The sequence below is a fragment of the Streptomyces asoensis genome (genome assembly GCF_013085465.1).
GTDB classification, from domain to species: Bacteria; Actinomycetota; Actinomycetes; order Streptomycetales; family Streptomycetaceae; genus Streptomyces; species Streptomyces cacaoi_A.
Window position 1 is genome coordinate 4,172,715 of record NZ_CP049838.1, and the last position, 57,671, is coordinate 4,230,385.

Genomic DNA, 57,671 nt, shown 5'->3' on the forward strand with positions numbered 1-57,671 from the left:
CTCAAGTCGTTCTTCGACGCCGACAAACCGGTCGCCCAGATCTGCCACGGCCCCCTGCTCACCGCGGCCGCCGACGCCCTCCACGGCCGACGCGTCACGGCGTACCCGGCGCTGGAGCTCGACATGCAGTCGGCAGGCGCCACCTTCCAGGACGCCGAGGCAGTGGTCGACGGCACCCTCGTCTCCGCCCGCGCCTGGCCGGACCACTCGGCCTGGATGCGCGAGTTCCTGAAGGTGCTACGCACCAAGGCACCAGTGACGTGACCTGACCCACCCCACCGAGGCCGCCGACAGCCGACCGCCGGCCGCCCGCCACTCCGACCCCAACAGGTGCGGCGCCCCCAGGACGCCGCACCCGCTCCGACGCTCGAGGCAGCCACCCGCAAACCCCTACGCGGCCGCAGCCAACCACCCCGCGACCTCCACCGCCTCCCCCAACGTGTCCACCACCGGCACCCCCACCCCCTCCAGGCTGGCCCGACTGTGCGACCCGCCGGTGTACAGGACGGCCCGCGCGCCCACATGCAACGCGGCCACCGCGTCATCGGCGGCATCCCCGATCACCACCGTGCGCGCCGCCTGCACCCCGGTCAGCGCCTCGAGGTGCCGCACCATGTGCTCGGCCTTGCTGCCCCCGGAGGGCCCGGTCCGCCCGTCGACCCGTACGAAGTGCGGCTCGATCCCGAACCCCCGGACCAGCGGCACGAGTTCATCGTGCACATACATACTCAGCAGCGACTGACTGTGCCCCGCCGCCCGCCACCCCGCGAGCAGCTCCACCGCGCCCTCGGTGAGCCCGCACCGCACCCGGTGCTCGGCGTAGTACCGGTGGAAGACGTCGTCCATGACCTCCCACTCGGCATCGGTGGGCAGCCTTCCCATCAGCCGCTCGTAGAACTTCGGCACCGGAACGCAGTACAGCGCCCGGTACCGCTCCAGCGTGATCGGCTCCAGCCCCAGCTCGACGAATGCCGCGTTCGTCGCCCCGATGATCGCGTCGTTGTCGTGGAACAGCGTCCCGTTCCAGTCCCAGACGATGTGCGCCGCTTCCTGCTTCCCCATACCTGCAAACGTACCCGCCACCACCGACAATCAAGTGACCGACCGAAGCGGCGCCCGGCCCCACCAGGCCAGGCAGGCCGGCAGGCCGGCAATCAGCAGCCGGCCGGGCGAGCTCAGTCGCCGGACCCCACCAGCGTCGGGATCTCCTGCCTGGCGAACCACAACAGCTCATGGTCCTCGGCCCCGTCGACGACGAACTGCGCGTCGTCGTCCCCGCCGTCCGCCGCCGTGACCGCCGCCGCCGCGGCGGCCACGTCCGCCTCCGCCTCCCCGGCGTCGACGTGCACCGCGGCCGCCTTGGCCAGCGGCACGGCACCCGTCACCCGCACCTCGCCCAGCGCCGCCGGATCGAGCCCCCGGTCGGGGTCCGCGGCGGCCGCGCGGTCGGGTACGTCGACGGCGACCACGACCCGGCGCCGCGGGGCACCGGGATCCGCCGCGAGCAACCGCAGCGAGGCGAGCGCGGCCCGGCTGAGCGCCGCGTACTCCAGCTCCTCGATGTCGTCGGAGACGTACCACTCGCGCAACGCGGGCGTGACGGCGTACGCGGCGAGCGGCCCGGACCCCAGCTCACCCGTCTTGTGCGCCTCGGCGAGACCGGGGAGGGTCAGGGGGACGTAGACGCGCATGGCTGGCCGCTCTTTCGTGGTCACAGGCTCGGACTTCGGTGCCCTTGGAGAGGACGGTTCCGCGCCTCCCCGAGGGCCTTCAGGATACGTGCGGCCGTCCCCTTTCGGGCCCCTGCCCACACCCCCGCGACCGTCAACCCCGACCCACGCCACTCACCCGGCCCGCCCCCGCAGCACCAGGCTTCCACCACCCCCCACCACCCCTGATAGGTGAACTTCCCAGCCCCTCGACGCGAGCTCTCCGCTTCCTTGCAGTCACGGACCGCAACCCCGTACAAGATCCGCAACGGCAAGTTACCGACCGGTATGGCCGAGCTCACCGAACGGGGACACCCATGAACAAGGTCATGACGAGGACGCAGCACCACCCCGCGCAGCACCACCCCGGCACCCGCCCTCCCGGCCGCCGCGACACCCGCCGCCCCGCAGGCGCCCCACCCCGCACCCCGAGCGGCGGCGCCCCCCGTACGGCACCCGGCGGCGGCCGCCCACCCGGTCCCCCCGGCACCAGCTCCCCCACCCGCACCCGCCCCGCCGACGGCCGCCCCACAACCCCCAACTCCCTCACCCGCCACCCGAACCCCCGACCCGGTACCAGTACCGGCACCGGCAGCGGCAGCGGCAGCGGCAGCGGCACCGACACCGGCATCAGCACCCCCACCAAGGCCCCCACCGGCTCCCCGACCGGCCCCGCCCAGACCCCCCGCCGCCCCGTCTCCCAGCCACGCCCCACAGACCTCTTCGCCGACCGCCTCCTCGCCGTCCTGACCGGCCAACGCCCGGTGCACTTCATGCTCCGGCACACCCTCGGCCACGCCTACGACGACCTGGCCCACCTCGCCGAACGCGGCCCCCTGCGCACCACCCACGGCGCCCGCCCCGTCGTCCGGGACATCGGCTACTACGTCCCCCGCCCCGGCGCCATCGAGGCCTTCGCCCGCATCGGCGCCGGCGACCGCCTGCGAGCCATGGCCTTCCGCCTGGAACTCGGCACCGACCACCGCTGGCGCTGCACCGCGGTGGAACTCGACGGCACCCGCAGGCCCCGCCCCCAGGACGACTGAGCCACCCCAGAACCGCCGAACAGCAAAGGGCCGGGCTCACCCGAAGGTGACCCGGCCCTCAAGCCGCTACGAAGCCCACAGCACCGTCACGCCATACGTCACAGACGTCATGCCACGCATCGCACGTGACGCCCGGCAGACAGCGCCGCAGGCAACCGCGCCCTACTTCTTACGGCGCCGCCCGGCCTTCGCCTGCTTGCGGCGCTCCGCGCGCGTGAGGCCGTCGGCCTCGGAGCGCACCGGCTCGTCCTCGTCACTGTCGAAGTCGCCCTCGATCGTGCCGCCCTCGCCGTCCACCGTCGGAGCCGAGAAGTGCAGCTGACGACGCTGCGGAGCGTCCAGCCCCTTGGCACGGATCTCCGGACGCGAACCCGCCTGCGCCGGCACCACGTCCTGCTTCTCCATGTCGACCGGCGCGGCGTCCTCCACCGGGACCTCCTCGACCTGCTGCTCGACCTGGACCTCCAGGTTGAACAGGTAGCCGACGGACTCCTCCTTGATGCCGTCCATCATCGCGGAGAACATGTCGAAGCCCTCGCGCTGGTACTCGACCAGCGGGTCCTTCTGCGCCATCGCGCGCAGACCGATGCCCTCCTGGAGGTAGTCCATCTCGTAGAGGTGCTCGCGCCACTTGCGGTCCAGGACCGACAGCACGACCCGACGCTCCAGCTCACGCATGATCTCGGAACCGAGCTGCGACTCCCGCGACTCGTACTGCTCGCGGATGTCGTCCTTGATGGACTCGGAGATGAACTCGGCCGTCAGACCGGCCCGGTCACCGGCCGCCTCCTCCAGCTCCTCGACGGTGACCTTCACCGGGTAGAGCTGCTTGAACGCGCCCCACAGCCGGTCCAGGTCCCAGTCCTCCGGGAAGCCCTCGGCGGTCTCCGCACCGACGTACGCGTCGATCGTGTCGTCCATGAAGTGGTGGATCTGCTCCTGGAGGTCCTCGCCCTCCAGAACGCGGCGCCGCTCACCGTAGATGACCTCACGCTGACGGTTGAGCACCTCGTCGTACTTCAGGACGTTCTTACGCGTCTCGAAGTTCTGCTGCTCCACCTGCGACTGCGCGGACGCGATCGCCCGCGTGACCATCTTGTTCTCGATCGGCACGTCGTCCGGCACGTTCGCCATCGACATCACGCGCTCGACCATCTGCGCCTTGAACAGCCGCATCAGGTCGTCACCCAGCGACAGGTAGAAACGGGACTCGCCCGGGTCGCCCTGACGGCCGGAACGACCGCGCAGCTGGTTGTCGATACGACGCGACTCGTGCCGCTCCGTACCCAGCACGTAGAGGCCGCCCAGCTCCTTGACCTCGTTGAACTCGGCCTTGACCGCCAGCTCGGCCTTCTCCAGGGCGGCGGGCAGCGCGGCGGCCCACTCCTCGATGTGCTCCTCGGGGTCGAGACCGCGCTGGCGCAGCTCCGCCTCCGCGAGGTCGTCGGGGTTGCCGCCGAGCTTGATGTCGGTACCACGGCCGGCCATGTTGGTCGCGACCGTCACGGCGCCCTTGCGGCCGGCCTGGGCGACGATCGACGCCTCACGCTCGTGGTGTTTGGCGTTCAGCACCTCGTGCTGGACACCCCGCTTGGAGAGCTGCTGCGACAGGTACTCGGACTTCTCGACCGACGTCGTACCGACGAGGATCGGCTGGCCCTTCTCGTGCTTCTCGGCGATGTCGTCGACGACCGCCTCGAACTTCGCGACCTCGGTGCGGTAGATCAGGTCGGACTGGTCCTTGCGGACCATCGGCCTGTTCGTCGGGATCGGGACCACGCCGAGCTTGTAGATCTGGTGGAACTCGGCGGCCTCGGTCATCGCCGTACCGGTCATGCCGCAGAGACCGGGCTGTTCCTTCTCGTTGTGGTCATGACGCTTGTAGAGGCGGAAGAAGTTCTGAAGGGTGATCGTGGCGAGCGTCTGGTTCTCGTCCTTGATGTCCACCCCTTCCTTCGCCTCGATCGCCTGGTGCATGCCCTCGTTGTAGCGGCGGCCGGCGAGGATACGGCCCGTGTGCTCGTCGACGATCATGACTTCGCCGTCCATGACGACGTAGTCCTTGTCCTTCTTGAAGAGCTCCTTCGCCTTGATGGCGTTGTTCAGGTAGCCCACCAGAGGGGTGTTCACCGACTCGTAGAGGTTGTCGATGCCCAGCCAGTCCTCGACCTTGCTGACACCGGCCTCGTGAATGGCGACCGTGCGCTTCTTCTCGTCGACCTCGTAGTCGCCGGTCTCCTCGATGCCCTTGAGCGGGTTGCCGGCCTCGCCCTTCTTCAGGCGCGTCACCAGCTTGGCGAAGTCGCCGTACCACTTGGTGGCCTGGTCCGCCGGACCGGAGATGATCAGCGGTGTACGCGCCTCGTCGACCAGGATGGAGTCGACCTCGTCGACGATGGCGAAGTTGTGGCCGCGCTGGACCAGCTCGTCCTGCGCCCACGCCATGTTGTCGCGCAGGTAGTCGAAGCCGAACTCGTTGTTCGTGCCGTACGTGATGTCGCACGCGTACATCTCGCGGCGCTGCGCCGGCGTCATGTTGGCGAGGATGCAGCCGACTTCCAGGCCCAGGAACTTGTGGACACGACCCATCATCTCGGAGTCGCGCTCGGCCAGATAGTCGTTGACCGTGATCAGATGGACGCCCTTGCCGGACAGCGCGTTCAGATACGCGGGCAGCGTGCCGACGAGCGTCTTGCCCTCACCGGTCTTCATCTCGGCCACATAGCCGAGGTGCAGGGCGGCACCACCCATGATCTGCACGTCGTAGTGACGCTGGCCGAGGACACGCTTGGCGGCCTCGCGCACAGTGGCGAACGCCTCGGGCAGCAGGTCGTCCAAGCTCTCACCGTCGGCGTACCGCTGCTTGTACTCATCGGTGAGGGCCCGCAGCTCGGCGTCGGAGAGGTCGACGAAGTCCTCTTCGATGGAGTTGACCTGGTCCGCGATGCGGTGCAGCTTGCGCAGGATCTTGCCTTCGCCTGCACGCATGATCTTCGAGAGGACGGACACGGGGGTTGGTCTCCTTGCCGGTCGGGCCTGGGACGGTCGGTTTCCAGTGGACTTACTGAGCAACGGCCATCGTATGCGAGGACCCCGCCACCCCGGGAGGCCTGCCGCGACGAGGACCACACACTGCTGCGCACCTGCTCCAAAATCTTCTTCAAAGGGGACAACGGCCGGGCCCCGCCGATGGTGCCGCGCCCGCCGGACGAATTGCGCGAATTGTGATCACGCGCTCACACACGGCGAAAAGATGGCGCCCGCCGGGACACCCCGCGCAGAATCGGCCGATGGAGCCCGAGCCCGTCACCCTCACCACCCCCCGCCTCGTCCTGCGCCCCCTCGACCCGCAGGACGCCGACGCCGTGTACACCGCCGCCCAGGACCCCGACATCCAGCGCTGGACCACGATCCCCTCCCCCTACCTCCCCGAGCACGCCCGAAGCTTCACCGAACTGCTCGCCCCGGAGGGCTGGGCGAGCGGCTCCATGTTCACCTTCGGCGTCTTCCTCCCCGACGGAGCCCTCACCGGCGTCCTCAGCCTCACCATGCGCTCCCCGGGCACGGCCGAGGTCGGCTTCTGGGCGGCCAAGGAACACCGCGGCCACGGCTACACCACCGAGGCCACCCTCACCGCCGCCCGCTGGGCCTTCACCACCCTCCCCGTCGACCGCGTCGAATGGCGGGCCGAAATCGGCAACACCGCCTCCCGCGCGGTCGCCGAGAACGCCGGCTTCACCCTGGAAGGCACCCTCCGCTCGGCCATCGCCAACAAGGGCGTACGCCGCGACTGCTGGCTGGCCTCCCTGCTCCCGTCGGACCTGGGACTGCCGTCGACGGCCCCGTACGTTCCGGCACCCTCCAGCCCGTCCGGAGCTTCCGGGGGCACAGCCGGCCCGTCCGGGGGCACAGCCGGCCCGTCCGGCGTTTGAGGACGAGGGCCGTCCAGGCCGAAAGCGGGGGTCCGGGGGCGGCAGCCCCCAGGGCCGGGAAGGGTAAGGGCGGCGGGGCGAGAAACCCCACGGCGGCCACCCCCACCCCCCAAACCCCCAGCTCACCCCGCACTGTCAGTCCCACCCCCTATCGTGCGAGCCATGACGACCCCGCGCCCCGACACCGCCCTCTCGGCAGACGAAGCCCGCCGCATCGCCCTACGCGCGCAAGGCTTCCTCGGCACCCCCGACCGCAAGGCCGGCGTCCGCGGCGCCCTTCGTCACCTAGGCGCGGTCCAGCTCGACACCATCTCGGTCCTGGCCCGCTCCCACGAGCTCATCCCCTACGCCCGCCTGGGAGCGGTAGGCCGCAAGACGGTCGAGGACGCGTACTGGAAGCCCGAGTCCGCCGGCACGCCCGCCGCACGACCGCACGCCTTCGAGTACTGGTCCCACGCCGCCTGCATCCTCCCCATCGAGGAATGGCCCCACTTCGCCTTCCGCCGCCGCGCCTACCGCGCCCGCCCGCACTGGAACCACACCCTCCCGGACGGCACGTACGACCAGGTCGTCAAGCAGCTCCGCACCGAAGGCCCCCTCACCGCCACCGAGTTGGGCGGAGCGAAGAAGACCAGCGAGTGGTGGGACTGGTCCGGCACCAAGGTCGCGGTGGAACGCGCGCTGATGTACGGCGAGGTGGTCTGCGTGGAGCGCCGCGGCTGGAAGCGCGTGTACGACCTCGCCGAACGCGCCGTACCCGCCGACCTGCTGCACGACGAACTGGACGACACCGAGTGCCTGCGCCGCCTCGTCCGCCTGGCCGGCCAGTCGCTCGGCGTGGGCACGCGCGCGGACATCGCCGACTACCACCGTCTCAAGGGCGAACAGGTCGACACCGTGATCGCCGACTCGGGCCTGGTCCCGGTCACGGTCGAAGGCTGGGGCAAGCCCGCCTGGGCCGACCCGGCGGCCCTGGAAACGCCCCCGCGCGGCCGCCACCGCACCACGCTCCTGTCCCCCTTCGACTCCCTGATCTGGGAGCGGGCGCGCACCGAGCGGATCTTCGGCTTCACCCATCGCCTGGAGGCCTACGTCCCCAAGCCGAAGCGCATCCACGGCTACTTCGCGATGCCGGTCCTGGCCGGCGGCCGGCTCGTCGGCCGCGTGGACCCGGCCCGCGAGGGCCGCACCCTGATCGCCAGGCAGGTCACGCTGGACGGCCCGAAGGCGGTCCCGGCGGTGGCCCAGGCCCTGCTCGAGGCGGCGACCTGGGTGGACTGCACGGACGTACGCGTGGAGCGCGTGGACGCCCCGGACCTGCGCGAGCCCCTCATCGGAGAACTCACCCGCGCACTGGCCTGACCCGAGCGAGCCACATCTGAGCCGGGCTGCATCAGGACTGAACCGGGCCGGTCCCAGACCCGGCTCGACGGATCACCGGCTCACCGGCTCACCGGCTCACCGGATCTCGAGAATCTTCTCCCGCATCGCGTACACGACCGCCTCCATCCTGGAGTGCAGCTGAAGCTTCTCCAGGATGTTGCGCACATGGTTCTTCACGGTGTTCTCGGAGATGAACAACTCCTTGGCGATATCACGGTTGTTCATTCCCGTGGCGACCAGCTTGAGCACCTCCAGCTCCCGGTCCGTCAGCCGCGGCGCGGGGACGAGGCGACGCTCGTCGGTCCGCTGGATCATCGACTTGAACTCGGTGAGCAGCTTCGACGCCATGGAGGGGCTGATCTGTGACTGACCGTCGGCGACGGCGCGGATCGCGGTGGCGACCTCGTCCGTGGAGATCTCCTTGAGGAGGTAGCCGGTCGCGCCGGCCTTGATCGCCTCGTAGAGGTCGGCCTCCTCGTCACTGATCGTCAGCATGATGATCTTCGCGCTGGGAGCCACCTCCTTGATGGAGGTGCACGCCTCGATACCGCCGCGCTTGGGCATCCGCACGTCCATCAGCACGATGTCCGGCAGCAGGTCGGCCGCCTTGTCCACGGCCTCGGCGCCGTCACCCGCCTCGCCGACGACCTGGATGTCCTCCTCGGCCGCGAGCACGATCTCCAGTCCGCGGCGGAACAGGGCGTGATCGTCCACGACAAGGACTCTGATCGGCTCCTTGCGTGAGGTGCCCCCGTCCGGGCCCATGCCGACGACGCCGTCGTCGGCATCGTCGTCCCGCATCGGTCCGAAGCTGTCCGCCATCGTTCCTCCCCCTGAAGGCTGTGGCCGTGGTCCTGTGCCGTCGCCAACCCAAGGCAGCGGCCCACCGGTTGAGCCGCCCTGGCCATGATTCCATGCCCGGACGACAACGCGGTGACAGAGCGGTGCCCAAAGGGGTCGCACACGGGTGCCCCTGGGGGCGCACACAGCGCTCCAGGGGCACACCGCTCAGCTGTCACCGGGCAGCGTCAGCCGCCCAACGTGCCGCCCGCCTCGGGCGAGTGCGCCTGGGCCACCATCGGGTCGGTGTCGAGGTAGATCACGCCGTAGTCGTAGGCGTGACGCCGGTAGACGACGCTGGGCTGCTTGGTCTCGGAGTCGACGAACAGATAGAAGTCGTGTCCGACCAGTTCCATCTCGTAGAGAGCCTGGTCGAGTGTCATCGGAGCGGCGACGTGGGTCTTCTCGCGCACCACGAGGGGGCCGTCGCCCTGCACCTCCAGCGAGCCGATCCGCTTGGTCGGCACGCTGTCCGACTCGTCGGCGGGGACGGGACGGCCGTTGCCGTTGAGCGTCGCCACACCGGGGACGTAGTCGGAAACCTCCGCCGCGGAGATCCTGCGGGCGCCGCGGCGCGTGTAACGCTTGTCGTGCTGCTTGCGCAGCTGGGCATCCAGCTTCTCCGCCGCCAGGTCGAGTGCCGCGTACGGGTCGTTGGCCGCCGCCTCCGCCCGGATCACAGGGCCGCGGGAGCGGAGTGTGATCTCCACTCGGTCGCACCGGTCGGCCTGTCGGGGGTTGGGCTCCTTGGACACCTCCACGTCGAGGCTGATCACCTTGCCGTCAAGCTTCTGGATCTTCTCCAGGTTCAGCTTGTCGGCCACGTGCTTGCGGAACCGCTCGGGCACCTCGGTCTTGCGGCCCTTGACGACGATGTCCACGCAGAACTCCGTTCCCGGATCACTCCGCTTCGGTGCGGAGCGTCTCCCTTTTGCACCAGGCTCCGGTGAGCACCGGAACCTCGGACTCGGTGACTTCCACCTCCTTCTCCCCCATGGGCGAGATCTACACCCCAGGCGCTGCGGAAGATTTCGAAAACCGCAGCACGGCATTCGGATATGAGAGGTGTGGCCTGCGGCTTTCCCTCACAACCGAACATATCTCGCCCGGACGGATGTCGTCACCCTCTACTGCGACGTACCTCCGTTCAGGCGAATTGGCCCTCTCATTACCTGCAACGACGCAAGTTCTCGCTCAGTTCCGGTTTATTTCGAAAGAGTCCGGCGACGCGGCGACCACGGCCGCGCAGAGCACGTCACCGGCTCCGCCCACGTCGTCCAGCGGTCTCACCGACACCCCGTCCACGCCTCGCTCCTCCGTTCCGGACAGCTGCCTACTGTCTTCCCGAGTGATACCCACGTACCCGGCCGTCGCCCCTTCACCACACAACGCACCCTTCGCCTCCTCCCCACACCGCCCACTCTCCCCCTGTCCCGCCCGCTCCGCCGCCCCAGCCACCCGAACCGCCCGCACCGCCCGCGCGGCCTCCGCCAGCGAGGCACCCGTCGTGACCACGTCGTCCACGAGAACCACCGGCCCACCGCACAGCACCCGCGCGCCCCCGGGCACCACCGTCAGCGCGCCCACCAGGTTGTCCAGCCGCTGCCGGGAGTCGAGCCCCGACTGGTCGGCCACGGCCCGCCGCTGCCGCAACACCGCGGCCACCCGCGCCGACACCCCCGCCCGCCGCAACTCACCGGCCGCCGCCAACGCGATCCGCCGCGCCGGATCATGCCCACGCGCCCGCACCGCGGCCCGGGTGGAGGGGACGGGGACGAGCAGGAGGTCTCCGGGGGGCTGGGGGCCCTCCCCCTCCCCCCACCCCACCTCCCCCACCCCCGCCCGCACAGCCCCCGCCAGCGCCGCGCCCAGCGGTCGCGCCAGTGCCAGCGCGCCGCGTTCCTTGTGGGCCAGCAGCGCCGCCCGTACCTCGTCCGCGTACCGGGCCGCCGCGTGCACGGCGGGCAGCCCTGGCGGTTCCGGCACCGGACGGACCCGGAACGGCACGGCTCCGCTCAGCGCCGCACGGCACTGCGGGCAGAGCACCGTACGCGCACTTCCGCAGCCCCCGCACTCGGCGGGCAGCACCAGGCCGGCGAGCTCCTGCCACCACCTGCGAACGCCTTCCACGTGCACTACTGTGCCGATGCCGGAAGCTGCCCGCCACCCCTGTGGAAAACCGCCCGGAGCGCCCTGTGGAAAACTCGCGGGAAGGCGGCCCGAAGGCACCTGGAGCGATCGGAACACCAAAAGGAGCAGGCGGAAATCAGCTCCCAAGAAACCCCGGGGCCAAAGGGAGAAGGAGTCCGGGTAGTTCCCTCCGAACCCCTAGCTCACTCTGGCCCCCGAGTTGCGCACCCCAAGCCGCCCCGCGCCCCGCGCCCCGCGCCCCGCGCCCCGCGCCCCGGGGCAAAGATCACCCGGGGTAGAACGCGACCGAAGCGGTCTCCTTCAGCGTCCGCCACCCGCTTCCGCCGGGCAGCCACAGCAGCCCGTCCTTGGAGGTCGCGAAGAGCGGGATCTCGCTGTCCTCGGAGGCGGCGATGCTCGTGACCTCCGTGAGGCCGGGGAGTGTCCCCGCCTCGGGGACCGAGCCGTCGCACTGCATGTACTGCACCTGCTGCACGCCGCCGGCCTCGCGCCCGACGACCACGAGTCGGCTGTCCCCGGCCCACGACATGGCCGTGACCTGTTCCAACTCCGGTGTCGCGGAGCGCAGTTCCTGGAGCGACACGGACGGCTGCTCGCCGTTGCCCGGGCCTCGTTCGATCCGCCCGATGAGCAGGGACTGCTTGCCGCCCTTGTCGACGATGAGCGCGATCCGTACCCCGTCGGCGGCCACCCGTACGGCGTTGATACGGCCGTCGAGTCCCGGAGTGAGCACCTCCAGCGGCTGGCCGGCGCCCTTCTCCAGCAGGAGCAGCCGAGGCGCGGCGGGGTCGCGGTCGGCGACCCACAGGTCGCCCTGGGTGTCCCAGCTGGGGGTGGTGAGCCGGTCGGTCTCCGTCTTGCCCTTGCTCTGGAGCAAGGGGTCGCCGATGGAGCTGCCGGAGACGGTGGAGGTGACGTAGAGCGCCTTGCCGTCGAGAGCGACTCCCGCGGCGCTGTGTTCGTCGCGGGCCACGGCCACCGAGCGCAGTGCCTTGGTGCCGTCGCCGAGCGCTCCGGGCACGGGGTCGGCCTTGGTGTTTCCGCTGCCGCTCGTCATCCGTTCGAGGCGGTGCTGGCCGTCGATGAAGTACAGGTAGCCGGGGTTGGTGTCGGACCCGCGTGCGGCGACGGCTGCGGCCCGCTCCTCGGTGAGGGAGCACAGCTGGGTGCCGCCCGCGCGCAGCGCGATCTCGTCGACGGCGGGGGTCAGGCTGCGGAGGGAGAACAGCAGCTGGGCCGCCATCTCGTCGCACTTGCCCTGTCCGATGTGGGCGGCCTTGTCGTTCAGCGGCACGGTGAGCTTGTTCTGGTCGTCGGGGGTCAGTGCGGTGACGCCCTTGGGCAGCGCGGTTCCGGTGGGGAAGCTGGATCTGACGACGGGGCGGAGCCAGCTGGTGGGGCCGGTGAGCACGGAGCGCACCATCTGCGTCATCGGGTCGACGCGTTCACGGACGTAGACGGGGTCGGCGACGGCCATGGGCTGTCGGGAGCCGTCGGCCGTGGTGTTGGAGGCGAAGTAGTACTTGTTGACGGACACGTAGTTGCGCTGGAAGTCCGACTTGCCCATGACGACGCCCTGGGGGAGGGCGTCGATGCGCCACTGCCCGTTCTTCTTGTCGCGGCTGAGGTGGACCACTTGGCCGTAGTTTCCCGAGGCGGGCGCGTACGACTGCTGTGCGTCGACGGTGGCGACCCGTGTGCCGGTCAGGGTGTACGAGTAGTCGTCGCCGTCGTCTCTGGTCCCGGTGGGGCCGGCGTCGGTCGCCGGTCCGTCCGTGAGGACCGTCGTGGACCGTTCGGGCTCCCATTTCTGGGCGGCTTTCTCGGTCAGGTACTGCCGTGCCGTCGCGTAGCCGGGGTCGTCGCTGGTGAGCGCTTCGAGGAAGCCCTGGACGATCTCCAGGGGCTGCGCGTCGTCCCGGGGCGGCATCGCGAATACCCGTACCTGGGTGTCCTGGCGCGGTGTGGACTCGACGCCGCGCAGATCCCCGCTGTCGGGCATCGAGGCGCACCCGGCCAGCAGGACGACGCCACAGGTGGCGTACGCCACCGCGCGCCCCGGCGTGCGCCGGGTTCCCCCCTCGCGCCACTCAGCGCCCACGGAATGCCTCCCCTTGCTCGTTCGAGCCCTCTGCGCCGGCTCTCTGCCGGTCCGAAGTCCCCCTCAGTGCCGTTTCACGCGCGTCACCCGTGTCGGCCGCGTCACCAGTGCCGACCGCTTCGGTCTGCTCCGGGTCCTCGCCGCGTACTTCCCCAGCTTCCTCAGCTTCCTCAGCCGCCCCGCCTGCCCCCGCAGCCCGCGGCTCGTCCTCTCCACGTCCTCCATCGCCCGTGCCCGTGCCCGCGCCCGGGGCGGATCGGGGCACCACGCGCGCGCCGTTGCCGGGCAGCGCCGTCGGGTCGGCCGTGGGGGCCGCGGTGGACATCCGGGGCGCGAGCGCGCTCCGTGCGGCCGCCAGCTGTTCGCCGGCGGGCTGTACCGGCACCGTCGCGCTCTTCTGGCCGCCGCCGCGCGGCAGACCGGCGTCGTCGAGGGCTCCCCGGTTGCGACGGGAGTCCTTGGGCTCGAGCGGTATCGGTGAGCCCCGCAGCGGTTCGTCGGCGGTCCTGGGCAGCGTCAGCCGGAACTGCGAGCCGCCACCGGGCTCTCCCCAGGCCTGTAGCCAGCCGCCGTGCAGGCGGGCGTCCTCCAGGGCGATGGACAGCCCCAGACCGGTACCGCCGGTGGTACGCGCGCGTGCCGGGTCGGCGCGCCAGAACCGGCTGAAGACGCGGGTGGCCTCGCCGGGCTTGAGGCCGACGCCGTAGTCGCGCACGGCGATCGCGACGGCCCCGCCCGCGGCGGCCAGCTTGACGATGACGTCCTTGCCCTCGCCGTGTTCCACGGCGTTGACCACCAGGTTCCGCAGCACCCGCTCCACCCGCCGGGCGTCGGCCTCGGCGACGACGGGCTGCTGGTCACCGATGACGCGTACGGTCGTCCCCTTGCGTTCGGCGAGCGGCGCGGCCCCGCTGACGACCCGGCGGACGACCTCCCTGAGGTCGATCGGCTCGGCCTCGAGGGCGGCGGCACCGGCGTCGAAGCGGCTGATCTCCAGCAGGTCCGCGAGCAGTGTCTCGAACCGGTCGAGCTGGTCGGCGAGCAGTTCGGCGGACCGCGCGGTGATGGGGTCGAAGTCGACGCGGGCGTCGTGGATGACGTCGGCGGCCATGCGTACGGTCGTCAGCGGCGTCCGCAGTTCGTGCGAGACGTCGGACACGAACCGTCGCTGCATCCGCGACAGGTCCTCCAGTTGCTGGATCTTCAGCTGGAGGTTCTGGGCCATCTTGTTGAAGGCCTCACCGAGGCGTGCGATGTCGTCCTCGCCGGTGACCTTCATCCGTTCCTGGAGTCGCCCGGCGGAGAGCCGCTCGGCGATCCCGGCGGCCATCCGCACCGGCGTGACGACCTGCCGCACCACGAGCCAGGCGATGGCCCCGAGGAGTACGACGACGAACAGCCCGGCGGTCGCCAGCGTCCCCTTGACCAGGCTCAGCGACTTCTCCTCCTGCGTGAGCGGGAAGAGGTAGTACAGCTCGTACGGATCACCGTTGGGGTCGTTGACCTGCTTGCCGATGACCAGGGCCGGCTGGGAGTCCTTGTCGTTGAGGTAGATGATGCGGGAGTAGCTCTGGGCCGCACCGGTGCTGCTGTAGACCTGCTCGCGCAGTTTCTCCGGGACGCTCTTGTCGGGGTCGACGAAGCCGGAGGCGCGTGGCCCGCGGGCGACGCCGCTGACGTCGCCGGGGGGCAGGGTGACCACGTCGAAGGCGCCCTGGCCGCCGCTGGACAGCGACAGTACGAGCTCGCTCATCCATTCGATGACGTTCTGCGAGGCGCCGCCGTCGGCCGGGGTCCCGTCGTCGGCGGCCGCGCCGGCGGCCTCGTCGGCCTTCTGCTTGGCCACGGCGAATCCGCCGGTGGCCTGGCTCTGGGACGCCTTCACCTTGGCGTCCAGCAGTCCGTTGCGCACCTGCCCGATGACGACGAAGCCCAGCAGCAGGACGACGCCCAGCGACATCAGCAGTGTCGTGACGACGACCTTGAGCTGGATGTTGCGCCGCCACAGCCGCATCACGGGCAGCAGCGGCCTGCGCACCCAGCGCAGCAGCAGCCTCAGGACAGGGCTGCCCTGCACCCCGCCCTGCAACAGCCCCCCTTCGAGGAGGCGTGCGAAGCGCGAACCCGGCGTCCTACGGCCGACAGGCCGCTCCGGACGGGCCCCGGAACGACCGGGGGCCGAAGCGGCACTGTCCCCGGACATGTCAGCTCGGTCCTGCCTTGTATCCGACGCCACGGACGGTCACCACGATCTCCGGCCGCTCGGGGTCCTTCTCGACCTTCGAGCGCAGTCGCTGTACGTGCACGTTCACCAGGCGGGTGTCGGCGGCGTGCCGGTAGCCCCACACCTGCTCGAGGAGCACCTCGCGGGTGAACACCTGCCAGGGCTTGCGCGCCAGCGCGACCAGCAGGTCGAACTCCAGCGGCGTCAGCGCGATCGACTGCCCTTCCCGCTTCACGGAGTGACCGGCCACGTCGATGACGAGGTCGCCGATGGCGAGCTGCTCCGGTGCCGGCTCCTCGGACCTCCTCAGCCGCGCCCGGATCCGGGCTACCAGCTCCTTCGGCTTGAACGGCTTCACGATGTAGTCGTCGGCGCCGGACTCCAGTCCGACGACGACGTCGACGGTGTCGCTCTTCGCCGTGAGCATCACGATCGGCACTCCGGACTCCGCCCTGATCAGGCGGCACACCTCGATACCGTCCCGGCCGGGCAGCATCAGGTCCAGCAGCACCAGGTCGGGCTTCGCCTCACGGAAAGCGGCCAGCGCCTTGTCACCGTCGGCCACGAAAGACGGCTCAAAACCTTCACCACGCAGCACAATGCCGAGCATCTCGGCCAGTGCGGTGTCGTCGTCGACGACAAGGACTCGTCCCTTCATAAACGACATCATCCCATTCTCATAACGGTGAAGGACACGCAGGTGAGCAGGGTCACCGGCCAGTGACGATAGTCGTACGGGGCGGTCACTGTCTGCCCCCGACCGCCGCCGCCGGTCCCGGCAGCAGTCCCAGCGGGAAATATCGGTGCGGCGCGGCACCGTCCAATGGTGGGATGCGCCGCATGAGCGACCCACTGCGCGACCGCATCGAGCGGTATTACGCCACCGTGCCCCTTCTGTTCGCCGACGCCGAGGACTTCGGCCCCCTGCGCCTGTTCGTACGGAAGGAACCCGGCGCCCCGTACTACGGCGGCCCGAGCCACGCCCAGCCCACCGGCGCGGCCTCCGTGGGCGCCGCCGACATCGCCCGGGTGCGTGCCCGGCAGCGTGAGCTCGGTGTGCCGGAGGCGTTCGAATGGCTGGCCGAGTCGGCACCCGCGCTGCGTGCCCGGATCGAGGCCGCCGGCCTCCTGGTGCTGCGACGCCCGCTGATGGTCCTGCCGCCCCATCACCCGCTGCCTCCGCAGCCCCTGCCGGACGGCGTGACACTGCGCGCGCTGACCGCGGACGACCCCGCCCTGCCCGCGGCCCTCGCCCTCCCGCGCCTGGCCTTCGCCAAAGAGCCCCTCGGCAAGGAGCCCCTCGCCGCGGAACCCAGCCCCGCCGCGGGCCCGTCGGACCGTGCGGAGCTGTCGAGGCTGGCCGAGGCGCTGACCGGGGACGGCACGGTGGCCGCGGTCCGTCCCACGATCCGCGCCGGGCACAAGACCCTCGTCGCCGCCCTCGCCCCGGACGGCACCCCCCTGGCCACCGGCCACTACCACCCGGCGAACGCCGCCACGGAGATCGGCGGCGTCGGCACCCTCCCCTCCGCCCGCCGTCAGGGACTGGCCGCCGCCGTGACAGCGGCCCTGGTCGCCCACGCCCGCGCCCAGGGCGTCGAGACGATCTTCCTCGCCTACGCGGAGGAGACCGTCGCCCGCATCTACGCCCGCCTCGGCTTCCGCCCCGCAGGCACGACCCTGCTGATCGCCGACCAGCCCGCACGCTCGTAGGTCCGAGCCCGGCTCACGCGGCCGGCCGACGGGTGATCGGCGATCGACGGGCGATCAGAGTGCCGCCCCCGCCCCTCCCCGGCGCGCCCTGCCACACAGCTCGGCAAGCGCGTCGGCCGTCACCGGCGACACCACGCCCTCCTCCGTGACGATCGCCGTCACCAGCTCGGGCGGCGTCACGTCGAACGCGGGGTTGTACGCCTGGGTCCCCAGCGGCGCCACCGGGATCCCGCCGCCCGCTCCCGTCACCGGTGCCTGGGCCGCCATGGCCTCCGTCACCTCGAACCCGGGGCGCTGCTCCACCTCGATGGACGCCCCGTCCGGCGTCTCCAGGTCCACCGTCGTCACCGGCGCCACCACGATGAACGGCACATGGTGGTACCTCGCCAGCACCGCGAGCGGATAGCTCCCCACCTTGTTCGCCACCGACCCGTCGGCCGCGATGCGATCAGCCCCGATCAGCACCGCGTCCACCTCCCCGGCCGCGAAGAGCGAACCCGCCGCGTTGTCCGTCAGCAAGGTGTACGCCATGCCGTTGCGGGCCGCTTCGTACGCCGTGAGGCGGGCGCCCTGGAGCAGTGGACGCGTCTCGTCCACCCACAGCCGGCGAAGCCGACCCACCCGGTGCGCCGCGAGCGCCACCGCGAACGCCGTCCCCTCCCCGCCCGACACCAGCGCACCGGTGTTGCAGTGCGTGAGGACACGATGCCCGCCGCCCGGCAGCAGCTCGTCGAGGAGCGCCAGCCCGTGCCCGGCCATCCGGACACTGGCCTCGGCGTCCTCCCGGTGGAGCTGCCGCGCGGCCGCCAGCGCGGCCCGCGCGCCCTGCGCCGGATCACCGCCCTCGGCGAGCTCCGCCCGGTACGCGGCCCGGGCCCGGCGCACACCGACGGACAGGTTCACCGCGGTGGGGCGGGCGCCCGCGAGCGCGTTCGCGGCATCGTCCACGTCGAAGCCGCGTGCGGCGGCGAGCGCGACGCCGTACGCCCCGGCGATCCCGAGCAGCGGTGCCCCGCGCACGGCCAGCGAACGGATCGCCTCGACCAGCGCGGACGCATCCGTACACACCAGTTCGACTTCCTCGGCCGGCAGTCTCGTCTGGTCGAGAAGGACCAGCACGGGACCTTCCGGCGGCTCCTCCCAACGGATCGCAGGTATCTCGGCCGGCCGCTTGTCCTCGCCGGATTGCGCGTACTGATCAGCCATGCGGTCAGTCTGCCCCCGAACCGGCGGACAATTGAAGGTGTGCAGCCCATACCGCGGCCGGTCAACCGATGAGCACCCCATGGCACGATGGCTCCCAACCTGCCGCCGCGACCGCGGACGGGCACCGTGAAGGAGCGACGATGAAAGACACTCCGGGCTGGGCCTCGCCCGGATCCGCCCCGTCCGACGGACAGGAGCCCGGCGCGTCCCACCCCGCCGAGCCCACGGACCGCCCCGTCGGCGCCCAGCCCGCGGACCAGCCGGGCCCGAACCCGCAGAGCCCCGGCACGAAGTGGTCCGAGGAGCAGCCGCCGCCCGGCCCCGGCCAGTGGTCCGCGCCCGCAGGCCCCCCGAACCCGGGCCAGACCCCGCCGCCCCCACCGCCTCCGCCGCCCGGCCCCGGTTGGGGCACCCACCCGCCCGCCGGACCCGGCGGCGCATACCCCGGCGGCCCCACGGGCCCCGGACAGGGCGGTTACGGCGGCTGGGGCGCTCCCGGCGGCTGGGGCGCCGGCTGGGGCGGTCCCCCGCCCGCGGCGAAGCCCGGCGTGATCCCGCTGCGTCCGCTCGCCGTGGGCGAGATCCTCGACGGCGCCGTGGCCACGATGCGCACGTACTGGCGCACGGTTCTGGGCATCTCGCTGACCGTCGCCGTCATCACCCAGGTCTTCGTCGTCCTGTTGCAGGGCCTCATCCTGGACGCCACCACGGACACGAACGCGCTCGGCGACCCGAGCGCCACCGCCGACGAGCAGCTCAGCGCCATGGGCGACGCCATGCGCGCCTCCGGCCCCGTCCTCCTCATCACCCTCATCGGCACCATCACGGCGACCGCCCTGCTCACCGCCGTCACCAGCCGGGCGGTGCTCGGCAAACCGGTCACCCTCCGCGAGGCCTGGCGCGACGCCCGTCCCCAGGTGCTCAAGCTGTTCGGCCTGATCTTCCTGCTGATGCTCATCGCCGCCGCCATCGTCCTCGCCTGCCTGCTGCCGGGCATCCTCGTGAGCGCCGCCGGAAGCTCCGACGCGGGAGCCGCGCTCAAGGCCTTCGGCATCCTCGGCTCGATCGTCCTGGTGCTGTGGCTGCTGATCCGCCTCTCCCTCGCCTCGCCCGCGCTGATGCTGGAGAAGCAGAGCATCAAGAAGGCGCTCGGCCGTTCCGCGAAGCTCACCCGCGGCTCCTGGTGGCGCGTCTTCGGCATCCAGCTGCTCGCCCTGATCATCGCGAACGTCGTCGCGATGATCGTCGTCGTCCCGTTCGCCCTCCTCGGTGCCGCAGTGAGCGACGGAGGCATCAGCGGCATGGTCGACGCGAGCAGCGACTACGGCTGGACCTACCTGATCATCAGCGGCATCGGTTCGGTCATCGGCTCCATGATCACCTTCCCGATCTCGGCGGGAGTCACCGTGCTCCTCTACGTCGACCAGCGCATCCGCCGCGAGGCCCTCGACCTCGACCTGGCCCGCGCCGCGGGCCTCCAGGACTACGGCACCTCCGCTCCCGGCACGACCCCGGGGAGTTGATGCGGTGAGCCTGGCGGGGGGAGTTCTCACAGCGGTACCACTCCCGGGCGCCCTGCCCGTACGGGCACTGCTGCCCGGCATCACCGACGCGGCCCCGACGGCCCTGCCCCGCGTCGCCGACAGGGCCGTGGCAGCCCTGCTGCGGGCGGGCGACGCAGCCGTGCTGTCCCTGTCGGCCCGCTCGGACGACGAACCGCCGCTCACCGTCCCGCGCGACCCCGCGCGGGAGGCGGCCCGCCGTGAACTGTCCAAGGACCTGTACCACCAGAACGACCCCAGCCTGTTCCAGCGCGCCCTGGACACCCTCTGGGACTGGATCGGCGACCTCTTCGACACCGCCTCGACCGCCACTCCCGGCGGGACACTCGGCCTGCTGATCGTCATCCTGGCCATCGCAGCCGTCGTGGGCGCCCTGTGGTGGCGCCTGGGCTCCTCGCGCCGCCGGCCCACATCCACCGCCGCCCTCTTCGACGACCGTCCCCGCAGCGCCGCCGAACACCGCGCGGCCGCCGAGGCACACGCCGCCCAGGGCCACTGGAACCAGGCCGTCCAGGAACGCATGCGCGCCATCGTCCGCTCCCTGGAGGAACGTGCCCTCCTCGACACCCGCCCCGGCCGCACGGCCGACGAGGCCGCCGCCGACGCCGGCCGCACCCTGCCCGCCCACACGGACCGACTCCGCACCGCCGCCCGCGACTTCGACGACGTGACGTACGGCGGCCGCCGCGCCACCCAGCAGTCGTACGGAGGCATGGCCGAACTCGACCTCGACCTGGAACGCGCCAAACCCCAACTGACGACGAGCAGCACCCACACCGCGACCCACCCCGCCCGCCGGGGAGCCGCCGAATGACGACCGAGGCCACGCTCCCGTCCACCTCGGCCTCGCCCACCGCCCTCCGGCTGTGGACCCGCGCGCGCGGCGTCACTCTCGCGCTCGTACTGCTCCTGGCGGGGGCCGTCACGCTCGCCGCGCTCCAGTCCGACGCCCGCCACGGCGCGCTCGACCCGCGCTCCGCCGACCCCTACGGCAGCCGCGCGGTAGCCGAACTCCTCGCCCACCGCGGCGTGTCCACCCGCGTCGTCACCACCCTGGCCGAGGCCCGCACCGCGGCTCGCCCCGACACCACTCTCCTGGTCGCCGCCCCGGACCTCCTGACGGAACGTCAACAGCGGGACCTGCACTCGGCGATCGCGGGCTCGGGCGGCCGTACCGTCCTCGTCGCCCCCAGCGGCTGGTCCGTGGAAACCCTCGCCCCCGGCGTGACCGCGGACCCCGCCAACAGCCGCGGCTCCGCGCTCTCCCCCGACTGCGCGCTGCCCGCCGCCCGCCGCGCCGGCACCGCGGAGACCGGCGGCATCCGCTACACCACCCGCCACCTCGACGCCGACAAGTGCTACCCGAGCGAGCGACTGGCCACCCTGCTGCGCATCCCGAACACCTCCGGCGACGGCGACACCGTGGTCCTCGGCGCGCCCGACATCCTCTACAACAACCGCCTCGACGAACAGGGCAACGCCTCGCTCGCCCTCCAACTCCTCGGCTCCCGCAGCCACCTGGTCTGGTACCTCCCCTCGCTCTCCGACACCACAGCCACCGACCCGGACGACGAAGAAAGCTTCTTCGACCTGCTCCCCTCCGGCTGGCTCTGGGGCACACTTCAGCTGTTCGTCGCGGCAGCCCTCGCCGCCCTCTGGCGGGCACGCCGACTCGGACCCCTCGTGCCCGAAAAACTCCCCGTGGCGATCCGCGCCTCCGAAACCGTCGAAGGCCGCGCCCGCCTCTACCGCAAAGCCAACGCCCGCGACCGCGCGGCCACCGCTCTTCGCTCCACCACCCGCACCCGCCTCGCCCCTCTCCTGGGCGTCCCCGTCACCCAGGCGCACGCGCCCGAGGCACTCCTCCCCGCCCTGTCCGCCCACCTCCACGGCGACGGACGGTCCCTGCACTCCCTCCTCTTCGGCCCACCACCAGGCGACGACGCGGCCCTGATCGCGCTCGCCGACCAACTCGACGCCCTCGAAAGAGAGGTACGCCGTCCATGATGGACCCGACCACTGACAACGCCGGGAACACCGGGGACCCGGGCCGCGCCCGCGCCTCCCTGGAGGCCCTGCGGGCCGAGATCTCCAAGGCCGTGGTCGGCCAAGACCCCGCCGTGACAGGCCTTGTCGTCGCCCTCCTCTGCCGCGGACACGTTCTCCTCGAAGGAGTCCCCGGAGTGGCCAAGACGTTGCTCGTCCGCGCCCTCGCCTCCGCACTCGAACTCGACACCAAACGCGTCCAGTTCACCCCCGACCTGATGCCCAGCGACATCACCGGCTCCCTCGTCTACGACACCCGCACCGCCGAGTTCTCCTTCCAGCCCGGCCCGGTCTTCACCAACCTCCTGCTCGCCGACGAGATCAACCGCACGCCGCCGAAAACCCAGTCGTCCCTCCTCGAAGCCATGGAGGAACGCCAGGTCACCGTCGACGGCACCCCGCGCCCGCTCCCCGACCCGTTCCTGGTCGCGGCGACCCAGAACCCCGTCGAGTACGAGGGCACCTACCCCCTCCCCGAAGCCCAACTGGACCGCTTCCTCCTCAAACTGACGATCCCGCTCCCCTCCCGCCAGGAGGAGATCGACGTCCTCACCCGCCATGCCGAGGGCTTCAACCCGCGCGACCTGCACGCCGCCGGCGTACGCCCCGTCGCAGGACCGGCCGACCTCGAAGCGGCCCGCGCCGCCGTCGCCAAGACGACGATCTCCCCCGAGATCACGGCCTACGTCGTCGACATCTGCCGCGCCACCCGCGAATCCCCGTCCCTCACCCTCGGCGTCTCCCCCCGAGGCGCGACCGCCCTCCTCGCCACCGCCCGCGCGTGGGCCTGGCTCACCGGCCGCGACTACGTCATCCCCGACGACGTCAAAGCCCTCGCCCTCCCCACCCTCCGCCACCGCGTACAGCTCCGCCCGGAAGCCGAGATGGAAGGCGTGACGGCCGACTCCGTCATCAACGCGATCCTCACCCACGTCCCCGTACCCCGCTGATGGCGCTCACCGGACGCACCGCACTCCTCGCGGCCCTCGGCTCCCTCCCCGTCGGCATCTGGGACGCCGGCTGGACGGGCATCCTCGCCGTCAACGTCCCCCTGGCCGTGGCCTGCGCCTGCGATTTCGCCCTGGCCGCCCCCGTACGCCGACTGGGCCTGACCCGCTCCGGCGACACCTCCGCCCGCCTCGGCGACACGGCGGACATCACCCTCACCCTCACCAACCCGTCCCGCCACCCCCTGCGCGCCCACCTCCGCGACGCCTGGCCCCCCAGCAGCTGGCAACCAGGAACGGAGACGGAAGCCTCCCGCCACCACCTGACGGTCCCGCCCGGCGAACGCCGCCGCATCACCACCCGCCTACGCCCGACCCGCCGCGGGGACCACCGGACCGACCGCGTCACGATCCGCTCCTACGGCCCCCTCGGCCTCTTCTCCCGCCAAGGCACCCACAAGGTCCCCTGGACGGTACGCGTCCTCCCTCCGTTCACCAGCCGCAAGCACCTCCCGTCGAAACTGGCCCGCCTACGCGAACTGGACGGCCGAACCAGCGTCCTCACCCGCGGCGAGGGCACGGAATTCGACAGCCTGCGCGAATACGTCCCCGGCGACGACACCCGCTCCATCGACTGGCGCGCCACAGCCCGCCACTCTTCGGTCGCGGTCCGCACCTGGCGCCCCGAACGCGACCGGCACATCCTCCTCGTCCTCGACACCGGCCGCACCTCCGCAGGACGCGTCGGCGATGCCCCCCGCCTCGATGCCTCCATGGACGCGGCACTCCTCCTGGCCGCGCTGGCATCCCGCGCCGGCGACCGAGTCGACCTCCTCGCCTACGACCGCCGAGTACGCGCCCTCGTCCAGGGCCGAACAGCGCGCGACGTACTCCCGTCCCTGGTCAACGCCATGGCCACCCTCGAGCCGGAACTGGTCGAAACGAACGCCCGCGGCCTCACCGCCACAGCCCTCCGCACGGCCCCCCGACGCTCCCTCATCGTCCTCATGACGACGCTGGACGCCGCCCCGGTCGAGGAAGGCCTCCTCCCCGTCCTCCCGCAGCTCACTCAGCGCCATACGGTCCTGGTGGCATCGGTCGCCGACCCCCACATCGCCCACATGGCCACTTCCCGCGGCAACGCCGAGGCCGTGTACGAGGCAGCAGCGGCCGCCCAGGCCCAGACAGAACGTCATCGCACAGCCGACCAGCTCCGCCGGCACGGCGTCACCGTCGTCGACGCGACACCGGACCAACTGGCCCCCGCACTCGCAGACGCCTACCTGGCACTAAAGGCAGCAGGACGCCTATAAAACAAACGGGCTCTCTTGGAAGAGAGCCCGTTAAAACAATCATTCCCCCTAAACGCAGAAAACCCCCGCACCGTGAGGTGCGGGGGTCTCCCGTAATATTTGTTCGGCGGTGTCCTACTCTCCCACAGGGTCCCCCCTGCAGTACCATCGGCGCTGTAAGGCTTAGCTTCCGGGTTCGGAATGTAACCGGGCGTTTCCCTCACGCTATGACCACCGAAACACTATGAAACTGTCCAGCCGCACCATGCCGTGACCATGGCATGGGGCCGTTCGTGGTTTCAGAACTAACACAGTGGACGCGAGCAACTGAGGACAAGCCCTCGGCCTATTAGTACCAGTCAGCTTCACCCATTACTGGGCTTCCACATCCGGCCTATCAACCCAGTCGTCTACTGGGAGCCTTAACCCCTCAAGGGGGTGGGAATACTCATCTCGAAGCAGGCTTCCCGCTTAGATGCTTTCAGCGGTTATCCCTCCCGAACGTAGCCAACCAGCCATGCCCTTGGCAGAACAACTGGCACACCAGAGGTTCGTCCGTCCCGGTCCTCTCGTACTAGGGACAGCCCTTCTCAATATTCCTGCGCGCGCAGCGGATAGGGACCGAACTGTCTCACGACGTTCTAAACCCAGCTCGCGTACCGCTTTAATGGGCGAACAGCCCAACCCTTGGGACCGACTCCAGCCCCAGGATGCGACGAGCCGACATCGAGGTGCCAAACCATCCCGTCGATATGGACTCTTGGGGAAGATCAGCCTGTTATCCCCGGGGTACCTTTTATCCGTTGAGCGACGGCGCTTCCACAAGCCACCGCCGGATCACTAGTCCCGACTTTCGTCCCTGCTCGACCCGTCGGTCTCACAGTCAAGCTCCCTTGTGCACTTACACTCAACACCTGATTGCCAACCAGGCTGAGGAAACCTTTGGGCGCCTCCGTTACTCTTTAGGAGGCAACCGCCCCAGTTAAACTACCCATCAGACACTGTCCCTGATCCGGATCACGGACCCAGGTTAGACATCCAGCACGACCAGAGTGGTATTTCAACGACGACTCCACAACCACTGGCGTGGCCGCTTCAAAGTCTCCCACCTATCCTACACAAGCCGAACCGAACACCAATATCAAACTGTAGTAAAGGTCCCGGGGTCTTTCCGTCCTGCTGCGCGAAACGAGCATCTTTACTCGTAGTGCAATTTCACCGGGCCTATGGTTGAGACAGTCGAGAAGTCGTTACGCCATTCGTGCAGGTCGGAACTTACCCGACAAGGAATTTCGCTACCTTAGGATGGTTATAGTTACCACCGCCGTTTACTGGCGCTTAAGTTCTCAGCTTCGCCAAGACGAATCTTGACTAACCGGTCCCCTTAACGTTCCAGCACCGGGCAGGCGTCAGTCCGTATACATCGCCTTACGGCTTCGCACGGACCTGTGTTTTTAGTAAACAGTCGCTTCTCGCTGGTCTCTGCGGCCACCCCCAGCTCGAGCAGCAAGTGCTCTCACCAGACGTGGCCCCCCTTCTCCCGAAGTTACGGGGGCATTTTGCCGAGTTCCTTAACCATAGTTCACCCGAACGCCTCGGTATTCTCTACCTGACCACCTGAGTCGGTTTAGGGTACGGGCCGCCATGAAACTCGCTAGAGGCTTTTCTCGACAGCATAGGATCATCCACTTCGCCACAATCGGCTCGGCATCAGGTCTCAGACTATATGAACGGCGGATTTGCCTACCGTTCGTCCTACACCCTTACCCCGGGACAACCACCGCCCGGGATGGACTACCTTCCTGCGTCACCCCATCACTCACCTACTGCAAGTCTGGTTCGCCGGCTCCACCACTTTCCTTTCCCCGAAGGGTCCGGAACGGCTTCACGGACTTAGCATCGCCTGGTTCGATGTTTGACGCTTCACAGCGGGTACCGGAATATCAACCGGTTATCCATCGACTACGCCTGTCGGCCTCGCCTTAGGTCCCGACTTACCCTGGGCAGATCAGCTTGACCCAGGAACCCTTAGTCAATCGGCGCACACGTTTCTCACGTGTGTATCGCTACTCATGCCTGCATTCTCACTCGTGAACCGTCCACAACTACCTTCCGGTGCTGCTTCACCCGGCACACGACGCTCCCCTACCCATCACAGCGGGCGTTGGCCCTATAGCTGCAATGACACGACTTCGGCGGTACGCTTGAGCCCCGCTACATTGTCGGCGCGGAATCACTAGACCAGTGAGCTATTACGCACTCTTTCAAGGGTGGCTGCTTCTAAGCCAACCTCCTGGTTGTCTGTGCGACTCCACATCCTTTCCCACTTAGCGTACGCTTAGGGGCCTTAGTCGATGCTCTGGGCTGTTTCCCTCTCGACCATGGAGCTTATCCCCCACAGTCTCACTGCCGCGCTCTCACTTACCGGCATTCGGAGTTTGGCTAAGGTCAGTAACCCGGTAGGGCCCATCGCCTATCCAGTGCTCTACCTCCGGCAAGAAACACACGACGCTGCACCTAAATGCATTTCGGGGAGAACCAGCTATCACGGAGTTTGATTGGCCTTTCACCCCTAACCACAGGTCATCCCCCAGGTTTTCAACCCTGGTGGGTTCGGTCCTCCACGAAGTCTTACCTCCGCTTCAACCTGCCCATGGCTAGATCACTCCGCTTCGGGTCTTGAGCGTGCTACTGAAACGCCCTATTCGGACTCGCTTTCGCTACGGCTACCCCACTCGGGTTAACCTCGCAACACACCGCAAACTCGCAGGCTCATTCTTCAAAAGGCACGCAGTCACGAGACGAAGAGCAAGCTCTCCGTCCGACGCTCCCACGGCTTGTAGGCACACGGTTTCAGGTACTATTTCACTCCGCTCCCGCGGTACTTTTCACCATTCCCTCACGGTACTATCCGCTATCGGTCACCAGGGAATATTTAGGCTTAGCGGGTGGTCCCGCCAGATTCACACGGGATTTCTCGGGCCCCGTGCTACTTGGGTGTCTCTCAAACGAGCCGCTGATGTTTCGACTACGGGGGTCTTACCCTCTACGCCGGACCTTTCGCATGTCCTTCGCCTACATCAACGGTTTCTGACTCGTCTCACAGCCGGCAGACTGTGAAAGAGAGATCCCACAACCCCGTACACGCAACCCCTGCCGGGTCTCACACGTATACGGTTTGGCCTCATCCGGTTTCGCTCGCCACTACTCCCGGAATCACGGTTGTTTTCTCTTCCTGCGGGTACTGAGATGTTTCACTTCCCCGCGTTCCCTCCACACTGCCTATGTGTTCAGCAGCGGGTGACAGCCCATGACGACTGCCGGGTTTCCCCATTCGGAAACCCCCGGATCAAAGCCTGGTTGACGACTCCCCGGGGACTATCGTGGCCTCCCACGTCCTTCATCGGTTCCTGGTGCCAAGGCATCCACCGTGCGCCCTTAAAAACTTGGCCACAGATGCTCGCGTCCACTGTGCAGTTCTCAAACAACGACCAGCCACCCATCACCCCGAAACCCTACGGTTTCGAGTGCACTGGGGCCGGCACTGAAGGCAGCCATACGGCCATACCCTCAGATACCCAACAGCGTGCCCGGCCAGCTCCCGTCCGAAGATCATGCTTTCCACGCCCTTACGAGCAGTACTTGCAGCCTCCGACCCGGAAACCCGGCCGAATAATCAACGTTCCACCCATGAGCAACCAGCATCGGACGTACGCCGATGTACTGGCCTCTGACCGAGCGAACTCGGTAAGAAGTGCTCCTTAGAAAGGAGGTGATCCAGCCGCACCTTCCGGTACGGCTACCTTGTTACGACTTCGTCCCAATCGCCAGTCCCACCTTCGACAGCTCCCTCCCACAAGGGGTTGGGCCACCGGCTTCGGGTGTTACCGACTTTCGTGACGTGACGGGCGGTGTGTACAAGGCCCGGGAACGTATTCACCGCAGCAATGCTGATCTGCGATTACTAGCAACTCCGACTTCATGGGGTCGAGTTGCAGACCCCAATCCGAACTGAGACCGGCTTTTTGAGATTCGCTCCACCTCACGGTTTCGCAGCTCTTTGTACCGGCCATTGTAGCACGTGTGCAGCCCAAGACATAAGGGGCATGATGACTTGACGTCGTCCCCACCTTCCTCCGAGTTGACCCCGGCAGTCTCCTGTGAGTCCCCATCACCCCGAAGGGCATGCTGGCAACACAGAACAAGGGTTGCGCTCGTTGCGGGACTTAACCCAACATCTCACGACACGAGCTGACGACAGCCATGCACCACCTGTACACCGACCACAAGGGGGGCACTATCTCTAATGCTTTCCGGTGTATGTCAAGCCTTGGTAAGGTTCTTCGCGTTGCGTCGAATTAAGCCACATGCTCCGCTGCTTGTGCGGGCCCCCGTCAATTCCTTTGAGTTTTAGCCTTGCGGCCGTACTCCCCAGGCGGGGAACTTAATGCGTTAGCTGCGGCACCGACGACGTGGAATGTCGCCAACACCTAGTTCCCACCGTTTACGGCGTGGACTACCAGGGTATCTAATCCTGTTCGCTCCCCACGCTTTCGCTCCTCAGCGTCAGTAATGGCCCAGAGATCCGCCTTCGCCACCGGTGTTCCTCCTGATATCTGCGCATTTCACCGCTACACCAGGAATTCCGATCTCCCCTACCACACTCTAGTCTGCCCGTATCGAATGCAGACCCGGGGTTAAGCCCCGGGCTTTCACATCCGACGTGACAGACCGCCTACGAGCTCTTTACGCCCAATAATTCCGGACAACGCTTGCGCCCTACGTATTACCGCGGCTGCTGGCACGTAGTTAGCCGGCGCTTCTTCTGCAGGTACCGTCACTTTCGCTTCTTCCCTGCTGAAAGAGGTTTACAACCCGAAGGCCGTCATCCCTCACGCGGCGTCGCTGCATCAGGCTTTCGCCCATTGTGCAATATTCCCCACTGCTGCCTCCCGTAGGAGTCTGGGCCGTGTCTCAGTCCCAGTGTGGCCGGTCGCCCTCTCAGGCCGGCTACCCGTCGTCGCCTTGGTGAGCCATTACCTCACCAACAAGCTGATAGGCCGCGGGCTCATCCTTCACCGCCGGAGCTTTCAACCTCCACCCATGCGAGTGGAAGTGCTATCCGGTATTAGACCCCGTTTCCAGGGCTTGTCCCAGAGTGAAGGGCAGATTGCCCACGTGTTACTCACCCGTTCGCCACTAATCCCCACCGAAGTGGTTCATCGTTCGACTTGCATGTGTTAAGCACGCCGCCAGCGTTCGTCCTGAGCCAGGATCAAACTCTCCGTGAATGTTTACCGGTAATCCGGTCGACACCACGAGAGCGGAACAGCCAGGCGGAATAAGCCCGGCCGTTCACAGCGTCCTCGCTGTGTTTTGTTTCAAAGGAACCTCATCCTCGGCTATCACTGCCGGGGACGGGGTATCAACATATCTGGCGTTGATTTTTGGCACGCTGTTGAGTTCTCAAGGAACGGACGCTTCCTTTGTACTCACCCGAGAGACTCTCTCAGGCTTTCCTCCGGGCGCTTCCCTTCGGTCTTGCGTTTCCGACTCTATCAGATCTTTTCTCGACCCGATTTCCTCGGTGCTTTCCAGGTTCCCGCTTTTGTTTCGCGGTTTCCTTTCCGGCGGTTCCGACTTTATCAGAAGTTTCTGGCCGGTCTGACCGGCCATTCGTTTTCCGACTTATCGGGGGTGCCTCTGTGGAATCATGGATTCACGAGGCTGACAGATACTAACCGCTGCCGACCGGACGCTGTCCGGTTCCAGGCAACTGTTCGAATCTACCTCCCCACGCACTCCGTGTCAACGGCTTTTGTGGGGCGAAGAGGAGACTAGCAGCCCAGCGGGGCCCTCCGCACATCAGGCGGCCGTCGGCACCTCGGCGCTGCGCTCGGCAGCCTCGACGTCGCCCGTTTCCCCCGCCCGGGCGGCTCTGCCGCCCACGACGTAGACGTACGCGAGGAAGGCCAGTTCGGCTGTGATGCCGATGGTGATGCGGGCCCATGTCGGGAGGCCCGACGGGGTGACGAAGCCTTCGATGGCGCCGGAGACGAAGAGGACCAGTGCGAGACCGATCGCCATGCCGACCGCGGCTCGGCCCTCTTCTGCGAGGGCGGTACGTCGGGTGCGTGGGCCCGGGTCGATGACTGTCCAGCCCAGGCGGAGCCCGGTGCCGGCCGCGACGAAGACCGCCGTCAGCTCGAGCAGGCCATGCGGGAGGACGAGGCCGAGGAAGGTGTCGAGCCGGCCCGCCGACGACATGAGGCCGGCTCCGATGCCGAGGTTGAGCATGTTCTGGAAGAGGATCCAGAGGACCGGCAGGCCCAGGAAGACGCCCAGCACCAGGCACATCGCGGCGGCCTGGGCGTTGTTCGTCCAGACCTGGGCGGCGAACGCCGCGGCCTGATGGCTCGAGTAGTACGTCTCGTACAGGCCGCCGGGTCGGGTGAGCTCGCGCAGTTCGTCGGGGGCCGCTATGGAGGACTGGACCTCCGGGTGGGTACCGATCCACCAGCCCAGAAGGACGGCGACGGCGGTGGAGATGAGCGCCGTGGGCACCCACCAGTGGCGCGACCGGTAGACGGCGGCGGGAAAGCCCTGTGTGAGGAAACGCGTCACGTCGCGCCAAGAGGCGCGACGGGTACCTGTCACCGCGCTACGCGCGCGTGCCACGAGTTGAGTGAGCCGACCGGTGAGCTGTGGGTCGGGGGCGCTGGACTGGATCAGGGACAGGTGGGTGGCGGTGCGCTGGTAGAGGGTGACGAGTTCGTCGGTCTCTGCGCCGGTGAGGCTGCGCTGGCGGCGCAGGAGGGCGTCGAGACGGTCCCATTCGGCTCGGTGGGCGGAGACGAAGACGTCGAGGTCCATCGGTGTGCCTGCTCCTCGGCTGTTCGTCGGCGGCCGGTGATGGATGTCAGCTTGTCGTACTGCGACGCAATGTGCCCTCAGCTTGGCAGACTGGCCGTTCTCGGGGCGGGCCAGGGAAGGGACGACGGGCGTGAATGAGCTGGTGACGGGTGAGGCTGTGGCGTTGGAGCTGCGGCCTGCCAGGCTGCCCAGCCGAGCGTTGGCCACGCTGCTGGACCTGACCGTGGCCCTCGTGGTCTACGTCGTCGTGAGCATCGGTCTGGTGGCGGCCACGGCTTCCCTTGACGAGGCGGCTCAGATCGCGCTGTCGATCGCGACGTTTCTGCTGGTGCTGGTGGGCGGGCCGATCGCGGTGGAGACGCTCAGTCATGGGCGGTCGCTCGGGAAGATGGCGTGTGGGTTGCGGGTGGTGCGGGACGACGGTGGGCCGATCCGGTTCCGGCACGCGCTGGTGCGGGGCGCGCTCGGTGTGGTGGAGATTCTGCTGACGATCGGGGTGGTGGCCTGTATCGCCTCGCTCGTGTCGGCGCGGGGGCGACGGCTCGGGGATGTCTTCGCCGGGACGCTGGTGGTGCGGGAGCGGGTGCCCGTGGCGCGGTCCGGTTTCGTACCGCCGCCTCCGCCTTGGCTGGCGGGCCGATTCCAGGCGCTTGATCTTTCGTCGGTGCCGGACGGCTTGTGGCTGGCGGTCCGCCAGTACCTGGGGCGCATGAACCAGCTGGACCCGCAGGTCGGCTGGGCGATGGCGGAGCGGCTGGCCGGAGATCTCGCCGCGCGTACGGGGACGCCGGTACCGCAAGGGGTGCCGGCGGCCGCGTATCTGGCGGGGGTTGTGCAGGAGCGGCAGGTCCGGGAGGCACGGCGGGCCTTCGGAAACGGTCCGGTGGCGGGATGGCCCGCGGGTCAGGGTAGGGCCGGAGGTGCGGGCGGTGCGCCGGGGGCCTACGGACCGCCCACGCCGTATGGACCGCCCGCTCCATACGGACCGCCCGCTTCATACGGGCCGTCCACGCCGTACGCGCCGACACCGCCGGTGCCTTACGCGCCGCCGGTGTCGTACGCGCCTCCGTACGGGCCACCTGTGGCGTACGGGCCTGCTGCTGGGCAGCCGTCTGCCGCGGCTCCTGGGGTTCCGTCGGCGGATGAGGGACGGCCCGGGGGGCCGCCTGTGGAGAAGTCGCCTGACGAACCGTCGCAGGGCTCGGCCACTGGGTTCGCGCCGCCGGCTTAGCGCCGGCCGGGGTGGCTTCAGTCGAAGGTCGACGGGGGTGTTTCGAGATCTTCCAGCTCGATGCCGGGGGCTGCGAGGACTACGTCCCCGGCGATGTGCACCGCGTGCTGTTCCCCGGTGTCCAGGGCTGTGACCTGGTATTCGTCCACGGTCAGGGGGCCGTTGTCAGTGGTGTGTGTTTCTCTTCTCAGCAAGGCCCAGGACTGGTCCACGGTGCGCGGAGCGAGGACCGGATCGGTGAAGGCCACGAGGCGTACTCGGGTTGCCGAGGAAGAGGGAGACGAGGAAGGGGTGAGGCGCAGGAGCCGGCTGGTGGCGATGAGGAATGCGGGGGACGTGCCGGTGAAGGCGTGGGCGGGGACATTGCCTTCCGTGGCCTGAGTGCCGGTGGGGTCGGTGCGTACCCAGGTGACGCCGTCGAGGGCCGCGCCGCGTACCTGCCAGCTGCTCGCGTGGAGTTCGAGGCGGAGGGGGCGGCCGAGGTCGTCGAGGGTGAGGTCGACGGAGCCGGTGTGTTCGCCGGTGGGGGTGGTCAGTTGAGAGACGTAGCGCCAGCCGGAGGGGCCGGGGGCGCACTGGAAGTGCTCGTGGGCGAGGGGGGTGTGATCGTGCGGATCGTGGAGCGAATATCGGCCGCGGGGCATGGGGGTCCTGAGGTGTGACGGGCGGGTCAGGTCCGTCTCGACGGGTCGGCCAGGCAGGTTGACGGCCGGTCCGGCCGTGGGCCGAAGGGGCAGGCCCCCGGCACGGGGGTGCGGGGGCCTGCCTCGGAGGACCTACCTGGTGCTGAGAAGCGCGTCAGTGCACGGACGCGCTTTCAGCGGGTGGAGCTGCGGACTCAGTAGCGGTAGTGGTCCGACTTGTAGGGGCCTTCGACCTCGACACCGATGTACGAGGCCTGCTCGGGACGGAGGGTGGTCAGCTTGACGCCGAGTGCGTCCAGGTGGAGGCGGGCGACCTTCTCGTCGAGGTGCTTGGGCAGCACGTAGACGTCGGTCGGGTACTCCTCGGGCTTGGTGAACAGCTCGATCTGGGCCAGCGTCTGGTCGGCGAAGGAGTTGGACATCACGAACGACGGGTGGCCGGTGGCGTTGCCCAGGTTCAGCAGGCGGCCCTCGGACAGCACGATGAGAACCTTGCCGTCGGGGAACTTCCAGGTGTGGACCTGCGGCTTGACCTCGTCCTTGACGATGCCGTCGATCTTCGCCAGGCCGGCCATGTCGATCTCGTTGTCGAAGTGGCCGATGTTCCCCACGATCGCCTGGTGCTTCATCCTGGCCATGTCGGCGGCCATGATGATGTCCTTGTTGCCGGTCGTGGTGACGAAGATGTCGGCCGTCTCGACGACCTCGTCGAGCGTGGTCACCTGGTAGCCGTCCATCGCCGCCTGGAGCGCGCAGATCGGGTCGATCTCCGTGACGATCACCCGGGCGCCCTGGCCGCGCAGCGACTCCGCACAGCCCTTGCCCACATCGCCGTAACCGAAGACGACCGCGGTCTTGCCGCCGATCAGGACATCGGTGGCACGGTTGATGCCGTCGATCAGGGAATGCCGGCAGCCGTACTTGTTGTCGAACTTCGACTTGGTGACCGCGTCGTTGACGTTGATCGCCGGGAACAGCAGGCTCCCGTCACGGTGCATCTCGTACAGCCGGTGCACACCCGTCGTGGTCTCCTCGGTCACGCCGCGGATCTCCGAGGCCAGCTGCGTCCACTTCTGCGAGCCGTCACTGATGGTGCGGTGCAGGAGCTCGAGGACGACCCGGTGCTCGTCGTTGTCCGCCGTGTCGACGGCCGGGACCTTGCCGTCCTTCTCGTACTCGACGCCCTTGTGGACCAGGAGGGTGGCGTCACCGCCGTCGTCCAGGATCATGTTCGGGCCGCCGGTAGGGCTGTTCGGCCAGGTCAGGGCCTGCTCCGTGCACCACCAGTACTCCTCCAGCGTCTCGCCCTTCCAGGCGAAGACCGGGACACCCTGCGGGTTCTCGGGCGTGCCGTTCGGGCCCACCGCGATCGCGGCGGCCGCGTGGTCCTGGGTGGAGAAGATGTTGCAGGACACCCAGCGGACCTCGGCGCCCAGGGCGACCAGGGTCTCGATCAGGACGGCGGTCTGCACGGTCATGTGCAGCGAGCCCATGATCCGGGCGCCGGCCAGCGGCTGGGTGGCGGCGAATTCCTTGCGGATCGACATCAGGCCGGGCATCTCGTGCTCGGCCAGGGTGATCTCCTTGCGGCCGAACGCGGCCAGGGAGAGATCGGCGACCTTGAAGTCCTGTCGGTTGTCGACAGTCGTCATGGTGAGCTGCTCCTCGCGGTTTGGGTCGAGAGAGTGGGTACGGCTGGTCTGCGCGGCGGCGGACACAGGGGTGCCCGAAGAAGGGCACGGGCATGCCCGCGTACGCGCAGCGCAGTCCGTCGGAGGCCCTCTCTCCCTCGGACGGTCCGCACAAGGACCGCCCGACCGCCATCAGCAGCGACGTCTGGCTCCGTTCCAAGCTACACCGGAGTGGCGGGGCGGCCCCAGTCCACCTCCGATCAGATCGCGCCGATCACGGTCGGTGAGGAGGCTGAGGGAGATGAGGGGAATGAGGGGTGGAACGGCGACAGGGCCCGCCTGGTGTGTGCGGGCCCTGTCGGGGGTGGTGCGGGTCAGTGCTCGGTCGGGTGCTGGGCGGGGCCGCCCGGGGCCGCCTCGGGGTCGGAGCCCTTGGCGGCCTCGTCCTCGCTGTAGATGTCGGGCTCGAGGTAGATGACGCGGGCGATGGGGACCGCGGTGCGGATGCGGGCCTCGGCGGCGTTGATGGCGGTGGCGACCTGGGTGGCCGTGTCGTCGTGCTGGACGGCGATCTTGGCGGCGACCAGGAGTTCCTCGGGGCCGAGGTGGAGGGTGCGCATGTGGATGACGCGGGTGACGGTGTCGCCGTCGACGACCGCCGCCTCGATCTTGCGGACGTCTTCGACGGTCGCGGCCTCGCCGAGCAGGAGGGACTTGGTCTCGGCGGCCAGGACGAGGGCGATGAGGACGAGCAGGATGCCGATGCAGAGCGTGCCGATGCCGTCCCAGACGCCGTCGTCGGTGAGCAGTGCCAGGCCGACGCCGCCGAGCGCGAGGATCAGGCCGACGAGGGCGCCGAGGTCCTCCAGGAGGACGACCGGGAGCTCGGGGGCCTTGGCGCGGCGGACGAACTCCGTCCAGGAGTGTTCGCCCCGCAGGGGGTTGGACTCCTTGATGGCCGTGCGGAAGGAGAAGCCCTCGGCGATGATCGCGAAGACGAGGACTCCGACGGGCCAGTACCAGTGCTCGATCTGGTGCGGGTGCTTGATCTTCTCGTAGCCCTCGTAGATGGCGAACATGCCGCCGACCGAGAAGAGGACGATGGAGACGAGGAAGGCGTAGATGTAGCGCTCGCGCCCGTAGCCGAAGGGGTGCTGCGGGGTCGCGTCGCGCTGGGCCTTCTTGCCGCCTACGAGGAGCAGGGCCTGGTTGCCTGAGTCGGCGAGCGAGTGCACGCCTTCGGCGAGCATCGACGACGAGCCGCTGAACGCGAACGCCACGAACTTCGATGCCGCGATCGCTAGGTTGGCCCCGAGTGCCGCCACGATCGCCTTGGTGCCGCCTGACGCGCTCATGTTTTCGCGTTGTCCCTTCGCCTACGTGCGTACGCCGTGCAGGGCGGGGCCGTCGTCGGCTTTGCCCGTCCTTTGCCGGGGGGCCATTCTTGCAGCCCTGTTGGGCAGCGGTGCGTCAGGTCGTCACGACAGGAGTCATACGACGACCGTGGCCCGGAAGACCGTACCCGCCCCGGTCACTTCGGCCTTGTGCCCCGCGGGGACGAAGACAGACGCGCCGGGCGTCAGCGCGTGCTCGCCCGCTCGGACGGTGCCCTCGGTGCAGAGCAGGATCTGCGGGGTGGGGAGGGTGAGGTCGTGGGCGGTGGCGCCCGGCGAGAGGACGTAGCGCGACAGGCGGAACTCGTCGATGGGGGTGTCGTAGACCTCTTCGCCGTCCGGGGCGGCTTCGGGGCGCAGGACGCCGGGGTCCGCGGGCTCGAAGCGGACGATGCGCAGGAGTTCGGGGACGTCGACGTGTTTGGGGGTGAGGCCGCAGCGCAGGACGTTGTCGGAGTTGGCCATGATCTCGACGCCGAGGCCGTCGAGGTAGGCGTGCGGGATGCCGGCGCCCAGGAACAGGGCCTCGCCGGGTTGGAGTCTGACGTGGTTCAGCAGCATCGCGGCGATGACGCCGGGGTCGCCGGGGTAGTGGTGGGCGATGCCGGCGTAGGGGGCGTAGTCGCCACCGAGGCGGTCGCAGGCGGCCGCTGCCTGGGCGACGGTGTGGGCCATCTCCTCGCGGTCGGCGGTGAGGATCGCGGTGAGGACCTCGCGCAGGGCGGCTTCCTCCGGCTGGGCGTGCAGGAGGTCGACGTACGGCTTGAGGGAGTCGACGCCGAGGCCGTCCAGGAGGTCGGCTGCGTGCGAGGGGGCGCGGAAGCCGCACAGGCCGTCGAACTCGGTGAGGGCGCAGATGAGTTCGGGCTTGTGGTTGGCGTCCTTGTAGTTGCGGTGCGGTGCGTCGACGGGGATGCCGCGGCGCTCCTCGTCCTCGTATCCCTCTTTGGCCTGTTCCAGGTCGGGGTGGACCTGGAGGGAGAGGGGGGCGCCCGCGGCGAGGATCTTGAGGAGGAAGGGGAGGCGGGGGCCGAACTTGGTGACCGTCGCCGCGCCGAGTTCCTGTTGCGGGTCGGACTCGATGATCTCGACGAGGGTGCCTCGGTCGGTGCGTGAGGGTGCGCCCGGGTGGGCGCCCATCCACATCTCGGCCTGCGGTTCGCCGGTCGGCTCGGTGCCGAGCAGGTGCGGGATCGCGGTGGGGGAACCCCAGGCGTAGGGGCGGATGGTGTTGTCGAGGCGGTCCATGCGGTTCTCTCTGCCTGCCGGTCTGCCGGTGCCGGTCTGTCGGTCTGTCGGTCTGCTGCCGTCTGTCGCGCGTCGTCGGCCGTCTGTCGCCTGTCGTCGGCCGGCTGGTGTTTCTCGGGTGATGGTCGGGGGCGGTGGGTCAGGCTCCCGAGGCGAGTGCCAGGTAGACGGCGGCGAAATCCGTGGTGGCGATCAGTTCGGCGAGCGTGACGAGTGCGTCGCCTTCTTCGGGCTCGAGTTCGCTGATCGGCGTGTCGTGGCTGAGGACCAGTTCGCGGGCGGTCGGGGCGGCGGTGAGGCCGCCGATCGGACGGTCGCGCAGCAGCACCACGCGCGCGTGCAGCGCGGGCGCTTCCTCGACGCGGTCGCGGAAGAAGTCCTCCGGGTCGGCGCTGGCGGCGAGGGGGCCGGCGAGGAGCGCGTTGTGTTCGGCGAGGGCCTCGGGGAGTTCGGCCACCAGTGCGGGACGGCCCGCGAGTTCGGCGAGGGCGGCGGCGAAGCGGCGGCCCGCCGGGCCGGCCGAGGTGCCTTCGGTCCAGACCACCGGGAGGGCGTCGGCGAGTTCGGCGGCCAGGGTCTTCGCCGGGTTGCTGTAGGTCGCGACGGCGGGGCCGCAGCGTTCGGCGACCTGGTCGAGCCGGTCGGCGACCCGTTCGAGCTCCTCGGGCGGGGCGGAGAGCAGGGCGATGCGGTCGAGGAGGGCGAGGAGCGGGGTGAGGAGGGCCCAGAGGACACCGGGGTCGGAGGCCGCGGCCTGGGGCGGCTCGTCCTGTTCGTACGGTGCGGTCGCGAGCGGTACGAAGAGTCCGTGGACGGCGCCGGCCGCTTCGGTGAGCGGGGAGTCGGCGGGGGCCACGGCGGCGACCGTGCAGCCGCGGCGGTAGGCCTGTTCGGCGAGGACGGAGAGGCCGGGCTCGCTGCCGTCGGGGGTGGCGATGAGGAGGAGGTCCACGGAGCCCGCCCAGCCGGGGAGTTCCCAGCGCAGGGCGCCTGCGGCGGGGGCGACGCCGGTGGGTGTCAGGCGGATGACGGGGCAGGCGGCGCCGGCGAGCGTGCCGAGGAGGTCGGCGACGCAGGTGGCGGCGGCGCCGGGGCCCGCGATGAGGATCGCGCGGGGGCGGCCGTCCGGCTGGAGGTCGTGGACGCCGGCCTCGGCCGCGTGCCGGGCGGCGGTGCGGACGCGGGCGCCGGCTTCGGCCGCGCCGCGCAGGAGGGCCCGGTGATCGGCCGCGGCCAGGGCCTCCGGCGTGTCGAGCAGCGAGTCGTCGAGCATGTCGGCAGTCTCCGATCGCCTGGGGCGTCGTCGGTTTGCGGGGCCGGGGGGTGTGGCGGGGCGTCGCCCGGGAGGCGTGGTGCTCGGCGCAGTGCGCAGCCGGGCGCCGGGAGTGCTCGGGCCGGGAACGGCAGCGGGCCGGGGGCGGCGCGGGGTGCGGTCGCGCGGTTACGCGGGGCGGCGGGCCTCGTCGACGAGGAGGACGGGGATGCCGTCGCGGACGGGGTATGCCAGGCCGCAGTCCTGGCCCGTGCAGATCAGCTCCGTGTCCTGCTCCTCGAGGGGGGAGTGGCAGGCGGGGCAGGCGAGGATCTCCAGGAGGCCGGCTTCGAGCGGCATGGGGTGTCCCTTCGGGGTGTGCGGATGTGCCTGGTCAGGGTACCGCTGGTGGGGTTGGGGCGTGGGGGTTGGGCGGTACGGGGCGGGGATGGGAGGGGGCGCGCGTGGGGTGGGCTGGTGGTCGGCGCGTCGGGGTGGGCGTTGAGGGGTTCGTCCCCGCCGCCCATGCCCGTTCGCACCCCCAGGGGCTTCGCCCCTTCGACTCCCTGGAGGCTTCGCCTCTGTTTCCCGTGCCGTGCGCTGCTCCCCTTGAACCCCTACGGGGCCTTCAGGCTCGGATGTACGGGGCCCTTCAGGCTCGGATGATGGCCAGTGCCTCGTCGCGGATCTTGGCCATCGTCGGTTCGTCGCGGGCTTCCGCGTTGAGGCGGAGGAGGGGCTCCGTGTTGGAGGGGCGGACGTTGAACCACCAGTCGGTGGAGGTGACGGTCAGGCCGTCGAGATCGTCCAGGGTGACGTCCTCGCGGTCGCCGTAGGCCGCCTTGATCGCGGCGAGGCGGTCGGCCTGGTCGGCGACCGTGGAGTTGATCTCGCCGGAGCCGGTGTAGCGGTCGTACTCAGCGACCAGGGAGGAGAGCGGGCCGTCCTGGCCGCCGAGGGCCGCGAGGACGTGGAGGGCAGCCAGCATGCCCGTGTCGGCGTTCCAGAAGTCCTTGAAGTAGTAGTGCGCGGAGTGCTCACCGCCGAAGATCGCGCCGGAGCGGGCCATCTCCGCCTTGATGAAGGAGTGGCCGACGCGGGTGCGGACGGTGGTGCCGCCGTTCTCCTTCACGACCTCCGGGACGGACCAGGAGGTGATCAGGTTGTGAATGATCGTGCCTTTGCCGCCGTTGCGGACGAGTTCGCGGGCGGCCACCAGGGCGGTGATCGCGGACGGGGGGACCGGCTCGCCCCGCTCGTCGACGACGAAGCAGCGGTCGGCATCGCCGTCGAAGGCGAGGCCCAGGTCGGCTGACTCCTCGCGGACGCGCTTCTGGAGGTCCACGAGGTTTGCCGGGTCCAGGGGGTTGGCCTCGTGGTTGGGGAAGGTGCCGTCCAGTTCGAAGTACATGGGGACGAGCGTCAGGGGCAGGTCGTCGAAGACCGTGGGGACGGTGTGGCCGCCCATGCCGTTGCCCGCGTCGACCACGACCTTCAGGGGGCGGATGGAGGTCAGGTCGACGAGTGCGCGGAGGTGCGCCGCGTAGTCCTTCAACGTGTCGGCCGTGGTGATGGTTCCCGGGGTCGGGGCCGGGGTGGGGGCGCCCGAGTCCGTCCAGCGTGCCACCAGTTCGCGGATCTCGGTCAGGCCCGTGTCCTGGCCGACCGGGGCGGCGCCCGCGCGGCACAGCTTGATGCCGTTGTACTGGGCCGGATTGTGCGAGGCCGTGAACATGGCGCCGGGCAGGTCGAGTGCGCCCGAGGCGTAGTACAGCTGGTCCGTCGAGCAGAGGCCGATCTCGGTGACGTGTACGCCGAGGGCCGCCGCCCCGCGCGCGAAGGCGCGGGTGAGGGCGGGCGAGGACGGGCGCATGTCGTGGCCGACGACGATCGCCTCGGCGCCGGTCACCCGGGCGAAGGCCGCGCCGAACAGCTCGGCCAGCGACTCGTCCCACTGGTCCGGGACCAGTCCGCGTACGTCGTACGCCTTCACGATCTGTGACAGATCAGCAGCCACGGGCAACCTTCCTGAGGTCTATGGGTCACCACAAACTACCCGGGCCGGTTCACCGCCCGTGGTGGGGCCGCCGAGTGGACCCACAGACGTAACCGTGCCGCCATTCTCCGCCGTCGTCCGAGGTGGGGCCGCTACGGCAGCATCCAGTCCAGCACGGGTGAGCTCTGGCCGACCACGATCAGGCACATCACCAGGAGCAGTCCGAGGCTCCACGGGAGCGCCTTGCGCAGCAGGTCGCCCTCCCGGCCCGCGAGACCGACGGCGGCGCAGGCGATGGTGAGGTTCTGCGGCGAGATCATCTTGCCGAGGACGCCGCCGGAGCTGTTGGCGGCGGCCAGCAGCTCCGGGGACAGACCCGACTCGCGGGCCGCGGTGACCTGGAGGGCGCCGAAGAGCGCGTTGGCGGAGGTGTCCGAGCCGGAGACGGCGACGCCGAACCAGCCCAGCACCGGAGAGAGGAAGGCGAGGCCCACGCCGGCCGCCGCCACGAAGTGGCCGATCGTGGCGGCCTGTCCGGAGAGGTTCATGACGTAGGCGAGGGCCAGGACGGAGGTCACGGTGAGGATCGCGTACCTCAACTCGTGCACCGTCGCGGCCCATTCCCTGAGCGCCACGCGCGCGTGGACGCCGAGTACGGCCGCGGTGCCGATCCCGGCCAGCAGGACGAGGGTGCCGCCCGTCGAGACGACCGGCCAGGTGAAGATGTTGCCGCCGACCGGATCGCCGTCCGGGTTCACGACGTTCAGGAAGGGCCAGTCGTAGGTCCGTGTGGTCTGCGCGAGCCGGTCCTTGACCGCCGGGATCTGGGCCACGGAGAAGATCACGACGATCAGCGCGTAGGGGGTGTAGGCGCGCACGACCTCGGCGCGCGGGTCCCGTTCGTCCAACTCCTCACTGCGGGTGCCCGTCAGCACGGACGCGCGTACCGCTTCGGGGGCGGGCACGCGCGTGTGCGGTACGGCGGCCAGGGCCGCGGCGCCCGCCAAGGCGGCGCCGATGTCGGCGAGTTGCGCGGAGGCGTAGTTGGCGGCGGCGAACTGGGCGACGGCGAAGGCGGTTCCGCAGGCCAGGGCGGGAACCCAGGTATCGCGCAGGCCTCGCCGGCCGTCCACCAGGCCGACCAGGACGAGCGGTACGACGAGGGCGAGCAGCGGCGTCTGACGGCCCACCACCGAGGCCACGGTGTCCAACGGCAGGCCGGTGACCAGGGCCAGGGTCACCACGGGGGTGCCCATGGCGCCGAAGGCGACGGGTGCGGTGTGTTGGCGACGAGAGAGACCACCGCCGCGCGGACGGGGTCGAAGCCCAGGGCGACGAGCATGACCGAGCAGATCGCCACCGGGGCGCCGAAGCCGGCGAGCGCCTCCAGGAGGGCGCCGAAGCAGAAGGCGACGACGAGGGCCTGGATGCGCGGGTCGTCGGAGAGGCGCCCGAAGGAGCGGCGCAGCACGTCGAAGTGCCGGGTGCGTACGGTCATCCGGTACACCCACAGGGCGTTGACGACGATCCACAGGATGGGGAAGAGGCCGAAGGCGGCTCCCTGGCCGGCGCTGGAGAGCGTCTGCCCCACGGGCATGCCGTACGCGAGGCAGGCGACGAGGGTGGCGGCCGGCAGGCCCGTCAGGCCCGCCAGATGGGCCTTGAGGCGGACGGCAGGCCCGTCAGGCCCGCCAGATGGGCCTTGAGGCGGACGCCGCCGAGCAGGATGAGCACGATCACCAGGGGCAGGGCCGCGACGAGGGCGGACAGGCCGAGCGAGTCGGCGACGGGTTGCAGTTCCTGGACGTACACGGGCGTCCCCCGATCCCGATCACGTTTTCGGTCGCGTTTCCGATCACGTTTCCGGTCCCGCGCTTCCGATCACGTCGGCGGTCGCGTGGGCGGTCGCGTGGGCGGTCGCGTGGGCAGTCGCACTTCCGGCCGTCCTGCCGGTCACGCCTTCGGGCGTGCTTCCGCTGTGCGGAAAGCGATTTCTCGATTTCCCGTTCTTCGGCTGAACGGAATGGTCGTGTCCGCGACAACGGCGCGTCAATGGGTGTGCGTCGGTCCGGGCGGACGGGAGGGGAGAACCGGCTCAGTTGTCCGGTGAGCGAAGCACCCGCAGGTGGCCGCGGCGCGCGACCTCCATCGGGTCGATCGCCCGTCCGCCGCCGGCCCCGGCCGCGCGTCCCTGCGGGCGGGCCGCTTCACGGACGGCGTTGGCAAGCGCTTCCAGGTCGTCACCACTGGGGCGCGCGGGAGCCGAACCGTCGAGGAGCCGGACGACCTCCCAGCCGCGCGGGGCGGTGAGGCGCTCGGAATGCTCGGCGCACAGGTCGTAGCAGTGGGGTTCGGCGTAGGTCGCGAGCGGGCCGAGGACCGCGGTCGAGTCGGCGTAGACGTACGTCAGCGTCGCGACGGCGGGTCGGCCGCAGGCAGTTCGCGAACAGCGACGTACAGGGCTCACGACGTTGGACGGTACCGCACTCTTGAGCGGGCCGCGACGACTCTCCACCAGGTCACTCCACCGTGTCGTGTTGTGAAACGCCCCACGCGCCTCTCCAGTCATACCCCGCTGACCTGCGCGAACACCAGTCCCTGAACACAGGAAGACATCGGCTCGTGGTCACCACTCGACACAAACGGCATCAATTGCGATGAGTTCGCCGGTCTCGGAGAGATACGGATTCGAGCCCAACCTTGGCTGAAATGGTCATCCCGCGACATGCGGGGCCACGGCGGCCGGTGGCGGTCGGTTTGCCGTGTGGGGCCGGGCACCTGGTCACGGCGGGGACTACGCTTCAGTAGTGATGGACAGCCCCGTACCGCCCCCCGCCGCAGGCCCCGGACCCCGTCGTCGCGACCGCCACGGCCGGGGCATGCGGGGGCCGATCGCGCCGCCCCAGGTTCCGTTGGCCGCCAGCCGTGCCGATGTGTTCGCGGATCTTGTGCAGGACTCCGTGGAACGGCTGGAGCGGCGGTGGCCGCAGCTCGCCGACATCGACTTCATGGTGCTGGAGGTGCCGCGTCTGGACGCGGCCCCGGAGCCGTGGAACGACGAGGCGGTACCGCTGGGCGGGACGATTCCCGCGCGTGAGGGAGGGCGGGCGCGGGTCGTCGTCTACCGGCGGCCGGTCGAGATCCGCACCAAGGGACGAGACGAGCGGGCCGCGTTGGTGCACGAGGTGGTCGTCGAGCAGGTCGCGGAGCTGCTGGGGCTGACTCCGGAGACGGTGGATCCGCGCTACGGCGAGGACTGAGCCCCGTCTCCGCCGCGCCCCTCTCCCCCGCGCCCGTCGCCCGTCTCCTCCGTGCCCCTCTTCCGAGGTACCTCGGCAGCCCTTTCGGGTTACTTCTGCAACACCGCGACGTCCTCGTCGGCCTCCGGGACGGCCACCGTGCCCCTGTCGTCCGGCAGGGTCTGGATCGTGAAGCCCGGGACGCCCTCCTGCGTGGCCGTCAGGGTGCGGGAGGCGTAGACCGGGGTGTCCGTGAGGGGTTCCACGGTCAGCGCGTAGGTGCCCTTCAGGCCGGTGGGGACGGGGAGTTCGACGTCCTGGGTGGTGCCGGCCTTGACCGTGTACGTCTTGGACACGGCGGTACCGCCGCCGCTGCCGGCGGACGCGGTGACCTTGACCTTGGCGGTGCCCTTGGGAGCGGTCAGGGAGAGGGTGGAGCCCTTGGCGCTGTTGTCGGCGGCGGACGCGCGCGTGCCGACCGGGGCGGTGGCGGTGATGAACGCCGACTCCTGCTGGGCGCCCTTGCCGCGCAGAACCCGTACGGCCGCGACGACGGGCACCGACTGGCCCGTCGGGGTCAGGACCAGCGAGCCCGCCTCCCCGCGCGTGACGTCACCCAGGTCGACCGAGGTCGTCATGCCCGCCTTGACGTGCAGCGTCTCGTGTCCGGCGGGGGTGATCAGGCCCGAGGGGGAGGCGAGTTGGACTTTCAGGTCGGCGTCGGCGTCACCCGGCGCGTAGGCGATGAGGCGAACGGCCGTGGCGTCCTTGGGGATGCCCGGGATGACCTGGGTGCCCGCCGGGTCGGTGGAGGCGGCGAGCCAGTCCCCGCCGAGCTTCTCGTCCAGTGCCTGTACGGCGGCCCCCACGCGGCCGCTGCGGACGTTGACGTGGACGGTGAGGTCCTCCTGCTTCTCGCCGGTGAGCGTGGACAGCAGGATCGGCTCGCTGGAGTGCGCCGGGATCGTGATGCCCTCCCCCACCGTGGTCGAGAGGGCGCCGTCCTTGCCGTAGAGCTCGATGTCGGCGACGGCGGCGGAGTCGTCCGGGTTGGTGAGGTGGACGTAGTCCGTGCGGTCGGCGGCCGTACTGACGCCCGGGAACCAGAACTCCGTGTCCGGTGCGGTGCAGGTGACACCCTGGAGGCCGCGGCCGCTGCCGGCGGTGACCTCGGTGGTCTCCTGGACGGTCCAGCCGGGCGCGAACTTCCCCTCGGCGGTGCCCAGCAGCGCCGGTGTCTCGCCGCCGGAGGTGTCGCCGACGGCCGGGGTGCCGGGCGCCTTGGGCGTGACGACGGGCTTCGTCGCCTTCTTCTTGCTGCTCGTCTTGTCGGTCGTCTTGTCGGTCGTCTTGTCGGTCGTCTTGTCGGTCGTCTTGTCGGTCGTCGCGGCCGCCGACTCCGCGGTGGCTGCCGCGAGTTCGGCCGTGCCGTCGCCGTCCGTGCCCTTGGTGACGGGCGTGAAGGACGTGTACGACGTGTCGGCGAGGTCGGAGGTACTGGGTGAGGGGCAGAGCAGGCTCGTGCGCTCCACGGGCAGTTCGGCGGCCGCCTGTGCGGTGTCGGCGGTGGCCGCGTCGGGCTGGTTGAGCGTGGCGAACCCGGTGACCGCGGCGAGCGCGGCCGTGCCGGCGATCAGGGACAGGGTGGTGCGGTTCACTGCTGGCTCCCGTCGGGGCGCTCGCTGCCGGTGCCGTGGGGGTGCCGGTCCGGGTCGTAGGCGGGGTCGTGGCCGCCCTGGTCGTAGGCCGACGGGTCGTAGCCCTGCTGTTGCTGGTAGGTCTGGTCGTACGGCGCCTGCTGGGCCTGGCCGTCGTAGGCGTACGGGTCGTACTGGCCGGTCTGGTAGGGGTCGTAGGCCTGCTGGTCGTAGCCGCCCGACGGGTACTGCTGGGCGCCCTGGTACTGCTCGCCCGTGTAACCGCCGTACTCGGCGCCCGCGTAGCTCTGGTCCCTGCCCCAGTCCCCGCCCTGACCGTCCGGGGGGACTCCCATGTCGTACGACTGCTGCTGGGGAACCGCGACCGGGGTCCCCTCCTGCGGAGGAGACGGGAACTCCTCGTGCTGGCCGGGCTCTTCGGCCTCGGCCTGGGCGCGCAGGCGGCGGGCGCGGCGGCCCTCGCCGTCGGCCGCCTGGGCCGGGATCGGCTCCTCCTCGGGAAGGTCGTCGTCGACGTCGCGGCGGCGGCCGGGAAGGGCGAGGACGACGAGGACGAGAGCGAGGAAGCCCTGCGCCCACAGCCAGGCGGTGTGGGTGAAGGGATCGTCGTAGGTGACGTCCAGCTTCCCGCCGGAGGCGGGGAGTTCGAAGCCCTGGGCCCAGCCGTCGACGGTGGTGGGGGTGAGGGGCTTGCCGTCGAGGGTGGCCGTCCAGCCTTCGGCGGCGGTGTCGGCCAGGCGCAGGACGCGGCTGCCGGAGCCGTCGGGGACGGTGGTGTGGATGTCGACGGGGCCCGCGGCGACCGGAGTCGCCGTGCCCTTGCCGGAGTCGGCGACGACGGCCGCGCGGGAGACCTCCTGGTCGACCCGCCACAGAGCGCTGCCGTCCTGCTGGCTGAGCCGCTTCAGGCCGGGTGTGGCGTCCAGGACGCGGGTGACCTCGCGGGGCGCGCCCTTGTGGACGAGGACGTAGCCCACGGCGAACTTGCCGAGCTGGTCGGCCTGGTCGGCGCCGGAGCCGGCGACGAGATTGGCGACGACCTTGTCGAGCTGCTTGTTCTCACCGTCGGCCGCGGCGAGTTCGGCGTCGCCGAGGCGGGCGCCGGAGCCGCGGACCAGCATGTAGGCGACGTGGGCGGCGGAGTCGCTGTCGAGGACGAGGGTGCGGGCCTGGTCGCGGTTGCCGGCCTCCTCGGCGACGAACGCGGGCACCTGTACGGGGTCGCGGCGCTCCAGGGGGCCGTCGGCGCCGCCGATCATCCAGCCGGCGGCGACGAGCAGCGGGCCGGCGGCCGAGGCGAAGGCGATGAGGGCCGCCACCGGCTGGCGCCAGCCGAAGCTCTGCTCGGCGACACGCGTGCGTGCCCCGTCGGCGCCGATGACGGCGGCGGCGAGGAGGGCGATGCCGTAGACGAGGGTGGCGGGTCCGGCCCAGGTGGAGCTGTTGGACAGGATCGCGAAGACGAGGCCCAGGAGGGCGACCGCCCAGGCCGCCCAGACGCCGAAGTGGCGCTCGGAGCGCAGCAGCGCGGCCAGCGCGGCCAGCACGATGCCGATGAGCATCAGGCCGTCGACGGTGCCGGGGCCGCCGGGGCTGGCGCCGAGCAGGTCGAGCGCGGTGGCGGTCGACGCACCGTAGTCGAGGCCGGCCTGGGTGAAGAAGCCGAACGGCAGCAGGGACAGCGACCAGGGCGCGAGGATCAGCAGGGGCGTGCCCAGCTGAGCCAGGAAGCGCAGGCCGTAGGCGGTGATCTCGCGGCGGCGCACGGCCAGGACCGCGACGCCGAGGACGAGCGCGAGGGGCCAGACGATCGGCGTGAACGCGGTGGCGATCGTCAGCAGCAGCGCGTACGCCCAGGTGGCGCGCCAGCTGCCGCGGGCGCCGGACGCGTGCGTCAGGCCGCTCGCGGCGACGCCCGCGCGGGCGATGAGCGGCAGCAGGACGGCCAGGACGGCCGTGCCGACCCGGCCGCCGGCGAGCGCACCGGTGGCGGCGGGCAGGAAGGCGTAGACGACGGCCGCCCAGGCGCGCAGGAGGCGCGACTCGACGAGCGGGCGGGAGGCGAAGTAGGCGGTGACGCCGGCCAGCGGCACCGAGCAGACGAGCAGCACGGTGAGGGCGAGTCCGGTCGAGCCGAACAGCAGGGTGGCCAGCGTCGCGATGATCGCGAGATAGGGCGGGGCGGACGGGGTGCCGCCCGCGCCGATCGGGTGCCAGGCGTCAAGGTAGCGCGACCACAGCTCGGAGGCGTCGGCCGGGGCGGGCAGCAGGGCGCCGCCCGCGAGCGCGCCGCCGCCGAGGAGGTTGCGGCAGGCGACCAGCGAGACGAGCAGCAGGACCAGGAAGAGCACCGGGCCGGGCTTGCGCGCGATGCGCTTGAGGCGGGCGAACTGCTCGATCTCCAGGAAGTCGGCGTCGTCGCCGCCGGGTCCGGACTCGACGGCGCCGCCGTGCCGGCCCGCGCCGGAGGTGGCCTCGGGGTCGGAGGAGCCGAAGAAGTCGCCGGCGACCTGTTCGACGGTGGCCCGCACGGTCGCGCCGGGTGGCGGGAACAGGGGGCGCAGTTCGTCCTTGTCGACCGCCGGCTTCCCGCGCCTGCGCCGCCCGGCGATGATCCGCTCGGGCCGCAGCAGGGTGCCCAGCAGACCGCGGATCTCGTCGACGGCCTGTCCGGGGACCTTGCCGACGAGGTAGGCGACGGTCCGCAGCAGGGTGCCGAGGACCAGGCGCACCAGGATCCAGGGCAGCAGGGCGGTGCGGCTGTTGACGAGGAGGGTGTAGACGGCGCCGGCCTTGTCGACCTTGTGCGGGGAGGCGCTGGTGCGGCCCGCGCAGTCGACGGTGCGGCGCTCGCGGGAGGCGGCCTCGGCGTGCCGTACGACGGCCTCGGGGGCGATGAGGACGCGGTGGCCTGCGGCCTGCGCGCGCCAGCACAGGTCGACGTCGTCGCGCATCAGGGGCAGACGGCGGTCGAAGCCGCCGAGCTGTTCGAAGACGTCGCGGCGGATCAGCATGCCGGCGGTGGACACGGACAGTACGGACCGGACGTGGTCGTGCTGGCCCTGGTCCTGTTCGCGGCGGTCCAGGCCGGTCCAGCGGCGGCCGGAGTGGGCGATGGTGACGCCGACCTCGAGGAGCTGGCGGCGGTCGTACCAGCCGCGGAGCTTGGGGCCGACGACGGCCACGTCGTCCCGGCCCAGTTCGAGTTCGTTGTCGACCACGCGCAGCAGTTCGGCCAGTGCGTCCGGTTCCGGGGCGCAGTCGTCGTGCAGCAGCCACAGCCACTGGACGGGCTCTCCGTGCGGGAGCTCCGGCAGGTCGTAGGTGTCGTCGCGCCACGTGCGCGTGACGGGGTCCCAGCCGCTGGGGCGCTTCAGGTACGGCAGTTCCTCGGGGGTGAGGACCGGGGCCGTCCGGTTGGCCTCCTCCACGGCCTGGCCGAACCCGGTGCGCCGGGCGAGGTGCAGGACGCGGTCGTCGCCGAGGGCCTCGGTGACCAGGCGCGCGGAGTCGTCCGAGCTGCCGGTGTCGGCGGCCATGACGGACTGGACGGGGCGCTCCTGGCCGAGCAACCCGGCGAGCGCGTCGGGCAGCCAGCGGGCGCCGTCGTGGGCGACGATCACCGCGGTCACTACATGACGCGGGAACTCAGGTGTGGCAGCGCGGTCTTGATGGGCTGCCGTGTGGCTGTGCACGGACATCGAGGTACGGGCCCCGGTTCGGTGGACTGCGGTGGACGCCTGCGCCGTGTGGTGCGGCTGGGTGTCTCGGACGAGCGCCCACACTATCGGCTGGGCAGGACGACGGCCCGCCGCCTGTGGACAACCCACGTGCGACGGGCCGTTCGGACCCTTGTCCCTGCGTACCGCGATGCCGCGACGCCCTTGTGCTGTCGAACCGGGCGGTTCTCAGACCGCCGCCTTCTTCAGCCGACGGCGCTCCCGCTCGGAGAGGCCGCCCCAGATGCCGAAGCGCTCGTCGTTGGCGAGGGCGTACTCAAGGCATTCGGAGCGGACCTCGCAGGCGAGGCAGACCTTCTTCGCCTCGCGGGTGGAGCCGCCCTTCTCGGGGAAGAAGGACTCGGGATCGGTCTGGGCGCACAGCGCGCGCTCCTGCCAGCCGAGTTCCTCGTCCGCGTCGTCGACGTCGACCAGCAGTTGCTGCACCAGCTCGGTCATGTGCGCCCCTCGCTCTGTCTTTCGCGTCCCCGTGACCTGGCCGTTACCGATTTCGGCTGAACGACACGAGTGAAATTACAAGTGTGCTGCTCCGGGCGAGTCAAGCCGAGATCTGCTATTGGGCCCCTTATTCACTCTGCGGAACCAAGGCCATGCGGTAAGTGTTCAAATCGCCATAAACCTTGACAAGCAGATGAAGCCCCGGAGGGCCACCGGCCCCGCACAGCGCTTGTACGGGGAAGGACGCCCAAAGGGGTGATCCCGTTGCGGCACGCGCGCGGAAGCGAACCTGATCACAGTCGGATCACGGGATCGCCACGAGGCTTGCGCGCCCGGCATGTGCGCCATGTGTCCCGAAGGGCGCCTGCACAAACCTTTCACCTCCGAGATGAACCGGATGAGGTGAACCCTGTCCCACATACCGGGCGTCGAGTTGACAGTGAAGGTGTGAACCGCTGTGCTTGTGGGCATGCTCGCGAACTTGGCACTCACCTCGACCGGCTCCGCCGGGTCCCACGGTGCTGCCCGCGCTCGCTGTAGCTGTTGTCGTCGTTCCAGCTGTTGAGCCCAACGCGCTCCGGCTGCTCCTCCTGAGTCCACCGTGACTCGGCTGCTGTTTCCCATCGGCCCACACCAGGGCGCTCCTGCTCCACCCGTGATCCGGGCGGACGGTACGTGACACCCAGCAGACCCCCCACTCTTCCGCCTCTTCCGCCGAGGAACCACCGCATCCCATGAACAGCGACAGCGACCTCCAGATCGCGGGCGACATCCTCGAAGTCCCGCACCTCCTCCAGGCACCGCGCGAGCACCCGGCCACCGTCGCCGAGTTCGTCGGCCTGGCCCGCTCGATCGCCGCGGACCGTGCCCAGTGGGAACACCTGGTCCGGTACGACGCGACGACCCGCTGGTACCACCGGCTGCGCACCGGTCCCGGCTACGAGGTGTGGCTGCTGTCCTGGGTGCCCGGCCAGGGCAGCGGGCTGCACGACCACGGCGGCTCCTCCGGTGTGCTCACCGTCCTGGACGGCGAACTGACCGAGCGCACGGAGCGCGGCAAGCGGGTGCTCGGGGCGGGTGTGCAGAGGGTGTTCGCGCCGGGGTACGCGCACGAGGTCGTCAACGACGCGCTGGAGCCCGCGGTGAGCCTGCACGTGTACTTCCCGGGGCTGACGGACATGCCCATGCATCCCCGGTCCCGGCTGCACCCGGCCGGGAGGGCCCCCATCGCCTGCGCGGCGCTCGACACGTACGAACAGGTGGACGCCGTCAGCTCGTGATCCGCTCGTGAGCGGACGCCGTCCGCCGTCGGCTCGTGCGGGTGGACGGGATATCCACAGGCGGGTGGTTGTCCACAACCGGCCGACGGGCTGTCGTGGCCGCCTGCGAGAATTGCCCTCATGCGCATTGTGGTTCTGGCAGGCGGCATCGGCGGTGCCCGGTTCCTGCGCGGTCTGAAGCAGGCCGTGCCGGACGCGGACATCACGGTCATCGGCAACACCGGCGACGACATCCACCTCTTCGGGCTGAAGGTCTGCCCCGACCTCGACACGGTGATGTACACGCTCGGCGGCGGCATCAACGAGGAGCAGGGCTGGGGGCGGGCCGACGAGACCTTCCATCTGAAGGAGGAGCTCGCGGCGTACGGCGCCGGGCCCGGGTGGTTCGGGCTGGGCGACCGGGACTTCGCCACGCACATCGTGCGGACGCAGATGATCGGCGCCGGGTACCCGCTCAGCGCGGTGACCGAGGCGCTGTGCGACCGGTGGCAGCCGGGCGTCCGGCTCATCCCGATGACCGACGACCGGGTGGAGACCCATGTCGCGGTCGTGGCGGACGGCGAGCGCAAGGCCGTGCACTTCCAGGAGTACTGGGTGCGGCTGCGGGCGTCGGTGCCGGCGGAGGCGGTCGTGCCGGTCGGCGCCGAGCAGGCGAAGCCAGCGCCAGGGGTGCTGGAGGCCATCGCGGCGGCGGACGTGATCCTCTTCCCGCCGTCGAACCCGATCGTCTCGGTCGGCACGATCCTCGCCGTGCCGGGCATCCGCGAGGCGATCGCCGAGGCCGGGGTACCGGTGGTGGGCCTGTCCCCCATCGTCGGGGACGCGCCCGTGCGCGGCATGGCCGACAAGGTGCTCGCGGCGGTCGGCGTGGAGTCGACGGCCGCGGCGGTGGCCGAGCACTACGGCTCGGGTCTCCTCGACGGCTGGCTCGTCGACACCGTGGACGCGGGCACCGTGGAGCGGGTCGAGGCGGCCGGCATCCGCTGCCGGGCCGTCCCGCTGATGATGAGCGACCTCGACGCGACCGCGCGGATGGCCCAGGAGGCGCTGGCACTGGCCGAGGAGGTGCGCGGGGCATGAGCGGGTCCTTCGAAACCGGTTACCGGGTCTGGGCCGTGAACGGGCTGCCCGAGGTGCGGCCCGGGGACGACCTCGCGAAGCTGATCGCGGCCGCCGAGCCCGGCCTGGCCGACGGTGACGTCCTGCTGGTCACCTCGAAGATCGTGTCCAAGGCGGAGGGGCGGATCGTCCGGGCGGACGACCGGGAGGCCGCGATCGACGCCGAGACCGTACGGGTCGTGGCCCGGCGCGGGGCGCTGCGGATCGTGGAGAACCGGCAGGGGCTGATCATGGCCGCCGCCGGTGTCGATGCCTCCAACACCCCTGCGGGGACCGTGCTGTTGCTGCCCGAGGACCCGGACGCGTCGGCGCGGGCGATCCGGGCGGGGCTGCGGGACGCGCTCGGAGTGGACGTCGGGGTCGTCGTCACCGACACCTTCGGACGGCCCTGGCGCGCCGGGCTCACCGATGTGGCGATCGGCGCCGCCGGGGTGCGGGTGCTGGACGACCTGCGCGGGGGCACGGACGCGTACGGCAATCCGCTGAGCGCGACGGTCGTCGCCACGGCGGACGAACTGGCCGGCGCCGGGGACCTCGTGAAGGGGAAGGCCGCCGGGCTGCCCGTGGCCGTGGTGCGGGGGCTGGGGCACGTCGTCGTGGCCGAGAACGCCGAGCTCGCCGACGCCGGGGCCGACGGGGGCGGGCTCGCCGGGGCGCGGGTCATGGTGCGCGGTGCGCGCGACGACATGTTCCGGCTCGGGACGTCCGAGGCGGTGCGGCTGGCGGTCACCCAGCGGCGGACGGTGCGGGCCTTCACCGACGAGCCGGTCGATCCCGGCGCGGTGCGGCGGGCGGTGGCGGCGGCCGTCACGGCGCCGGCACCGCATCACACGACGCCGTGGCGGTTCGTGCTGCTGGAGTCGGCGGAGTCGAGGGTTCGGCTGCTGGACGCCATGCGGGACGCGTGGGTCGCGGATCTGCGGCGGGACGGGAAGTCCGAGGAGTCCATCGCCAAGCGGGTGCGGCGGGGTGACGTCCTGCGCAACGCGCCCTATCTGGTGGTGCCGTGTCTGGTGATGGACGGGTCGCACACCTACGGCGACGCGCGGCGGGACGCGGCCGAGCGGGAGATGTTCGTGGTCGCGACCGGGGCCGGCGTACAGAATTTCCTGGTCGCGCTGGCCGGGGAGCGGCTGGGGTCCGCGTGGGTGTCGTCGACGATGTTCTGCCGGGACGTGGTGCGGGAGGTGCTGGAGCTGCCGGAGAGCTGGGACCCGATGGGGGCGGTGGCGGTCGGACACGCGGCGGAGGAGCCCCGGGCCCGCGGTGAGCGCGAGGTGGGCGACTTTGTCGAGGTGCGGTGAGGTGCGCGGCTCGGTGGGGTGGGGCGGGCGGTGATGTGCGCTGCGCATGGTGTGCGCCGCGCGGTGACCGGCGCCGCGCGGTGACCGGCGCCGCGCGGTGACCGGCGACGCGCGATGATCCGCGACGCGCGATGATCCGCGCCGCGCGGTGATCTGCGCGGTGCGGTGATCTGCGCGGTGCGGTGATCTGCGCGGTGCGGTGATCTGCGTGGTGCGGTGATCTGCGCAGGGCAGGTGATGTGCCCCGGCGGTGTAGTGCGCCTGACGGTGACGTCCGCCTGACGCCAGACGGTGACGTCCGCCAGACGGTGACGGCCGGCTGACGGTGAACTACGCCGGCAGGACCTCCGCCGGGCGGTGAAGTACTCCGGGCGGTGACATCCGCCCGGCGGTGAAGTACTCCGGGCGGTGACTGCGCCGGAACGTGGCCTCCGCCAGGCGGTGATGTGCGCCGGGCGGTGATGTGCGCCGGGCGGTGATCTGCGCCGGGCAGTGACCTGCGTGGCGTCGATATGCGCGTCGTGCGGGGGCCCTCGTGGTGCCGTTTGGGCGTCGTGCGGTGGCCTGTGGGTGTGTGCGCCTACTCTCGTAGCACCTCTCTTCCTCTACCCGGGACTCTTCGTGTCAGGACGGTTCTCTCCCCGGCCCACGCGTACGACCGTGCGCGGCGGCCATGTCGGCGTGCCCGTCGGGGTGCCGCGGCAGGCCTCGGCGGCCGGGCGGGTGCGGAACTGGGTGCCGGAGGGGCCGCTCGATCTCGGGCTGGTCCTCGGGCCCCTACGGCGTGGCCCGGGCGATCCGACGTTCCGCGCGCTGCCGGACGGGTCGGTGTGGCGGGCCAGTCTCACCCCCGCCGGGCCGGGCACGCTGCGCGTCGCCCCGGCCGACGGTGCGGTGCGCGGGGAGGCGTGGGGGCCGGGCGCGGAGTGGCTGTTGGACCGGTTGCCGGAGCTGCTCGGGGCCTCGGACGCGCCGGAGGCGTTCGTGCCCCGGCATCGCGTGGTGGCGACGGCCCGGCATCGGCGGCCGGGGCTCAGGCTGACGCGGACCGGGCTGGTGCTGGAGTCGTTGATCCCCTCCGTGCTGGAGCAGAAGGTCACCACCGACGAGGCGTATCGGGCGTGGCGCCTGCTGGTGCGCAAGTTCGGGGAGCCGGCGCCGGGGCCCGCGGCGGGCGGACGGCTCTGGGTGATGCCGGCGCCCCGGACGTGGGCGTTGATCCCGTCCTGGGAGTGGCATCGGGCGGGCGTCGACAACAAGCGGGCGTCGACGATTCTGCGGGCCGTTCGGGTCGCCGGGCGGATGGAGGAGGCGGTGCGGATGACTCCGGCCGAGGCTCAGGCTCGGCTGGAGGTCGTCCCCGGGATCGGGCCGTGGACGTCCGCGGAGACCGTGCAGCGCAGTCATGGGGCGGCGGATGCGGTGACCGTGGGGGATCTGCATCTGCCGGGGATCGTGGGGTGGGCGTTGGCGGGGGACCGGGAAGCCGATGATTCCGTGATGCTCGAGTTGTTGGAGCCGTATGCGGGGCAGCGGCATCGGGCGGCTCGGTTGATCTTGTTGAGTGGGCGGGTGCCGCCTCGGCGGGCGCCGAAGATGCCCCGGGGGGACATCGGGAAGTTGTGAGGGGTCACCGCTCTCCGCGAGGGCCGGGGCGAGGGGGTTTCGCCCCCGCCGCCCCTACCCGTTCCCATCCTCGCCAGGTGGCTCTGCCCCCTGGCCCCCGGATCGGCCCGGACGGCCTCGTCCTCAAACGCCGGACGGGCTGAAAGACTCCGATCCCGTCGGTCGCAGGGGCCCTACTGATCCGACGAGAAGCGGACCGCTCCCGCCGGGATTCTCGCGTCGCACCACACCCGCGCGCCGTCGCGGAGTTCGTTGTCGGGGCCGACGATCGCGCCGTCGCCGATGACCGTGCCCGTGAGCACGGAGCGTTCGCCCACGCGGGCCCGGGTGCCGATGAGGGAGTCGGTGATGACGGCGCCCGGTTCGATGACGGCGCCGGGGAGGATCGTCGAGCCGAAGACCCTCGCGCCCTCCGCCACGAACGCGCCCTCGCCCACCACCGTGCCGCCCGTCAGCTTCGCGTCGGGGGCGACCCTGGCCGTCGGGAGGACCAGGCGGTCGCCGCAGCGGCCGGGGACCGCGGGGGACGGGGCCCGGCCGAGGACCAGGTCCGCCGAGCCCCGGACGAAGGCCGCCGGGGTGCCCAGGTCCAGCCAGTACGTCGAGTCGACCATGCCCTGGAGATGGGCTCCGGCCGAGAGGAGGTCGGGGAACGTCTCGCGCTCCACCGACACCGGGCGGCCCTGCGGGATCGTGTCGATGACCGAGCGGCGGAAGACGTACGCCCCCGCGTTGATCTGGTCGGTGACGATCTCCTCGGGGGTCTGCGGCTTCTCCAGGAACGCCAGGACCTTGCCCGTCTCGTCGGTGGGGACCAGGCCGTAGGCCCTCGGGTCCGTCACCTTCGTCAGATGCAGGGAGACGTCCGCCGCCGTCGCCTCGTGGGTGGCCACCAGCCTTCTGATGTCCAGGCCGGTGAGGATGTCGCCGTTGAAGATCAGGACCGGGTCGTCGGGACCCGAGTGCAGTCGGGACGCGACGTTGCGGATCGCGCCGCCCGTGCCCAGGGGTTCGTCCTCCGTCACGTACTCGATGTGCAGGCCCAGTGCCGAGCCGTCGCCGAAGTACGGTTCGAAGACCTCCGCCAGATAGCTCGTCGCCAGGACGATGTGGTCGACGCCCGCCGCTCTCGCCCGCGCCAGTTGATGCGTGAGGAACGGCACCCCCGCCGCCCTGACCATGGGTTTGGGCGTGTGCACCGTGAGTGGGCGCAGCCGGGTGCCCTTGCCGCCGACCAGGAGGATCGCTTCTGTCACCGTCGTCTCTGCTTCCTGCCGGGACCGGTCGAACCGTCATTCGACCGGCCAGTGTATGCAGACCGTTGTGTGGCGACTTCCAGGCCGTTGGTGTTCCGTCCCAGTCCCTGGAGACTGTCCCCCCGACGGCTGCTGAATGTGCCCCCATCTGGATGTGCGCTCCGGCCGTCCGGGGGCGTGCGGCCTCCGGGGCCTCCCCAGGCCCCGGGGCTCCCGAACCGAATCGCCCGTCTCAGCGCCCCTGGTAGCGCGCCGAGGTGGAGCGGGCCGAGCCGAGCTTGCCGTAGAGCTGCCTGCCTGGGCATTCCGTGGCGAACCCGTCCCGGTGACCCGAGATCACATTCAGTCGTACGTTCTTTCCCTTTCCGTAGAGATTGCCACCTCCGGACTTCAAATATGTCTTTCCTTTCGGATTCGCCCCGTAGAGGCCGAGTTTCCAGGCCGTCAGACGCGCGACGGCGTTGACCGTGGCGGTGGTCGGCTTGGCGGAGGTGAACGTGCCGAGGACGGCGATCCCCATGCTGTTGGTGTTGAAACCGAGGGTGTGGGCGCCGAGGACGGGCTTCGCCACTCCCCCGGCGCGGCCCTCGTAGATCTTCCCGCACTTGTCGACGAGGAAGTTGTAGCCGATGTCGCGCCAGCCCATGCTCTTCACGTGGTAGCGGTAGATACCGCGGATGACGGACGGGGCCTGTGAGCACTTGTAGCTGTTGCCCGAAGCCGTGTGGTGCACGAACGCGGCCTTGACCTTCGTCGTGTAGACGAACCTCTTCTCGCGCAGCTTCTCGTCGGCGCCCCAGCCGCGACGCGTGACGATGCTCGGACGCGGGCCGATGTACGGCTTCGCCTGCTGGGCCGACGTCAACTCGTCCCCGCGCAGGGCGAGGAGTTCGCGTTCGGTGCCCAGGCGGTCCAGGGCGGGGATCTCCGTGGCGCCGAGCGGGGCGAGGGGGACGTTGGCGGCGGAGGCCGCGGTCGCCTCGGCGGTCATGGCGGTCATGGCCGCGGGCTCGGCCCCATCGGCCTCATCGCTTGTCTCTACGCCCTTGGCCTCCTCGCTTGTCTCTACCCCCTTGGCCTCCTCGCTTGTCTCTACCCCCTGGGCCTCCTCGCTCGTCTCTACGCCCTGGGCCTCCTCGCTCGTCTCTGCCCTCTCGCCCGCCTCGGCCTCCTCGGCGGCACCGGCCTCCTCGGCTGTCGTTGCGGTCTCGGCCGTCTTCTCGGTTGCCGCGTCGGGCGGGTCCACTGCTTCCGGGGCGGCCGCCGGGCCGGACCCTGTGGTCAGTGTCCGGCTGCGCGGGGGGCCCGCGGGGACGTGCTCGGGGGGTGCCGAGCCCGGGTCGACCAGTTCCAGGCGCAGGCCGGAGGGGAGCAGGGTGGCGGTCGAGAGGGTGCCGGTGTCCCGGGCCGTCTCCTCCGTACGGCGTTCGGTGTCCGGATGGACTCGGATCTCGACGCCGTCGGAGTCACCGACCCACAGCGGGGCCGTGGCGCCGCGGACCCGGCCCGAGGCGCTCTCGGGGGTGCCGGGGTCGGCGCCATGGTCGGCGTTGTGGGTCTCGACGTCCTGCCAGCCGGACCAGGTGCCGG

40 protein-coding genes, 3 rRNA genes and 1 pseudogene (2 of these 44 cut by a window edge) are annotated in these 57,671 nt (G+C 70.3%); 16 read left to right on the plus strand and 28 right to left on the minus strand.

Annotated elements, in window-relative coordinates; translation table 11 throughout:
* Nucleotides 1-264, plus strand: partial view of a DJ-1/PfpI family protein gene (locus G9272_RS18555; protein ID WP_171397621.1) — the 3' portion only. The gene continues 303 nt to the left of window position 1, outside the view; only the last 264 of its 567 coding nucleotides appear in the window; its start codon lies beyond the left edge, outside the window; its stop codon occupies nt 262-264.
* A gap of 126 nt (nt 265-390) precedes the next feature.
* Here G9272_RS18555 and G9272_RS18560 read toward each other — a convergent pair whose 3' ends face one another.
* Nucleotides 391-1,062, minus strand: a complete 672-nt coding sequence (locus tag G9272_RS18560) for an HAD family hydrolase (RefSeq protein ID WP_171397622.1) — start codon at nt 1,060-1,062, stop codon at nt 391-393.
* Between the two features lie 113 nt (nt 1,063-1,175).
* A complete protein-coding gene (locus tag G9272_RS18565) occupies nt 1,176-1,691 on the minus strand; it encodes a DUF6912 family protein (RefSeq protein ID WP_171397623.1) in 516 nt (171 codons plus the stop codon).
* Between the two features lie 335 nt (nt 1,692-2,026).
* On the opposite strand from G9272_RS18565, the gene G9272_RS18570 reads away from it, so the two are divergent.
* The gene (locus tag G9272_RS18570) at nt 2,027-2,755 is read left to right on the plus strand and encodes an Rv3235 family protein (RefSeq protein WP_171397624.1); all 729 of its coding nucleotides are present in this window, start codon (nt 2,027-2,029) and stop codon (nt 2,753-2,755) included.
* A 162-nt stretch (nt 2,756-2,917) separates the two neighbouring features.
* Here the strand turns inward: G9272_RS18570 and secA are convergent, their stop codons facing one another.
* Entirely contained in the window at nt 2,918-5,764 is a 2,847-nt protein-coding gene (gene secA, locus G9272_RS18575) for a preprotein translocase subunit SecA (protein WP_171397625.1), read from the minus strand.
* 281 nt (nt 5,765-6,045) lie between these two features.
* Between secA and G9272_RS18580 the strand changes: the two genes are divergently transcribed.
* Nucleotides 6,046-6,687, plus strand: coding sequence for a GNAT family N-acetyltransferase (locus tag G9272_RS18580; protein WP_171397626.1), 642 nt, complete (start codon nt 6,046-6,048; stop codon nt 6,685-6,687).
* 162 nt (nt 6,688-6,849) lie between these two features.
* Nucleotides 6,850-8,049, plus strand: coding sequence for a winged helix-turn-helix domain-containing protein (locus G9272_RS18585; RefSeq protein ID WP_171397627.1), 1,200 nt, complete (start codon nt 6,850-6,852; stop codon nt 8,047-8,049).
* Between the two features lie 96 nt (nt 8,050-8,145).
* Here the strand turns inward: G9272_RS18585 and G9272_RS18590 are convergent, their stop codons facing one another.
* The 6 genes from G9272_RS18590 to mtrA all read right to left on the minus strand — a co-directional run bounded on the left by G9272_RS18590 (nt 8,146) and on the right by mtrA (nt 16,056).
* Complete coding sequence (locus tag G9272_RS18590; protein ID WP_020133042.1) at nt 8,146-8,892, minus strand: response regulator; 747 nt, start codon at nt 8,890-8,892, stop codon at nt 8,146-8,148.
* A 206-nt stretch (nt 8,893-9,098) separates the two neighbouring features.
* Entirely contained in the window at nt 9,099-9,791 is a 693-nt protein-coding gene (gene hpf / locus G9272_RS18595) for a ribosome hibernation-promoting factor, HPF/YfiA family (protein ID WP_253267851.1), read from the minus strand.
* 313 nt (nt 9,792-10,104) lie between these two features.
* Nucleotides 10,105-11,040: a ComF family protein gene (locus G9272_RS18600; RefSeq protein ID WP_253267852.1), complete on the minus strand. Its 936-nt coding sequence runs from the start codon at nt 11,038-11,040 to the stop codon at nt 10,105-10,107.
* 286 nt (nt 11,041-11,326) lie between these two features.
* Nucleotides 11,327-13,162 (minus strand): LpqB family beta-propeller domain-containing protein, encoded by a 1,836-nt coding sequence (locus tag G9272_RS18605; protein ID WP_171397629.1) that lies wholly within the window; start codon nt 13,160-13,162, stop codon nt 11,327-11,329.
* Nucleotides 13,152-15,365 (minus strand): MtrAB system histidine kinase MtrB, encoded by a 2,214-nt coding sequence (mtrB, locus tag G9272_RS18610; protein WP_171397630.1) that lies wholly within the window; start codon nt 15,363-15,365, stop codon nt 13,152-13,154. The genes G9272_RS18605 and mtrB overlap by 11 nt, the downstream gene beginning before the upstream one ends.
* Nucleotide 15,366: 1 nt before the next feature.
* Entirely contained in the window at nt 15,367-16,056 is a 690-nt protein-coding gene (gene mtrA, locus G9272_RS18615; protein WP_187281934.1) for a two-component system response regulator MtrA, read from the minus strand.
* A gap of 161 nt (nt 16,057-16,217) precedes the next feature.
* Between mtrA and G9272_RS18620 the strand changes: the two genes are divergently transcribed.
* Complete coding sequence (locus G9272_RS18620; RefSeq protein WP_437184281.1) at nt 16,218-17,099, plus strand: GNAT family N-acetyltransferase; 882 nt, start codon at nt 16,218-16,220, stop codon at nt 17,097-17,099.
* 54 nt (nt 17,100-17,153) lie between these two features.
* Here the strand turns inward: G9272_RS18620 and mtnA are convergent, their stop codons facing one another.
* The gene (gene mtnA, locus G9272_RS18625; RefSeq protein WP_171397632.1) at nt 17,154-18,305 is read right to left on the minus strand and encodes an S-methyl-5-thioribose-1-phosphate isomerase; all 1,152 of its coding nucleotides are present in this window, start codon (nt 18,303-18,305) and stop codon (nt 17,154-17,156) included.
* Between the two features lie 140 nt (nt 18,306-18,445).
* On the opposite strand from mtnA, the gene G9272_RS18630 reads away from it, so the two are divergent.
* Genes G9272_RS18630 through G9272_RS18650 form a run of 5 tightly spaced genes read left to right on the plus strand, consistent with a single transcriptional unit; the run spans nt 18,446 to nt 24,173 of the window.
* Nucleotides 18,446-19,828, plus strand: a complete 1,383-nt coding sequence (locus G9272_RS18630) for a glycerophosphoryl diester phosphodiesterase membrane domain-containing protein (protein ID WP_171397633.1) — start codon at nt 18,446-18,448, stop codon at nt 19,826-19,828.
* 4 nt (nt 19,829-19,832) lie between these two features.
* Nucleotides 19,833-20,681: a DUF4129 domain-containing protein gene (locus G9272_RS18635; protein WP_171397634.1), complete on the plus strand. Its 849-nt coding sequence runs from the start codon at nt 19,833-19,835 to the stop codon at nt 20,679-20,681.
* Entirely contained in the window at nt 20,678-21,874 is a 1,197-nt protein-coding gene (locus G9272_RS18640) for a DUF4350 domain-containing protein (protein WP_171397635.1), read from the plus strand. The genes G9272_RS18635 and G9272_RS18640 overlap by 4 nt, the downstream gene beginning before the upstream one ends.
* Nucleotides 21,874-22,863 carry an AAA family ATPase gene (locus G9272_RS18645; RefSeq protein WP_171402055.1) on the plus strand — a complete coding sequence of 330 codons (990 nt, stop codon included), beginning with the start codon at nt 21,874-21,876 and terminating at the stop codon, nt 22,861-22,863. Before G9272_RS18640 ends, G9272_RS18645 begins: the two co-directional genes overlap by 1 nt.
* Complete coding sequence (locus G9272_RS18650) at nt 22,863-24,173, plus strand: DUF58 domain-containing protein (RefSeq protein WP_171397636.1); 1,311 nt, start codon at nt 22,863-22,865, stop codon at nt 24,171-24,173. The genes G9272_RS18645 and G9272_RS18650 overlap by 1 nt, the downstream gene beginning before the upstream one ends.
* 101 nt (nt 24,174-24,274) lie before the next feature.
* Here the strand turns inward: G9272_RS18650 and rrf are convergent.
* The 4 genes from rrf to G9272_RS18670 form a co-directional block, all read right to left on the minus strand.
* A 5S ribosomal RNA gene (rrf, locus tag G9272_RS18655) occupies nt 24,275-24,391 on the minus strand.
* 90 nt (nt 24,392-24,481) lie between these two features.
* Nucleotides 24,482-27,604 (minus strand): 23S ribosomal RNA (locus G9272_RS18660).
* A 313-nt stretch (nt 27,605-27,917) separates the two neighbouring features.
* A 16S ribosomal RNA gene (locus G9272_RS18665) occupies nt 27,918-29,443 on the minus strand.
* Together the 16S, 23S and 5S rRNA genes form the textbook arrangement of a ribosomal RNA operon.
* Before the next feature lie 574 nt (nt 29,444-30,017).
* The gene (locus G9272_RS18670) at nt 30,018-31,025 is read right to left on the minus strand and encodes a stage II sporulation protein M (protein WP_171397637.1); all 1,008 of its coding nucleotides are present in this window, start codon (nt 31,023-31,025) and stop codon (nt 30,018-30,020) included.
* Nucleotides 31,026-31,155: 130 nt separating this feature from the next.
* Here G9272_RS18670 and G9272_RS18675 point away from each other — a divergent pair, with 130 nt between their 5' ends.
* A complete protein-coding gene (locus G9272_RS18675; RefSeq protein WP_171397638.1) occupies nt 31,156-32,256 on the plus strand; it encodes an RDD family protein in 1,101 nt (366 codons plus the stop codon).
* Between the two features lie 17 nt (nt 32,257-32,273).
* Here the strand turns inward: G9272_RS18675 and G9272_RS18680 are convergent, their stop codons facing one another.
* The 9 genes and pseudogenes from G9272_RS18680 to G9272_RS18720 all read right to left on the minus strand — a co-directional run bounded on the left by G9272_RS18680 (nt 32,274) and on the right by G9272_RS18720 (nt 42,936).
* Entirely contained in the window at nt 32,274-32,900 is a 627-nt protein-coding gene (locus G9272_RS18680; RefSeq protein ID WP_171397639.1) for a hypothetical protein, read from the minus strand.
* A gap of 194 nt (nt 32,901-33,094) precedes the next feature.
* Nucleotides 33,095-34,552 (minus strand): adenosylhomocysteinase, encoded by a 1,458-nt coding sequence (ahcY, locus tag G9272_RS18685; protein WP_171397640.1) that lies wholly within the window; start codon nt 34,550-34,552, stop codon nt 33,095-33,097.
* A 353-nt stretch (nt 34,553-34,905) separates the two neighbouring features.
* Complete coding sequence (locus tag G9272_RS18690) at nt 34,906-35,886, minus strand: cation diffusion facilitator family transporter (protein WP_171397641.1); 981 nt, start codon at nt 35,884-35,886, stop codon at nt 34,906-34,908.
* Between the two features lie 135 nt (nt 35,887-36,021).
* On the minus strand, nt 36,022-37,173 hold the full coding sequence (gene manA, locus G9272_RS18695; RefSeq protein WP_171397642.1) for a mannose-6-phosphate isomerase, class I: 1,152 nt from the start codon (nt 37,171-37,173) through the stop codon (nt 36,022-36,024).
* A gap of 139 nt (nt 37,174-37,312) precedes the next feature.
* On the minus strand, nt 37,313-38,446 hold the full coding sequence (locus G9272_RS18700; protein ID WP_171397643.1) for an SIS domain-containing protein: 1,134 nt from the start codon (nt 38,444-38,446) through the stop codon (nt 37,313-37,315).
* Between the two features lie 168 nt (nt 38,447-38,614).
* Nucleotides 38,615-38,785 carry a Trm112 family protein gene (locus G9272_RS18705; protein ID WP_079073636.1) on the minus strand — a complete coding sequence of 57 codons (171 nt, stop codon included), beginning with the start codon at nt 38,783-38,785 and terminating at the stop codon, nt 38,615-38,617.
* Nucleotides 38,786-39,077: 292 nt separating this feature from the next.
* Complete coding sequence (locus G9272_RS18710) at nt 39,078-40,442, minus strand: phosphomannomutase/phosphoglucomutase (protein WP_171397644.1); 1,365 nt, start codon at nt 40,440-40,442, stop codon at nt 39,078-39,080.
* 131 nt (nt 40,443-40,573) lie between these two features.
* Nucleotides 40,574-42,233: pseudogene (locus G9272_RS18715) on the minus strand (L-lactate permease).
* A 283-nt stretch (nt 42,234-42,516) separates the two neighbouring features.
* Nucleotides 42,517-42,936, minus strand: a complete 420-nt coding sequence (locus tag G9272_RS18720; RefSeq protein WP_020128555.1) for a DUF3499 domain-containing protein — start codon at nt 42,934-42,936, stop codon at nt 42,517-42,519.
* A 364-nt stretch (nt 42,937-43,300) separates the two neighbouring features.
* Between G9272_RS18720 and G9272_RS18725 the strand changes: the two genes are divergently transcribed.
* Complete coding sequence (locus tag G9272_RS18725; protein ID WP_171397645.1) at nt 43,301-43,681, plus strand: metallopeptidase family protein; 381 nt, start codon at nt 43,301-43,303, stop codon at nt 43,679-43,681.
* A gap of 89 nt (nt 43,682-43,770) precedes the next feature.
* On the opposite strand, the gene G9272_RS18730 is transcribed toward G9272_RS18725, so the two are convergent.
* From G9272_RS18730 to G9272_RS18740, 3 genes are all read right to left on the minus strand, one after another.
* Nucleotides 43,771-45,318 carry a DUF5719 family protein gene (locus G9272_RS18730; RefSeq protein WP_171397646.1) on the minus strand — a complete coding sequence of 516 codons (1,548 nt, stop codon included), beginning with the start codon at nt 45,316-45,318 and terminating at the stop codon, nt 43,771-43,773.
* Nucleotides 45,315-49,019, minus strand: coding sequence for a glycosyltransferase family 2 protein (locus tag G9272_RS18735; protein WP_171397647.1), 3,705 nt, complete (start codon nt 49,017-49,019; stop codon nt 45,315-45,317). The genes G9272_RS18730 and G9272_RS18735 overlap by 4 nt, the downstream gene beginning before the upstream one ends.
* A 207-nt stretch (nt 49,020-49,226) precedes the next feature.
* The gene (locus G9272_RS18740) at nt 49,227-49,496 is read right to left on the minus strand and encodes a WhiB family transcriptional regulator (RefSeq protein WP_020128551.1); all 270 of its coding nucleotides are present in this window, start codon (nt 49,494-49,496) and stop codon (nt 49,227-49,229) included.
* Between the two features lie 734 nt (nt 49,497-50,230).
* On the opposite strand from G9272_RS18740, the gene G9272_RS18745 reads away from it, so the two are divergent.
* From G9272_RS18745 to G9272_RS18760, 4 genes are all read left to right on the plus strand, one after another.
* Nucleotides 50,231-50,776, plus strand: coding sequence for a cysteine dioxygenase (locus tag G9272_RS18745; RefSeq protein WP_020128550.1), 546 nt, complete (start codon nt 50,231-50,233; stop codon nt 50,774-50,776).
* 120 nt (nt 50,777-50,896) lie between these two features.
* Complete coding sequence (gene cofD / locus G9272_RS18750; protein ID WP_171397648.1) at nt 50,897-51,856, plus strand: 2-phospho-L-lactate transferase; 960 nt, start codon at nt 50,897-50,899, stop codon at nt 51,854-51,856.
* Nucleotides 51,853-53,199, plus strand: coding sequence for a coenzyme F420-0:L-glutamate ligase (locus tag G9272_RS18755; RefSeq protein ID WP_171397649.1), 1,347 nt, complete (start codon nt 51,853-51,855; stop codon nt 53,197-53,199). The genes cofD and G9272_RS18755 overlap by 4 nt, the downstream gene beginning before the upstream one ends.
* Before the next feature lie 621 nt (nt 53,200-53,820).
* Nucleotides 53,821-54,825, plus strand: coding sequence for a DNA-3-methyladenine glycosylase family protein (locus G9272_RS18760; protein WP_171397650.1), 1,005 nt, complete (start codon nt 53,821-53,823; stop codon nt 54,823-54,825).
* A gap of 173 nt (nt 54,826-54,998) precedes the next feature.
* On the opposite strand, the gene G9272_RS18765 is transcribed toward G9272_RS18760, so the two are convergent.
* Both G9272_RS18765 and G9272_RS18770 read right to left on the minus strand, forming a co-directional pair.
* Nucleotides 54,999-56,081, minus strand: a complete 1,083-nt coding sequence (locus G9272_RS18765; protein ID WP_171397651.1) for a sugar phosphate nucleotidyltransferase — start codon at nt 56,079-56,081, stop codon at nt 54,999-55,001.
* Nucleotides 56,082-56,313: 232 nt separating this feature from the next.
* A protein-coding gene (locus G9272_RS18770; RefSeq protein ID WP_253267853.1) for a peptidoglycan recognition protein family protein crosses the window boundary here: on the minus strand, nt 56,314-57,671 show its 3' portion. It continues 439 nt past the right edge of the window; only the last 1,358 of its 1,797 coding nucleotides appear in the window; the start codon falls outside the window, past its right edge; its stop codon occupies nt 56,314-56,316.

Excerpts from the sequence above, each read along its gene's own strand:
- G9272_RS18585 (WP_171397627.1), top strand. The coding sequence starts at position 6,850 with ATGACGACCCCGCGCCCCGACACCGCCCTCTCGGCAGACGAAGCCCGC.
- G9272_RS18680 (WP_171397639.1), bottom strand. The coding sequence starts at position 32,900 with ATGCCCCGCGGCCGATATTCGCTCCACGATCCGCACGATCACACCCCC.
- G9272_RS18590 (WP_020133042.1), bottom strand. The coding sequence starts at position 8,892 with ATGGCGGACAGCTTCGGACCGATGCGGGACGACGATGCCGACGACGGC.
- manA (WP_171397642.1), bottom strand. The coding sequence starts at position 37,173 with ATGGACCGCCTCGACAACACCATCCGCCCCTACGCCTGGGGTTCCCCC.
- G9272_RS18725 (WP_171397645.1), top strand. The coding sequence starts at position 43,301 with ATGCGGGGGCCGATCGCGCCGCCCCAGGTTCCGTTGGCCGCCAGCCGT.
- cofD (WP_171397648.1), top strand. The coding sequence starts at position 50,897 with ATGCGCATTGTGGTTCTGGCAGGCGGCATCGGCGGTGCCCGGTTCCTG.
- G9272_RS18735 (WP_171397647.1), bottom strand. The coding sequence starts at position 49,019 with ATGTCCGTGCACAGCCACACGGCAGCCCATCAAGACCGCGCTGCCACA.
- G9272_RS18645 (WP_171402055.1), top strand. The coding sequence starts at position 21,874 with ATGGACCCGACCACTGACAACGCCGGGAACACCGGGGACCCGGGCCGC.
- mtrA (WP_187281934.1), bottom strand. The coding sequence starts at position 16,056 with ATGATGTCGTTTATGAAGGGACGAGTCCTTGTCGTCGACGACGACACC.
- G9272_RS18620 (WP_437184281.1), top strand. The coding sequence starts at position 16,218 with ATGCGCCGCATGAGCGACCCACTGCGCGACCGCATCGAGCGGTATTAC.
- mtnA (WP_171397632.1), bottom strand. The coding sequence starts at position 18,305 with ATGGCTGATCAGTACGCGCAATCCGGCGAGGACAAGCGGCCGGCCGAG.
- G9272_RS18740 (WP_020128551.1), bottom strand. The coding sequence starts at position 49,496 with ATGACCGAGCTGGTGCAGCAACTGCTGGTCGACGTCGACGACGCGGAC.
- G9272_RS18745 (WP_020128550.1), top strand. The coding sequence starts at position 50,231 with ATGAACAGCGACAGCGACCTCCAGATCGCGGGCGACATCCTCGAAGTC.
- G9272_RS18565 (WP_171397623.1), bottom strand. The coding sequence starts at position 1,691 with ATGCGCGTCTACGTCCCCCTGACCCTCCCCGGTCTCGCCGAGGCGCAC.
- G9272_RS18570 (WP_171397624.1), top strand. The coding sequence starts at position 2,027 with ATGAACAAGGTCATGACGAGGACGCAGCACCACCCCGCGCAGCACCAC.
- G9272_RS18630 (WP_171397633.1), top strand. The coding sequence starts at position 18,446 with ATGAAAGACACTCCGGGCTGGGCCTCGCCCGGATCCGCCCCGTCCGAC.
- G9272_RS18580 (WP_171397626.1), top strand. The coding sequence starts at position 6,046 with ATGGAGCCCGAGCCCGTCACCCTCACCACCCCCCGCCTCGTCCTGCGC.
- G9272_RS18670 (WP_171397637.1), bottom strand. The coding sequence starts at position 31,025 with ATGGACCTCGACGTCTTCGTCTCCGCCCACCGAGCCGAATGGGACCGT.
- G9272_RS18640 (WP_171397635.1), top strand. The coding sequence starts at position 20,678 with ATGACGACCGAGGCCACGCTCCCGTCCACCTCGGCCTCGCCCACCGCC.
- G9272_RS18560 (WP_171397622.1), bottom strand. The coding sequence starts at position 1,062 with ATGGGGAAGCAGGAAGCGGCGCACATCGTCTGGGACTGGAACGGGACG.
- G9272_RS18690 (WP_171397641.1), bottom strand. The coding sequence starts at position 35,886 with ATGAGCGCGTCAGGCGGCACCAAGGCGATCGTGGCGGCACTCGGGGCC.
- G9272_RS18705 (WP_079073636.1), bottom strand. The coding sequence starts at position 38,785 with ATGCCGCTCGAAGCCGGCCTCCTGGAGATCCTCGCCTGCCCCGCCTGC.
- ahcY (WP_171397640.1), bottom strand. The coding sequence starts at position 34,552 with ATGACGACTGTCGACAACCGACAGGACTTCAAGGTCGCCGATCTCTCC.
- G9272_RS18755 (WP_171397649.1), top strand. The coding sequence starts at position 51,853 with ATGAGCGGGTCCTTCGAAACCGGTTACCGGGTCTGGGCCGTGAACGGG.
- G9272_RS18700 (WP_171397643.1), bottom strand. The coding sequence starts at position 38,446 with ATGCTCGACGACTCGCTGCTCGACACGCCGGAGGCCCTGGCCGCGGCC.
- mtrB (WP_171397630.1), bottom strand. The coding sequence starts at position 15,365 with ATGTCCGGGGACAGTGCCGCTTCGGCCCCCGGTCGTTCCGGGGCCCGT.
- G9272_RS18650 (WP_171397636.1), top strand. The coding sequence starts at position 22,863 with ATGGCGCTCACCGGACGCACCGCACTCCTCGCGGCCCTCGGCTCCCTC.